Here is a 57,671-nt window from a genome sequence, read left to right on the forward strand (position 1 = left end):
TTGAACTCCGATGCGTCCAAGTGACGAAAGCCTCCAACTGAATAGCTTCACCAAGCTTTACTGGTGCATAGAAATCCAAGCTGTCGCTAGAAGCCGTTACAACCCCTCTGCGGGAATGACGCATAGAGGCAATCGTTGCTACCTTGTCGATGTACTGCATGACGCGGCCGCCAAACACGGTATTGTGATAGTTCGTGTCCGCAGGCAAAATAATTTCAGTTAACACGGTCCGGGAGAGTCTTGCTGGTTTAGCTTCCATGTAGTTTCCTCCTGTTGATAACGATCGGCCATGCACAAATTGCTTCAATTAGTAGTTCAGTTTAAGCTTACCTGCAGCCTCTTTCGCTAAACGGCGAGCTTCCTCTACGGTTTCACTGCTGCTGAGCGCAACCGCCATACGGCGGCCTACCTTTGTCTCAGGCTTGCCAAACACGCGAACCTGCGTATTCGGAACGGACAACGCTTCTTCTAGCCCGCTGATGGTGTACTCAACTTGCTCGCGATCCGCTTTGAGCGTATAGCTGGCACCTGGCGTTAAAAGACGGATGCCGGTGATCGGCAATCCCAGAATCGCTCTGGCATGCAGGGCGAACTCACTCAAATCCTGTGTCGCCATCGTAACCATGCCTGTATCATGAGGACGAGGCGAAACTTCGCTGAAGTATACGCCGTCTTTCGTCAAGAAGAGCTCTACGCCATAAATGCCGTAGCCGCCGAGCGCATCCGTAATCGTTTTGGCCATGTGCTGGGCATCCAGAATTTGCTGCTCTGACATGTCATGCGGCTGCCAGGATTCAATGTAATCGCCGTCTTTTTGGATGTGGCCGATCGGCTCGCAATAGGTTGTTCCCGAAACGGAACGAACCGTCAACAATGTAATTTCGGACTCGAAATGAATGAATTCTTCAACGATGACACGAGCGTTCTTGGCACGTCCGCCCTCCATCGCCATGTTCCACGATTGTTCCACATTCTCAGGCGTGCGGCATACGCTTTGCCCTTTGCCCGATGAGCTCATGATCGGCTTGATGACGCAAGGGGTACCGATTTCAGCAACGGCCGCATGCAATTCTTCGAGACTATTTGCAAATGCATACTTCGCTGTCCTCAGCTGCAACGTTTCAGAAGCCAGACGGCGAATGCCCTCCCGGTCCATCGTCAAACGCGAGGCGGTAGCCGTCGGGATGACGCGATAGCCTTCTGACTCAAGCTCTACCAGGACAGGCGTCGCAATCGCTTCAATTTCAGGTACGATGAGATCCGGACGCTCTTGCTCGACAAGTGCCCTGAGCTGCTCCCCATCCAGCATATTGATCACATGGCTGCGATGCGCGACCTGCATAGCCGGAGCATGCGCATAACGATCCACGGCAATTGTCTCTATGCCTAGACGCTGCGCTTCTATGACGACTTCTTTGCCAAGCTCTCCCGATCCCAGCAGCATAATTTTCTTAGCTTTATTCGATAATGGTGCACCGTACATGAAATGATTTCCCCCTTAATGTTTTGCCCAACCTAAGCAAGCTTATAACTTCTTGATATCTATGTAAGTAAAAATAACAATCCCGGCAAATACCCTGATCTATTGTAAAGGATTTCGACTTTAAAAGATAGATTTCAGCAGAAGTTTGCGCAAAATCGGTACTAATTGCTCAGTTAACTCCTCCACATGAGGCACGACAATGCTGCTGCGTCCGTACATGTTGCGCATCGCGTTCCGTTCGGTTTCATGAACGGTACCGCTTGCCAAAAAGATGGAGATGACCTCAATCCCTAGCCGCCGGGCGCGCAGAACGGCTTCGTAGGTATCGAGAATCCCTACATCATTATAATTGGCTGCCGACGGCTCGCCATCGGAGAATACGAGCAGGATGTGCTGACGCTCCGCCCGCCGCAGCAGCCGCTCTGTCATGCAGCGTATCGCGAAGCCATCGCGGTTATCCTGCTGCGGCTCAAGCTGCATAAGCGCCGCGCCGCTTCCGGAAGCAAGCGAGGAGCCGAAGTCCACCGCAACCTGGAACAGGTTGGGTGCTTCGCGCTCCGTAACGCGATCCGCATCCTCCCAGAAGCCCACGATTTCGTGGGGGATTCGCAGGGATTGAAGGGTCTCGTGGAACAGCACGAGACCCAGCTTTGTTTCGTCCATTTTGTCATACATGGACGCCGAGCAGTCAACGAGCAGCGCGAAGGCCGCATCGAGCTGCGGAACTGGCGCGCGCTTCTTGTAGAAGAGGCGCGGCTGCTCTTGCGTAACGGCTCGCGTCAGCCGCTTGTCGAGCCGCCCAAACAAGAGGTCGCCCCGCGGGGCGACCCGCCTCTGCTCCAGCGTGCGCCGTATCGCACGCTGCAATGGCTTCGCGAGCGGCGCTGCGCGCTCGCGAAGGCGCCTGAAAGCGGCCTGCTGCACAGCAGTCGGCCGCTCAGGCGCAAGCCACGTCGCCGTCGCGAACGCGGCGACAGCGCCTTCCCCGTGCCCTGCGGCAGCAGGCACGGCAGCTTTGGCGCGCCGCCCGTCTGGGGCGGCGCCAGTGCGCTGGGCGCGCTGCGAGCGCCCCTGGACGATGGCGAGCGCCTGATCGGCGGCGTCGCCCTCGCGGGGCGCAGAACCGAGCGCGGCTGTGCGTGAGCCGCGCTCCAGCTCAAACCGCAGCAGCCCCGGGCTGCGGTCGCTGCTTTCGCGGTGCCAGGTCGGCATGCGCTCCTGGCCCGGCAGCTGGCGCTCCCCCTCCTGCTCGGGGAGCACATCCTCATTCGCGAGCCGCTTGGCGCGCTTCAGCTCGCCTTTATATCCCGCAGGCAGCGGCTCCGCCACGCCGCCCCCTGGCTGCATCCAGAAATAAGCGGCCCCCGCATCTCTGTCCAGCCAATAAGCCAGCGCGTCCATCATCTCTTCGCAGCTGGCAGCCACTTCCGAGGTATGCTCCGCTTCCTCGATGCGTTCTAGTACAGGGTATAGCGGCGCTAGCCGGGAAGCCAGCCCAACTCCTTCGGCTGCGCTCCACTCCGCCCCGGTAAACCAACCGTATATCAACAAAAGAACGGCATCTGCCAGCTCGCCTTTGTTTAAATGCGTGCGCAACTTATGCCCAAAATAAGCTCCGTAGATACGATGCCGAGCTGTAAAAACACGCGATGTTCCCAGTCTGCGCGCGCGGCAAATACGTTCAAGCCGCATATCTTCGCACAGCGCGAAGAGCGAATTCGCCAGCTTTGGAAATCGGTTCTGCTGAGAAAAAGCCAAATATGACTTAACCGCTTCGGATCCTGTGTACCAAGCACTCCCGATTCCACGTAAGTACACATCGCTCTTCATTCCTGACGCTTTATCATTCGGAGGATAGTCCCACCAAAACTGGCTGACAGTGATTCGCGCGGCGCCTTCATCATACTCTGCGTGAAACGCTGCTTCCACTTCCAGCTCTTTGCGTTTCGTGAACATCCGGGCTAAATCGACTAATTGCATTTGTAGCATGGCGTCAATTTTATCATCAAGCATGCTGATTTTCCCTACAAACATCCCCTTAAAATAACGTTTCCGCCGCATTGATCACGGCTGCACGTTCCCTTTCATCTTCTAATTTATCGGCAATCGCCCGGGACACAGCTCGCATCGGCGGAATGTATGCCGTGAGATCACAAGCATCGAGCAGCGCTCGAATCGAGCCCGCTTCATCAGGCAGCTGTCCCATCTCAATCAGTGTCAAAAGATCAGCCGACAGCTGCACATAAGTCCTCAATTGCTTGTCTTCACGTAATATCGATTTGCTTTTCAATAACTGATACAAGGCTTCACCTTGCAAATAGGGAACGTCTACGGTTACAAATCTATTTTTCAAAGCTTCATTAAGAGGGACTGTCCCCATATATCCTTCGTTAATTGCAGCCACGACTCTGAAATCGGGATGGGCCGTGATCACTTCTCCGGTAAAAGGATTCGTAATCGATCTCCGATAATCCAACACACCGTTGATCAGCGACAACGTCTCTGGTTTTGCCATATTAATTTCGTCTATGTATAGAAAATGGCCCTTGGTCATGGCTTTCATGATCGGCCCAGGAATAAAAACAATCTGCGAGCGCCCCTGCTCATCATGCGATAATGTTTTGAACCCGAGCAGCGCTTCCGCGTCAAGATCGGTCGAACAGTTAACGGCATGCATCGGTTGATTAAAAAGAGCAGACACATGCTCGGCCAGCTTTGTTTTGCCCGAGCCAGTCGGGCCTTTGAGCAGCACATTTTTCCCTAAATAAAGAGCAATGACGGTATCAATTAGGATGTCTTCCCGAGGAGCTTCAAAAGCCGCCGTTCCAACTAGTTTTAAATCTTCGGACGCGGTATTGACCTGTCTGTTCAGCTTATTTTTCTCCAACTTTTCGCGGATCTCTTGCGGTATACTTTCTGTTAACATAGGATCTGATGTTCCTCTCCTGATTTCTTTGTTCTCTTACTATTTATCAGGAAAGGTTAGGTTGTCAAGCCTGTCATGGCAGCCATGGCTCATCAATGACCGAATGGGAGTAGAAAGACATCGCTTCTCCACACTTCGGACAGCTTGGTTTTGCAGGCGATTCGTTATAATGCAGCGCTAACGCATAGGAAGTTTCTCCATTAATCGCTTGAATAACGTCATCGTGCTGCACGTAATCGCACAGGCGCGAACTGCAATAAGCTCTGACCTTATATTTATTAACCATAATTGCGACTCGGCGTGGGGTATTGTTTCGAAAGCAGCACTGTTGATTGTTGAGTCATTCGGTTTACTCCTTCATTTTTGTAAGATTAACTTGGGATACATACGACAAAACCCCCAGCAGGACGCCGAGGGAGCTTTGGACCTAATAGGAACTTTCCTTAAGGCAGCATGTTTTTTTGACCCGTCGAATAGGTTGGGAAGGCATACTGGATCATGGTGTTGAACTCGTTAAGATACGTGTCCATATGTTTATGATTTTGCTGCTGACCATCGTAATACATCATACGGTTCACAAAATGCGGGTTCGTCGAGATGAAAATATTAGCATCCGGATAAATGCGCGTTAGCATATTCCGTATCGCATTAGCGCTCTCTGCCGGCAAAGGCTTAGCCGAAAGCCAATCCATCTGCGCCCCATGCCCTGAACCGAACAAGCCGGCTCCTTTCTCCGGGTCATTTGTTTTGCTGAGCATTTTGATGCCATCGTCACCGGCGCCCATCGCTTGCATGCCTCCCATATCCACAGCGACATAAATGTTGTGATCTGTTATCGCTACTGCCGTGTTCCCCAGGTGTGCCGCTTGGATAATCCCATCTGCCAGATCGCGATTCATCGTCATATGAGTATTCGTATGTGCTTTTATGTTATCAATGGTTGACGGTCGAATAGAAGGCAGCGGTGATTGGTTAACACTTTTAGCCCCCAATGAAGCATTCTCATTGTTCCTGAGGCTGGTATCCCAAGTACCCGCATTCGGATTTGATGAACTGGCTCCTCCATGATTGTTCGGACTTGCTGCTGTACAGCCGGCAGCCGTGGCCATGAGCACAACCGACATAACGATCTGAATCATTGTCTTTTTCATAAACAGGTTCCCCCTTCTTGTTGCTCTTTCTTTATTTGTTGTTCTCCTGCGCTTCTTGCGCATAAGCAATCAATGCGACCTCGTACCCCAACTCGTCCTTCATCCGGGACTCCAAGCTGCGCAAATCTTCCAGCAACTCTTCGTGTGCGCCTAGATTAGCGAATTGGTAAGAATCTATACTCATGATCTCATCCTCCTTTCTTGAAAAAAGTCATTAGCGTTAATATGGACATTTATCCTCATTTTTACTAAATAATAAACACGCAAAATGTTTGCTCAGCGCTCGCTGCTGCCTATCTCATGGCGTTGTGCTTTAGGCGTGGCTTCTTATCGATATCGTTGGAATATTCCGAAGGACGAAACTCTGTGGCAATGAGTTAATGGGATATAGTGTGATGAAAAGCAGGGAGTAGCGTTGTGGCTATTACAGTATGATTGTTGGGGTGTTGAGTAGCATAATTTAGGGGATGTTGAGTAGCTGAATTGTGGGAGTAGGAGTGATATGTAACTGAAGTGATGGACTGGGGTATACCCTGATGCCCCATTACTATGTGTCACCAAGGGGAACTATAGGGCTCTATTTTGCCAAAATCAGCATAATGCGCTTGTTTGCAGGAACTACAGTCCCTTATTTGCTCGATACTCGGCGATTTGGGGCCAAAAAAGCAAAAATAGCGTACCGTAGTTCCCATTCAAACGGGAAACACTACTTATAGCTGAAATAGAGTACCACAGTTCCCTCCAGCACTTGGTCGCACTCGGTAGCACTCGGCATCATCCTAAACACTCACACTCCTCCCGCTCCCCGCCTCAGACAAATAAAAAAAGCCTGCAGCCGAAACATCTATCGGCATACAGGCATTTCTCACTTATCGTCTTTCTTACGTGTCTCATCCAGCTCTTCAAGCAACCTACGAACCGCATCAGGGTCCGCAGAACCGCTTTCCTTAAAAGCCCGCAGCTTATTCAGTAAATCAGCCGCGATAGCTTCATCCTCCGTGAGCTGCTCTTCATGGGATGGATCAAACCAAATATAGAATCCTTCCGGCCCGTTGCGCAAGAAGGACTTACGCCAAAACTCCGGATACGCATAGCCTTGTTCTCCGAAAATCATCCCAAGCACGTCATCGCTGTCAATCGGCAGCAAATAATGAAACGATTCCGGTTCGCCGGTATTCGTAAAATCGCGATGCATGTATGCATAATGCAAATAGTGTTCGCCCGTCTCCGCATCCTTGGATACCTCATACAGATCAAGCTCCGTTTGAAGTAATTCCTTTACCGGAATTATTCGCGAGGCGATCGTTTCAGCGGAAATCTTGTGTTGATTTGTGAATGATGCTTCCTGTTCCAGTTGAACTCACCTCTTTCCGATCTCGTTATGCTATGAATCGAGTCTGCGTGTTGATTCCGCTATCGCATTGCGCAAAGAACGTTTAGGCAGCTTCCATTTGTAAAAGACCGCTAACATTCTCAAAATGACGATTAACGCAAAAAGCACGGATATTTGCCAGGCGCCCTGCGACCAGCCCAGACCAATCATGGCACCTGCCAGCATGCCCCACACGGCATAGATTTCATCTCTGAGCACTAGCGGTTTGCGACCGGCCAGCACATCACGGACCATCCCGCCGCCGATCCCTGTTAAAACCGCCGCCACAATCACGGCACTTAGAGGATGGCCCATATTCGTTGCATAAATAGCACCTTGAATGGAAAAGGCCGCTAAGCCGATGGCGTCAAAGAATGCCTCCCACGTCTTCCACATCCGGATGAACTTGACCGGCATCAGGAATACCAATGTCATGGCGAACAAAGCAATTTGGAAATAAAGTCCTTGCTCCCACAATAAAACAACGGGCTTGCCGATTAACAAGTTACGAATGACACCACCGCCGAAAGCTGTTACGAGTCCAAGAACATAAACCCCAAGAATATCATATTCCTCTTCCATAGCAACAATAGCTCCGCTCACGGCGAACGCGATGGTACCGATGATACTGAATAACTCCCAATTCACTTCCTGCAGCCCCTGTCTACTCGATGTCCCAATTCAATTTCACTTCATTGCCGGTCTGTGAGGAACGATAAATCGCATCCAAAATTAAATTATTCGTATAGCCTGTCATAACAGAAGTTATTGGTTGTTGACCGCTTTCGATACAAGCTATGAAATGCTTCATCATGCGCACACGAGCACCTTCATCCTGCTCAGGAACGGTCAGATCCACATCCGCTTCGCGATCAAACATTTCTGCCAAGAGCTTCCCTTTCGAACCGCGAATAGAAGCACCGCCTTCGGAACCAAGCAGCTGCACATAAGGCTGATTATCTGTTTCGATCAGTGCGGCCCAGCTTACATCAAGCGATAGGGTTGCACCATTATCCAGCTTAATAAGCGCTGTAGCTAAATCTTCTACGTCATATTGACCGTCCCAGTTCGGTGTTCCCCAGGAACCGATACCTTTTTTGCGCGGTCCAAATTCGGCGTAAGTAGCGCCATAAACCGATACAGGCTTCGGATTCCCCATCAAGTAGAGGGATAAATCCAACATATGCACGCCAAGGTCAATCAGCGGTCCGCCGCCGGATTTATCCATTTGCGTGAACCAGGTTCCCCAGCCGGGAATGCCTTTGCGTCTCAGCCAGCCTGCTTTGGCATGATAAATATGTCCAAGCGCACCTTTATCAACTTGTTGTTTGACAGCCTGTGATAGAGTCTCCCAACGCAATTGGTGAGGAATCATCAGCACCTTACCAGCCTTGCGCTCTGCTTCTACGATTTGTCTGGCAGATTCAAGGTTCAGTGCCATCGGCTTTTCGAGCAGAACATGCTTGCCTGCCTCTAACGCTTGAACGGCGATTGGCGCATGCCACTCGTTGGATACAGCAATAACCACGGCATCAATGCTTGAGTCAGCAAGCAGCTTGTCCGTACTCTCATAAACCCGCTCAATGTTATGCTGCTTGGCTCTAGCTTCTGCAAGCGGTAAGTACACGTCAGTTACCGCGGCAATTTCTGCCTCAGGCACTTGCTTTAGAACTTCCATATGTACATTTCCGATATTCCCGGAACCGATAATACCGATACGAACTGGTTTTCCTGCTGTCATTTGTATACCCCCCGAAACATGTTAGATTACAATCTTTTATATTATAAATGTGCTTATGTTTCCCCGCAACCGCCAATCTGTCCCTTTTGGAGACGTTTGGGCACGGTTCCCCGATGAATTCGAAAAGATTCTTTAAGGAACTAGCCCTCAATCGCATTTCATTACATATAATAAGATGCTAAAACTTTCTTAATAGTTTGTCTCAAACATAACTAACATTTGAAATGTATCCTAAATATGTAGACCAGCTGGTTAGTTTTTCCGGGTGGAAAACGTGAAGGAGGGCTTGACATGCAAGCAATTACGATTAAATTCAAAAACAAATCCATCCCTGTGCTTAATTTCACACATCGCAGCTCACATATGGAACTGTTGTCCAGCAAACTGAAGGAGTTTGAACTTCATTTTGAATTTCGCAGAAAACTAAAAATGATCTCGATGATTGAGATCATTGGTGATGTCGCTATTTTCAAATATAACGACGGCACAAAGTTGTACCTGGAAGTTTCTTAATGTGAATTCGAAAAATATTCCTTCTGTAGCTGAGTAAGCTCCTGCAGAGAGCGTCGGGCCCATGCTTCCATATCCGACAGCTTTGAGATTTGCACCAAAAGCGCTCTCTCCAGTGATTCTCTATATTCCGGAATAGCACCTGCATAAGGACGTATCGTTGAAATTGGCATTAATGCGATCTCCTGAAACGACAATGCCCGTCTTTGATGAAAAAAAGCAACGCTGGGATCCATCGGATTATGCAAGTCCCCTTGCGTCGGATGATCTTTCACGGCAAGAATACGGACTGCCGCTTTCATCGAATTGCCCATCTCCGCCACTTCACCATAATAAACCCCTGTTTTATACTCAGCAATGACTCGGTCTCCTATTTGAAAACTGCTCATTATCAACATCTCCTATCTTTTATTTGCTGCTTAGCGGCAGCAGATTTCGATATAGCTCATCCACCGACTGCATGCGGTACAACAATTGTCTTTCTTTTCCTGGTTCGAAAATAACGATACACGGCACACTTGTAATTTGCCACTCCCGGCTAATTTGCGGGAGAAAATTAATATTGCTTTTATAAAGCGGCAAATTGGGCTGCATGGTCATGATGACATCAAGCATACGCTCGGTCACTTTGCATGTTCCACAGAAAGGTGTAAATAAAAATACCGCAAAAGCCGTTTCCTGATTGTGAGCGCAATCTAACAATTCTTGCTGGGACAGCTCCTTCATTCTAACTACCTCTTTCATCTAACCATGCCAAACTGTCGGCCGCATACCCAATGAGATGCGGGAAATCGTCCAAATGGCTTTCATCAATTTTTCGACCGAAGGATAGCGTAATTTGATTGTGATAAGCGATCGGATGTATGCCGTATGTGTAGGAAAGAAGCTGAGTGATTAACGGACGATGCTCCCAAATCAAGCCTAGCTGTTCCTCAATATGCTTGCACTCCATTTCCGGATGCTTAACCTTCGTAAAAAGCTTTATGGTGAGCGTACAGCCCGGTTTGGCTGTAGGATTCTCTAAAATTTCAGCGGCCAAATCGCTTAAATGCACATGCAGGTTGATTTCAGCTTTGCTCGGTTTATCGATTTTTCTGGCAAATTCAATCGCATACGTTCGCGACATAGAGGATAGATCCACTAGATCTTCCCGGCGTGTAATAATAATTTTGCCATCCAAATCCAGATCGTAGACGGCTCCTTCAAGGACCACCTTGATGTTATCGTAAATTGTTGGGTCAAACATCGCATACACCTTCTTTCATCTTTTGTTTGATTCGATTATACTAAAAGCATATCACGTAAAGAAGGTGTTACGATGTCAGACAAGCCTCAAGATCAACAGGCTGAATCACAAGGTCAGAAGAAAGTCTCTCTAGCCGACGCAATTAAGCAAAAGCTAGCCCAGAAGAAAGCGGATCAAGCCGCAGCACGCGCAAATCCCAAGCAAGCCGGCAATACAAACCAAAGTGCAAAAAGCCAAATGACGAAAAAAGTCAACAATCAACGTCGCCGTACCGGCGGCAGCTAGTACGATGTAGGTAAAAGCGCCCTGAGAGTCAAACATCAGGGCGCTTTTCATTTTGTCTTATGCGTACTGGATTTCGCGTTGTTTTTTCACATCATCGCTTTCCAGGTATTCATCATACGTAAGCATTTTGTCGATGAGACCTTTCGGCGTGATTTCCATAACGCGGTTTGCGATCGTTTGAATGAATTGATGGTCATGGGAAACGAACAGCATCGTGCCGTCGAAATCAACGAGACCGTTATTCAGTGCTGTGATGGACTCCAAATCCAAATGGTTCGTAGGCTCATCAAGAATGAGAACGTTAGCGCCACTTAGCATCATTTTGGAGAACATGCAGCGTACTTTTTCTCCCCCGGAAAGAACATTCGCTTTCTTCAAAGCTTCTTCGCCAGAGAACAACATACGTCCAAGGAAGCCACGGAGGAACGATTCATCCGGATCTTTGGAGTATTGACGCAACCAATCCACCAAGTTCATTTCAGAATTGAAGTAATCTTGACTGTCTTTTGGGAAATAAGCTTGCGAAGTCGTTACACCCCACGAGAATGTGCCTTCATCCGCTTCCATTTCACCCATCAGGATTTTGAACAGCGTTGTTTTGGCAATGCCGTCCGGACCCACGAACGCGACTTTATCCCCTTTGTTAAGAGTGAACGTCACATTGTTCAATACTTTAACGCCATCGATCGTTTTGGAGATACTCTCAACAGCTAGCAGTTGTTTACCCGCTTCACGCTCACCTTTAAAGTGAATGAACGGATATTTACGGCTGGAAGGGCGAATATCTTCAAGAGTAAGCTTCTCAAGTTGTTTTTTACGGGAAGTAGCTTGCTTGGATTTGGACGCGTTCGCGCTGAAACGAGCGATAAAAGCTTCCAACTCTTTACGTTTTTCTTCCGTTTTCTTGTTAGCGTCTCTAGCCAAGCGAAGTGCGAGTTGACTTGATTCGTACCACCAGTCGTAGTTACCGACATACATTTGAATTTTGCCAAAATCAATATCTGCGATATGCGTACATACTTGGTTCAGGAAGTGACGATCATGGGATACGACGATGACAGTGCCTTCGAAACGAGACAAGAAGTGCTCCAGCCAGCGAATCGACTCTAAGTTCAAATGGTTGGTAGGCTCATCGAGCAGCAAAATATTCGGATTGCCGAACAAAGCTTGCGCCAAGAGAACACGAACTTTCTCGTTGCCGTCAAGGTCTTTCATCTTCGTGTCATGAAGGGAAGTCGGAATGCCTAAGCCGATCAAAAGCTCAGCCGCGTCGGATTCCGCCTGCCAGCCGTCAAGATCCTGGAACTCGCCTTCAAGTTCAGCAGCTCTCATGCCATCTTCTTCAGAGAAATCCGCTTTTGCGTAAAGCGCATCTTTCTCCTCCATAATTTTAAATAAACGTGCATGGCCCATAACGACGGTTTTCAACACTTCGATTTCGTCGAACTCGTAATGGTTTTGTTTCAGAACAGCCATTCTTTCCCCAGGAGTGATCGACACTTCGCCTGTGTTTGGCTCAATTTCGCCGGAAAGAATTTTTAGAAATGTGGATTTTCCCGCACCGTTCGCGCCGATAAGCCCGTAACAGTTCCCCGGAGTAAATTTAATATTGGCGTCTTCGAAAAGGGCTCTTTTGCCGTAACGAAGCGTCACGTTGTTAACATTAATCATGTGGAATACATACCTGCCTTTATTATAGTTTCTTCTATCATAACTTATTTCGCTCTATTTCTTCTACCAACTCGGATAAATAAGTCCATCTTTCCATCGCTGCTTCCAAATCGGCCGTCGTTTGCTGTTCCTGCTCATACAAATCGCGAACACGATCAAAATCGCTGCCGGCCGCTTCGATTTGCTGCTTTAAGCTCGCCGCCTTATCTTCCAATGAAGCAATCGTGCCCTCAATTTCGTCCCATTCCTTTTGTTCTTTGAACGTTAGTTTTTTGGGACGGTTTGTGTTTGCTGAACCGCTTGTTGCTGCGGAATTGGCTGGAGCTGCTTTGCCTGCGTTAGAATTGCCGCTAGCTTGCCGCACTAATTCTTTGCGTGCCTGTTCCGCCTCTTCCTGCTCCTGTTTCTCCTCCAAATAGTCGGAGTAGTTGCCGATGTAAGGCTCTATCCGCCCATTGCCATCGAAAGCAAACAGATGCGTAACGGTTCGATCCAAAAAGTAACGATCATGGGAAACGGTTATGACAGCCCCTGGAAAATGATCCAAATAATCTTCCAGTATCGTCAACGTTTGAATGTCCAAATCATTCGTCGGCTCATCAAGGAGCAGCACATTCGGCTCTCCCATAAGTGTACGGAGCAAATACAGCCTGCGCCGCTCACCGCCGGAGAGCTTCCCGATAGGCGACCACTGCAGCGTCGGGGAGAACATAAAACGCTCAAGCATCTGCGAAGCGGAAATGGTTTCGCCATCGGAAGTGCGGATCAATTCGGCCGCTTCCTTGATGTACTCAATGACGCGCATCTTTTCATCCATCTCGACGTTTTCTTGCGTGTAGTAGGCCAGCTTCACGGTTTGGCCGGTCTCGATCGTCCCGCTGTCGGGCTGAATACGCCCGGCGAGCATGTTCAGCAGCGTCGATTTGCCGCTGCCGTTAGGACCGATGATGCCGAGGCGATCCTTCGGCATCACGATGTAGCTGAAGCCGCTCAGCAGCGTCTTCCCGCCCGGGAACGCTTTGGTGACGTCTTCCAGCTCCATCACCTTCTTGCCAAGGCGGCTGCCGGCCAGCGCCATGTCAAGCTTCTCTGCGGAACCGTCCACCTTGTGGTCCCGCAGTTCCTCGGCGCGCTGCACACGCGCCTTCTGCTTCGTCGTGCGCGCCTTCGCGCCGCGACGGAGCCAAGCCAATTCGCGGCGCATCAGATTCTGCCGCTTATCTTCGCTAGCGGCTTCGGATTCCATCCGCTCCGCCTTTTTCTCGAGGAACGCCTCGTAGTTACCCTCGTAGCTGTAGATCTTGCCCCGGTCCAGTTCCAGCATGCGGTTCGTCACCCGCTCCAGGAAGTACCGGTCATGTGTCACAAGCAGTAACGCGCCGCGCCATTTGCCGAGGAATTCCTCGAGCCAAATCGCGGTCTCGTTGTCGATATGGTTCGTCGGCTCATCGAGGATGAGCAGATCGGCAGGCTGGATCAGAACGCGCGCCATGGCGACGCGCTTGCGCTGACCGCCGGACAACAGGCCGACGGGTTTGTCGAACTCGCTGATGCCCAGCTTCATCAGCACGGTTTTGGCCAAGGTGCTGGCTTCCCAGGCACCTTGCTCATCCATGCGCGATTGGGCTGTGAACAGCCGCGCTTGCTTCTTCTCGCTGGCGGGATCAAGCTCCAGCTCAGCCAGGGCCAGCTCATAGTCGCGCAGCGTCTTCATGAGCGGCGTGTCGCCGTGGAATACTTGCTCAAGCACCGTGGAGTTCGGATCGAACTCCGGGTTCTGCGGCAAGTATTCCACCCGGAAATGGTTCGCGTGCACAAGTTTGCCGCGATCCGCAGTTTCCAGCCCCGCCAGCAGCTTCAGCAGCGTGGATTTGCCTGTGCCGTTCACGCCAATGAGACCGATGCGCTGCTTCTCGTTCACCGTGAACGAGATGTCATCGAACAATATTTTGTCGCCAAAGGTCTTGGTAATATTGACTGCGCTCAAAATATTCATGCTTCCACAGGCTCCACGATATAGGCTGATAGAAGTGCTGCAGTGTTAACTACAGCATCCATATGCGTTCGCTCCATGCTGTGTGACGCATGAACGCCAGGACCTACCAGCGCGGCGCGAATATCGCGTCCGCCTCTGAGGGCGGCAGTCGCGTCCGAACTGTATCTCGGGTAGATATCAATGGCATAGCCGATTTCAAGCTTCTCGGCATGCTCGATCATTTTAGAAGTCATGTGGTAATCATACGGACCGGACGAATCCTTGGCACATATGGAGACATCTCGTTCGCTTCCGCTCAAATCATCGCCAAGCGCTCCCATATCCACAGCGATAAAATCAGTAATATCTTCCGGAATAAAAGAGGAGCCATGTCCAACTTCTTCATAATTGGAGAAAAACAATTTGATCGTAAAGAGAGGCTGGATGCTCTCGTCTTTCATAAGCTTAAGCAGACCGAACAAGGAAGCAACACTCGCTTTATCGTCCAAATGACGCGACTTCACGAAGCCGTTCTCCTTCACCTGCACCCGAGGGTCGAACGAAATGTAGTCTCCAACACGGATACCCAGCTCTTGAACTTCTTTTTTGGATTTCACAAGCTCATCGATGCGCACTTCCATGTTCGCTTCATCGCGTTTGAACTCTCTGGCATCTTCATAGACATGAACGGAAGGTCTCGAAGTCAGAATCGTTCCATCATAAACGCGTTCATCGCGCGTATGAATTTGAACGTATTCATTCTCGATTGCACCCATCATAAAACCGCCTAATGAAGTGATTTTTAGCGTGCCGTTATCTTTAATCGAACGAACCATCGCCCCAAGGGTATCCACATGAGCGGAAATGCCAATCACTCGGTCATTACGCGCACCTGGAACGGTCACCACACCGCATCCCTTATTCGTATATGTAAGCTCGTAACCCAGCTTATTCACTTCTTGTTCAACCTTTTTCATAATGTGATGCGTAAATCCTGTCGGGCTAGGTGTCCGCAGAAGCATCTCAAGCACTTCAGTCATATAAGCTTTATCTAGTTTCGACTTCACTTGGGATTCCTCCCTTTTCTATAAATTAATAGGATTCCTATAAACACACAAAAACAGTGCAGCCTAGGAATTATAGCTGCGCAAGCGGCAAAAACCGCTATGCTAACCCCTTCTAAGGATACTACACTGTTCCCTTGTGTTTTTCAAACGCAATTAGCTTACAAAATCAACGCAAATGGAAGTGCCGTCAAGAACTGTCTTCATATGAGCTTTTACTTCTTCATGCACAGGATGCGTGTCATATACTTTCAGATCCTCTAGAGAATCAAATTTTGTAATCAACGCAATATCATATGAACGTTCCAAATGCAGAATGTCTGTACCTACTTCAATATGGCGCAGAACCGGAATTTTACCTTCCATGTTCGTAAGTACCGCTTTGGTTACTTCAACAGCTTCAGGACTACGATCTTTGAGCTTAAAAAACACAACGTGAGTTAACATTGGACATTTCCCCCTAATTGGTTACTTTTGCTTTGGCAGACCATTCTTCTACGTTCCAAACTCTAGTGACCCAGCCTTCATAAAATTCCGGTTCGTGGCAAACAAGCAAAACCGTTCCTTTGTAAGCGATTAAAGCTCTCTGCAGCTCTTCTTTGGCAACAACGTCCAAATGGTTCGTAGGCTCGTCGAACAATAGCCAGTTGCTTTCTCTCATCAGCAGCTTGCAAAGCCTCACTTTGGCTTGCTCTCCCCCGCTGAGCATGCTCATGGCGCGGGTGATGTGCTCGTTTTTCAAACCGCATCGCGCGAGCGCACCTCTGACTTCGTTTTGATTCATGGAAGAAAACTCATTCCAAACATCGTCAATCGGCGTCATATTCGGGGCTTTGACCTCTTGCTCAAAGTAAGCAGGGCTTAAGTAATCGCCTTGATACGTTTTGCCGCTAAAAGGTTCAATTTTGCCAAGAATCGTCTTGAGCAGCGTAGATTTCCCTACCCCGTTACAGCCGACGATGGCAATTTTCTCGCCGCGTTCAATCGTCACATTCATCTTCGGCAAAAGCGGACGATCATACCCGATCTCCAGATTCTCTGCCTCAAATACGATTCTTCCACTCGTGCGAGATTCCTTGAATACGAACGTTGGCTTCATCGCCGTTTCCGGACGTTCGATTCGCTCAACCTTCTCAAGCTGCTTCTGACGGCTTTTGGCCCGTGTAGAAGTTGAAGCCCGTGCTTTATTGCGCGCAATAAAGTCTTCCTGTTTCTTAATGTACTCCTGCTGCTTTTCGTAAGCGTCAATATGCTGTGATTTGTTCATTTCGGCCATATCAAGAAATTTCTCATAGTTCGCCGTATAACGAGTCAACTTCGTAAACTCCAAATGATAGATCACATTAACAACTTCATTCATGAATTCCGTATCATGGGATATCAGCATAAACGCAAACGGGTAGTCTTTGAGATACATTTTCAACCATTCAATATGTTCTACGTCCAGATAGTTCGTAGGCTCGTCCAAGAGCAGTACGGTCGGCTTTTCCAATAGCAGCTTAGCCAGAAGAACTTTGGTCCGCTGTCCCCCGCTAAGTGATGTCACGTCACGATCCAAACCTATTGCGTTAAGACCAAGTCCGTTACCCATCTCTTCGATTTTCACGTCCAGCATATAGAAACCGCCGATGTCCAAACGTTCCTGAATTTCGCCCATCTGCTCTAGAAGCACTTCAAGTTCTTCCGGGGTGGCATCCGCCATCTTATCGGTAATCGCCATCATGTTTTTCTCTTCTTCAAAAAGAGGAAGAAACGCATCGCGCAAAATATCGCGAATCGTTTTACCAGGTGTAAGCACTGAGTGCTGATCCAAATATCCGTACTGAACTCTAGGCGTCCACTCTACTTTGCCTGTATCTTTCAAAAGTTTGCCGGTCAATATATTCATTAATGTGGATTTCCCCACACCATTCGCTCCAACAATACCAACGCGCTCGCCGGCCAGCAAACGGAAGGATACATTTTTAAATAATGTACGATCTCCAAAGCTGTGGCTTAAATCTTCTATCGTTAAAAGACTCATTGTAAAAATCTGAACTCCTGTCTGTTAAAAAATCGCCCCTATTCGTGACTTCTTATTATACCACTGCTAGAGCTAGACAGGAAATAGTTAAATTTTCAACATCGAAATATCATCTCTTGGCGAACAATCCTAATCTCATCTCCGTCTTTTAACAAATAAGATTGGTAGGCAACGAGCTCCTCACCGTTGAGGCAGGTCCCGTTTGTGGAGCCCGAATCCTTCAGTTCATAACCTTGTTCACTTTTGGTGATTTCGGCATGTACCCTGGAAACACCCGCTTCTTCCAACACATAATCTACCTTTAAATTCGCATCTCCCCTGCCAATTGTAAAATGGTCGCTAACGATTGCTACTAATCTTGGCGAATCCTGAATTTGTATTTCAAGTCTAGGCCCTTGCAAAGTGTTCCTTAGGTTTCCAAGAATAACGGTGGCATTGTGACCTTTTTTTGGAATTAGTGTTGTATGCAAATGCAAATTTTGATAGTGAGTTTGAATATCTCCAGGCTCATTTTCAAGTTTAGACATTGCATTATTATTTTCAATTGGTAATTGCGGTTTGTTTTGCTCGCGCTTGTATCGCGGCATCCCCAGAAATTTTGAAACAAACCATATGTCCGCGAGCAAAATTGTCATTCCTGCTGTTAGGTGCAGCGTACTTGCCGAAGGTAAGGAAATATAGTGCCGCCATAAAAAGGAAGCTGCCACACTTACACCCGCAAGTACGAAAATTTGCAATCTTTGCGAAAGCGGAGTAAAAGAAACTGCTTGACCAGTGTTTGCACCACCGACGTCCATCGTTGGTTTATTTCCCAATATCTCACCGGATGGAATGCTTATTTTAGCGGGCTTGTTCAGCGTATTTTGCTGCCATATTGGCTTTGGCAATTCCTCTTGCATAGCGGGCTTCTTCTCATCCATCAGATTGCGCAGGCATTGTTTGAAATCTCGTAAACTTTGATGACGAAGCATTAAATCTAACCACGACTCCAATTCTTCCTTCTCATTTGCATCGATTTTCAAGGCGATCTGACTCGCTAAGCTTTTTAAAGAAGTCATAACATCCCCGCCAGTGCTGCAAGATTCCATCGGCACATACGTTAAAAAGACATCAGACCAATCACTGCCAATAAAGATGAAATTTTCTCTCAAAACGAATCCCGTCTCCAGCAGCATATAATTTTTACTATCTTCCAATGCACAAACAATTGCATACAGAAGTCTGGCAAAATCCCATCTCGAAAAGCCTTCAATCTTCAATACTTGAACAAGCATTCGTTTGGCCGCTAATCGATAAAGCAGACTGATTCGAAGATCTACCTCCTGGATTTCCAGCGGCAGCAACTTGGGGATTGTGTTAGCTTCAAGCATCTTGACTTGTAACGTTGAGAAGTCTTCTGCCTTCAGTCCGTCCGAGTCGTCTTTGCATAGCCTCATATAATGGCCATGACGGTATACAAATTCATAGCGCAGTCCGAATACTTCTTCCGTCACGGATTCACCTCTTCTCATAAAAATGAGTAATACCAGGTCAAGGCGGCGCCCGGCACAACCGCATACATAAACGGAAACTTCATATTGGTTTGATGCTTCATTCCCATTACGCTATTCACATCATGTAATATCACAATCGAAAAAAGCCATTTCGCCAGCTTCTGTCCCGTTACCGCCACTCGTTTGCGCATAATCAGCAAAATAAGTCCGATGATTCCTGCAATAAGTATGGAATACAGCATTAATTTAAGAACAAAACTCAAGCCCATCATCGCGCCAACCGCCGTAAAAAGCTTAACATCCCCTGCGCCAAGCGCACCGATGAGATAGAGAAGGATAAGCGAGATAAGTGCACCGCCTGCTCCCGCCAACGCAAAAACAAGACCGTTCCAGCCATCTTCATACACATGGAACGCCAAACCTGTCAAAGTGCCGCAAACGGTTAACCGGTTGGGAATTATGGCGCTGCGCGCATCTGTTACAAAAGCAATTGAAATAAAGATCAAAAAAATATAATAAATCTAAAGTCCCCCTCATAGTGAAAATGCGGTTATGCGCCTACCCATGCTCGTTCAAATGCCCTCTTTTTTAAAATGATCGTTTGATTCAGAAATGGAAGAGGAAGTTTAAAGGAAATTTGCGCTTCAATAACCAAAAAAGCATCACCCCCGGTTTCCAAGCTCGGGAGCGTTACGGAAGTTACACTGAAGTTATTTTTTGAAACTGTGGAACGATCGCAAAAAGCATAAACAATCGGTGTGAACGCACCAAGTAGACGGGGTTGAACTTGCTGCTCATACACATCATTTATCCCGGCTCTCACCTGTTCCTCACCTAGCTCCCGCTTCTCTTTTTCCCACTTTATTAGTTCTAGAAGCGGTTCGGGAATATATGCAGCATACTCTTCTGATAAGTTTTCTGCATTCACTGCTTGATCTCTGACCGATTGAACGCGGTCGATGACATTATTCATTATTTCTGCCGGACGACTTTGATCAAATTTCGTTTTCGCTTCTTGTACGAGAAGTCTTACAGGGTATATTTGACCTGCTATGGATTTGGTTGCTTCCGTCACTCCGGCTTGTAAAGCCATCTCTAGACATGCAATTTGAATACATATGATAAGACCAACAACAAAGGCAAGAAAAAAAGGCATCACCAGTGCGGCTTCCAACACAATGCCACCTCTTTGCTCACGATAAAACTTATGAAGCATGCAGCCCCTCCCACATTCAATACGCGATGGCAGCCGTACTCGTAAATTGGCATCGATTGCCTGTCACTTTGCAGCTGAGCAGCCCGCTTCCATCCAACAGCTTCATCATTTGCGGAATAAACCACAGCTTAACATCACTCGAAGCATTCCCTTGTATATAGGTCGCTGCCTTCATTAAATCCTTTCCGGTTTCCAGCTCAATTAGCGCCTGCATTCTAGCCAAAAGCTTCGGATTCTCGCTGTGCATGAGCATGAATATTCGCAAATAATCCTTGTAAGTCAAACTGAGAGCCGAGATCGTAATTTTCGCGGATAACTCTACCGCTTCGCCTTTCACCAGCTTCGTCATATCTTGAAAAGCAATCAAAGCTCCCTCCGCTGCTGCAGCCAACAGCACCAACAAGGGAGAACCTAGATGAAGGAGCTCCTTTTTGGGATCGAGCAGCGCTTCAAGTATGCGGATTGCCAAACGAAAAGCGAACATTTCTGCATAGGCAGTCGAAATATTCGCCGCACATGAAGAAAATCCATAGAGTAAATATTCCACCTCTTGATTCGCTAACGCGTGAGTGCTCGGATCTATTCTTTCATTTGAAGCTTTTGCTTTTCCCGCTTGATCCATTTCTAAACCAAGGGTGCGGTAATTAAACTTGGTCAAAGCAAATTCATTGACATAAAGTTCATTGCGCATAGATTCCGCCGCGTTATTAAAAACCTCAAGCATGTCCATCGCCTTCAAACTTACCGGCTCCGATTTCTCCAAATCATACGCAATCTCACTGCCAATTGTGGTGTCTTGTGCATTCGCTTCCCTGTATTTCTGGTAGTATCCCTTTGTCGCGGATCCTTGAAGCCGCTCATAAAGCTCCCCATCGCCATTCTGGCCATTCACTACTTTGCAACCGCCAATTGATTGCTTTGCTTGATCCAGAATCGTTTGAATCTTATTTCTTTGCTCATTCTTATTCGCTGCAATGGCGCCCTTTCTATCCATTCTTGATCGCTCCAAAATTGTTTGCTTCCCATAAAAAGCGTTGGACTCCGACCAATAGGCATCATTAGCCAAATTAACTTTATTTGTATTTTTCGCCGTATACAATTGAACAGAAGCAACTTTGTCTTGAAAGGCTGCAAATAAAGCGGAAATACTGGCCACAGCTGTTTGATATGTGTAAAAGTAATCGTCCCCCATGACAGAAACATGCTGAAAAACCTCATTCACACGGTTTGTTCCATTACCTTGGCTGCTGCTTGAAGCCTCAACTAACTTCGCGCGAATTTCTTCGTTTCGCTGCTTTGCCGTCCGCAAGGCAGGCTCAATCGACTGCTGTAATCGGCCGATTTCCTTAGCATTTGCCAGAACCTCCAGCTTCGTAGCCCCAAGAAGCGCAGCATACTTGATAATCAATTGCAGCAGATTTTGGAGTTCATTTAATTTCCGGGACAGCGCTTGCGCTTGCTCCTCCAATGCCTGTTGGGATGCCAGTATGGACTGCAATTGGCTTTCCACCTGGACGATTTCGTTGCGTACCTCCTCCACCGTATGAATGCCTATTTGAGCCGCTAGATCGTCTAATTCTGAAATTCGCGATTGGAAATAGGTATGATACAAGGTGGTTTTGCCATGCAGCTCCTCACTGCTGTGCCATGCTTCATCGAGCGCTTTTTCTCTTTGATCAATGAGCTTCTCTCCCCCGGCCGCTTCCTTGGAAAACTGGCTTCCAAGCTGGAATGGAGCTTTCGTCCCTGTTTTGCGAAATTTATCCGTAATCTCGAGCGTAAACTCGATAGGCGCCTTGATTTTCATATCCTCCAGCACTTGGCGCTCAAATATGACGTGGCTGGCTAACGCGTATACCGGCGTAACTCGCTCCTTATGCGCTACAGGCTTTGTATCCACATAATGAAAAGCGCCGGACGATACTTGACCAGACAAATTATTTGCGAAAACAGTACGAAAAATATCCTCTGACTTCTCTTGCGAAATTCCAAGTCCATATAAGCCCATAGCCTGAAGCTCTGTGTCAAATGAGGACATCACCGAGCGTGCAGCGGCTTTGACCGCTGATTCTGTCTCCTTCTCCGCCAATTTCACTCTGGCAAAATCAATAAGCACCGCCTGGAACAAAAAAATCGGCACGATAATCATAATCAGATAGACGGAAACGGCCCCTCTCTCTGAACGAATAAATGTCCTCAAAAACTCCCCCCATTCTAATTATGGATGACAACTACGATTCCCTTACGTTCCAGCTCTTTGCGAAAACTGTTGGAAGGCACGCTTTTCTCATTGGCATTCTTCTTGAAAAAATGCCATACGACCCCTTTCACTTGTGTGCCCTCATTTAAAAGCTCTACATCCTTTGGCATTTGCTCCGCACGAAGCTGAGACTCCGTCAAACTGTAAAAGGCTTGATGAGAAATGCCGCGAGCATCCAATGCATCTATCGTTCTGCTTTTTCCCGACTCCGTTATCAAAACGACCTCAGAGCCGCCAACTAACGATCGCAAATAAGCTGCGGCCTGGCGTTCCGATTTTATCGTAATACTTGGTCCTGCTAGGTTGCCGTTAGCCGGTTCTACAAGTGCTTCCCTTGCTTTTTGCGGTGAAATTCTGTCCTTGATCGCTCTAAAATAAGTCCGTGTAATGTCCGTTATACGAATAAGCTCTACTGGCTCTACAACATGTGAAACCGCTCTTCCTCCCGTCTGATTAGCGTTAAACCACCTGCTCATTACCGGTGACAGATGAAAAGCTTTCTGCAGCCTCACCTCTACTTGTTGGTCTAGCAAATAATTGGAGAACTTCGCTGTGCCCGTCACTCCTTGCGGCAGCAAAGGTGAAATTCTAACTAATTTTCTCTCGACGAGCCCCTTCGCATCCTCCGATGGAAGCACAATTTCGGTTGCCCCATTCGACACCAATCGCCCGAATAAATCTGATACGTTGTTTTGTGTAAGACGGAAGTAAAGACCGTCATTTTCAGCAGGATGATAATTTCCCGTCATCAAATCTTTATGGCTATTGTCCCATGAAAAAGCCAGCCGTTCCGCTGCTGTTCTTGCGATCTGTTGAAGATACACGTTTTGATAGGCATACAAACTCACGAAGAGAAGTGTAATTGCACAAAATAAAAGGAGCGGAAATACAAGTGAGGCTTCAATCGTAAAGCTTCCCTGTTCGCTGCTTCTGAAACGCGGCCTGCAGCTATGGCGCACAGCTTGTCGTAGGACTGGGGGCGCAAGGTGCCACTGAACTGTTGTTTTTTAGATCAGAATTGGCATCCCCAATCAATTTCTGAAACCACGAGACGATCCATTTTCTAAAGATGATCGCAATAGCAACAAGCACAGCGACGATCAATAAAATTTCTAAAGTCCCGAGTCCATCTTCCTTTTTCCAAAATGACTTTAACCCTTCAAGCATCTTTCTCATCTCTTCTAACCTCCGGATATTATTTCATCATTAGCATCGCTGGGGCGGCGACAATAACCATCACCACAACAAAAATTAGAACCATGGGGAATACAAGCTTAGATGATGCTTCCTCCCCAAGTGTTCGTGCAACAGTTTTTCTGCGCTGCCATAGATCTAAAGAAAGCGAATGAAGAGCGGTTACGAAGTCGTTTCCTCCTCTTTTATAGTTCAGCAAGATGGCTGAAGTAAACAAAGATACTTCATGGAGTGCGCAGCGTTTACTGAAGTCTTCCATCACTCTTGAAAATGAGACGTTCATCTCCAGTTCATGCACCGCTTGAGACAGCTCCTTGTACAGCGGCGATTGCGCTTTATGAGGACGAGCCTCTACGCAGCGAATCCACGCTCGATTGACGGTTTCACCGGCATTAACAAGCAGCACGATCGTGCTCAATACCTCTGGCAATTCCATGATCATGAGGAGTTGTTTCTTCCTGATTTTCACATCCAAATCACGTACCATCAGCAAAGGAATAATGACAGTAACGAGCAGCCCAAAAGCCAAAACCGATCCATCTCCGCTTGCAAGAATCGAAAGAAGAGTCACGATAACTAGAGAGAGCGTGCTCATGGAAATTAGTTCCGCGTAAAAATATTTACACCCATAGGCAGATAAACCTCTCCCATAAATTTTAAGTAGACTATGGTGAATTTTGGATGTAAAGTCGGGCAATTTTTCCATCAGACCAAGCTGATCCACAAGCAAATAACTGCAAGGAAGCAATACTTTCATACGGAAGGGATACGGATATTCATTCATAAAATCTGCATGCCGTTTGCGTCCCCAAAGCAGCAAAATAAGTATTGCAGCCAGTTCAAGTATCAACATCATTGCGATCCACATATTACACCTTGATATTCATGATTTTTTGAGTGAGGGCAAAGCAGCCGCTTAACATGAATAAACAACCGCTCATGATAACAACACCAACTCCCGAATACAATGGCTGCATATACTCCGGTGATGAAAAGGCAAGTACGGCAACAATCACAATAGGAGCAAACAACAGCACCCTTGACTCAAACCGTTTCTGGGCAATCATGACGTTAATATCCTGCGTAATTTCAAGTTTTTCTCCGATAACAGCGGCAGTCCGCTTCATCACCTCCACCAAATTACCGCCTGTGCGTTTACAGGTAAGGAAGACGTCGGTAAAGCTGACTACGTCCTCTAAATGACTTCGTTCCGCAAAATTCTTCAGTGCCGCTTCAATCGGCTCTCCGTTCTCAACCTTGCGGCAAATGATACTAAATTCAATCACAATCAGGCAGGCTGGATCAGGATACAGCAGTTTTAAGTCTTCCAGGGCTTCTTGAAAAGCGGTTTCAATCGACTTTCCTACTGTCATGGAGGAGGAAAGACAACTTAACGCTTGTTTGAATTGAACATACAGTTTGTTTTTGCGCATCTGGATTAATTGCTGTTTGCGTATGCGAGGAAACACCAATCCTGCCGCCGAAAATACAGCAGCGAAAATGAATGTTTTATAGAAAATGTACCCCACAAGGAAAGCAGGCAAGGCGAGCATAAGAATCGCACTTACTCTTTGCCGTGGTGTTAGATGATACTGATGATAATCTATTAACGTGTGGATGGATTGAGGCGATGGAGCATTCGGGATTTTGACCTTATTCGTTGAGGTTTTATTATTTTTGCGGCGTTCCAGGTACATCAAAACAAACCAACTCAGCGTACCCGTAATAAGAAGAAGCAGTATCATCGTCATCCAGCTCCACACTCTCCCTCCCAGTTCGAGAACCACTCGGGCAGCTTCGTGCCAGCCATTCGGATTTTGTGCATATTGCGCAGTTCGTTGCCTGTATAAGCGAGTTCCCCAATTACTGTATCCTCTGACACATCCCCTCTTTCCTCGAATAAAAACAGCGGATTGAGCTGCACCTCACCATCCTTCACACCGATGACTTCATGAATTTCTGTCACTTTCCGGCTGCGATCGCGAATTCGGCTGATATGAATCATCACATCAAGAGCTGAAGCAATTTGTTTACGAATCACCTCTATCGGCAGAGGAGCGCCACTAAGCACCATAGTCTCCAATCTGCTAAGCATATCAACGGAAGAATTGCCGTGACCTGTGCTTAGGGATCCATCATGACCTGTATTCATTGCAGCTAGCATATCTAAAGCTTCAACGCCTCGCACTTCCCCAACGATAATCCGGTTCGGACGCATCCGAAGCGAGGCGCGAATGAGGTCCCTAATGGTGATTTCTCCTCGTCCCTCGGTATTGGCATTCCTGGTTTCCATTCTGACCAAGTTTGGAAGTGTCCGTATTTGTAACTCTGCCGAATCTTCAATTGTAATAATGCGTTCATGCGCAGGAATCCATGCACTAAGCGCATTCAGAAAAGTTGTTTTCCCAGAACCTGTTCCTCCTCCAATAAAGATGTTATACCCGGACTCAACCAACACTTGCAGCATTTCCGCAGCCTTCACAGAGATACTTCCCATTCGGATCAGATCATCCATCAGCAGTGGCTTTTCGGGGAATTTACGAATGGTTAAGGTAGGTCCGCTGAGTGAGGCAGGCGGAAGTACGATGTTAACCCTCGAACCATCCTGCAGACGCGCATCGACGATGGGAGTTGATTGATTAACAATCCTGTTTACTTTGGAAACAATCGTCTGAATAAGATCCTCCAGCTTTTCCGCGCTCTCCAAAGGGTGTGGGTACCGCTCGACTGCACCCTTGCGTTCGAAAAATATATCCTCATGCCCATTCACCATAATCTCAGTAACAGATGGATCATCGATAAGCGGCTGTAAAAGATCCAGCCCACGAAATGAATCGAAAATACGTTTAACCGAGGCATGTATTTCGTCCGATGTCCAATTGTCCTCATTTGCTGCCTGAAAAATGGCTTCTTCGATAAGTTCCTTTAATCTGGCATCGCTAACCGTGCTGGAAAGATCAAGCTTTTCCTTGATTTGCTGCTTCAATTCCATGAATTGACTCATCTTCATCAAGCGACGGCCCCTTCTGCTCCGGATATAGATATCCGTTTACCGTTTAAGAGAGCTGTGAACATGTGATAGGTCTGTTCCGAGAATAACCCGGATTCCCATATCTGCTGCGGCGTTCTGATGATTTTCCACTCGGGGATGTACGGAAGCATAAAGGAGATTTCATTGCCAAGACCAGAGAAATCATTCGTCTGCATCCCTGTATACTTATTCAAAACAAAATGAACATTTTGAAGGAAGCTCATCTGCTTATAGAGCGCCATCGTTTTATAGGCATCATTCAAATCATCTCTTATGAGCCAAATAATGTGGTCGCTGAGCTCCAGTCCTTTCACAATTCGAGGATGCACGGACGCCTCAAGATCTAAGATAATGTAGTCATACTCATTCAATGAGATCAACGTATTGATAAGAACTCGAATCTGTTCTCCGCTTATTTCTTGCATTTCCCTGATCTGGTCATTGGGAGACAAATAATCAAATCGCAAGTGTGGATCATGGGATTTAAGCAATTGCAGCTTGGGCCCGAGTACATCTGGCGAGCTCTTCAAATAGTAAATCAGCTTGGAAAATTGCCCTGTTTCGCCTTGCAGCCATTGCGAGGTTGAACTCACTGTTTCCAAACTCAAATAAAAAACGCGCTCGCCACGAAAAGAAAGCTGTTTGGCCAGATGGATAGACGTCATCGTCTTACCACTATTTCCGCTGGAGCTGTACACAGAGAGAACACACGTTTTTGTCGTTCCGTGGCTCTTCTCCCCATTCGTGTTATCGGCATAAAAAGCTTGCAGCCGCGTGAGCAATTGGTGTAACGCTTGAAACCGGTATAAAAACGGAATTTTCGTTTCTGCATCCATGGAATTGACAATGGTTTCACTTAGAACCATCCTGCGGAGTCCAGTTGTTCGGCGCATTAAAGTTTGGAAATACATTTCCGACATTAATAGCACGCCTTCTAATTGCTGATTCTCAATCACTTCAAACATTAATTCCAGCTTTGAAAACAACTTTACCTGCATGCGCTCGGCGAACTCAGAAGCACGAATGTAGGCGGCAAGCCGCTGCGAGTATTCCTCGTCATGATCTAAAACATAAAGTTGAATTTTGTTCATCGAAACCTCCCAATCTCATGAAAATCACGACATTTTGGCATTCATGCCACTCCCGATTAATACAAAGCTAATGACCAAAAGCACGATCGCGATACGAATTGTTGTCGTTTGATCTTTCATTCACCATCCTCCTCAGCGGTTTAAAAAACAAAAAAAGCACGCGCCGACGTTGGAGAGGTTATCTCCAAAATCAGCGGTGCTTCCGCTTGTTCAAACAATGTATCCAAATTGTACCACATTTTCCTGGGAAATCAATCCCTTTTATTCCCAAGGATATTTCATGGTGAAAAATCCAGCCAACTTTTTACTTTCGACTCTGCGAATTCGTCTCATTTCTGCCCGCTGTGGCGCCGATTCATGCAGCTTCGTCTCCTCTTCCGTTTCCGGAATGACTTGCGGCACTTCTACCGGCACTTTATTATCGTCCAAGGCAACAAAAGTCAGAAAAGACGTCGCGGCAATTTTTCTTGCTCCTGTTTTCAGATCTTCCGTCACGACTTTCACAAAAACCTCCATCGAGCTTTTCCCCGTCCAAGTAACGAATGACTCTAAGCAAACGGAATCAGAGGTATGAATCGGATACAGAAAGTCAACCGAATCCGTCGATGCCGTTACTACGGATCTTCGGCAGTGCTTGTGTGCAGCAATCGAAGCAATATCATCGATGTAGGACATCAGCTTACCGCCAAACAGCGTATTATGATTATTTACATCCGTCGGGAAAATGCGGGATGTTTTAAAGCATCTGGATTCTCTGGCATAACGTTGTTCCATGTCTAATACCCCTTTGCTATGTATCTAATTTCATTATGAATCATCATAACATACTTCGAATTACTTTGGTCATAATTGCTTTTAACTACCGCGCTTCATAAGTTTTGAAAATATTGAAGGGTTCGTCTTCTTTTTTCCGCTTAAACTCATGCTATTCCTTGGAAGAATCTCCTTTAATAGCGGCGATAAAGCGTAATTTAATTGCGCTAAGACCTCGGGATGATCCTGAATGCACTCCCCATTCCAAACCGCTCGCATCACTTTAGACCGAGGCAGCTCAGGCAAGGTACATAATGGAGGAGCCGGAAGCGATTCCGCCCATTCTTTCTCCAACTGTCCCGGGAGGCAGCCGTTGGCGACATAATGCACTCTTTTTCCCCGCTGCCGATAAGAATTAAATCGTTCAAAATGCGCGCGTGAACTGGGCCGATTGCATTTGCCCGGAGAAGCATCGATAACCACGATAATTTCATCTGCGCTATGACAAAGCTCTCGTACTGAAGGATGCTCCCAATGCGTCGAAACGTCCCATAGAATGATCGGCTTTTTGATCGTATGAAGAAGCTTAAAGGAATCTGCGGGGAGCCAAGCATCATGATAACCATCTGGATGAAGAGGCACCCAAGTCGATAAACCGTTATCCCATGAAGCGGAGGAAGATAAGCATTTCTCTTGCGCAGTAATAAGATGAACAGCAAACCTATAATCCTTCGGGGCTTTCATATCGCCGTATAATAACATGTACAAATCCGGTTCAATGGTTGGCTGTTCAATCAGTGCGTTCGGAATGTGGATAGCATTCAAAATTCTAGCAAGAGAAATCGCCGTGAATGTCGATCCTACCCCAGAAAACAGGCCTCCAATGACGATTAACTTATCCGGCGGTAATTGAGAAGTGTGATGCATATTTTCAGTCATATTCGTTTGGTCGGGATAGATGGATCGAAGCCTCATTTTCACTTCCATGGCGGATTGGCATCGGTGCTGGGGATTTTCTTGCAGGAGCAGTCGTACGGTAGAGGTCAGAGCATCAGGCAGCTTTGGCTTTATTTGCTCCAAAGGCTTCTGGGTCATATAGGCAAACTGGCCGCCAGATAATAGGTAATACAGCATAGCGCCGAGAGAATATAAATCAGAACGCGCATCGGTTTGCAAGCCCATAAATTGCTCAGGTGCGGCAAAACCAATGGTCCCCATCTGCATCGTATCAGCCTGTTTGCCCTTTTTGAACTGCCTGGCAACGCCAAAATCAATTAAGCGAACTTGAGACTGCTCGTTAATCATAATATTGGAGGGCTTGAGATCCCGGTAAATAATCGGGCAAGGTTGAAACGTGTGCAAATAATGAAACAGATCACATAACTGAAAAGCGATGTCGACCATTTTCACAAGTGGGAATTCCCGTCCGTTCCCTTCAAACAGATCTTGTAAAGTGGGGCCCTGAATGTAATCCATGACCAAGAAGCCTGTCCCATCGTCTGTTGTAAAATAGTCAACCAATTGAGGCAGCTGCGGATGATGAAGTTTTGCGAGCATTTCTGCTTCTTCCATGAAAGTCATTGTTTCTTCTTCCGATGGGTAAATTCCCTTGACCGCCCACTTCTTCCCCTTCAGCTTCATATCCTCCGCTAAATAAACATGGCTCATGCCACCTTGTCCCAGCATAGATTCAATGCGGTATCTTCCGCCGATACAGGTGCCAATCCATTTCTTTTTCATCTCAACGATAAAAAAGCCCCCTTCATTTCAAGTATTCATTACCTTGATTATAAAAGGGGCCTTCGGTGAAATCTACATTTTTTTACACAAACTACATCTTTTGCAAATAAAGGGTGAGCTCTTCCCGGTTGTGGAACAACTGTTTTGCCTTCAGCAGGAATAGAGACGGTTCCAGTATTCGCAGAATATCCCGAACCGTTTGAAACGGTTTCTTATGCATCAGCTTGACGGTGATGATCGCCGTACCGCCACTTTGGAGGGAGTACAGCAAATCAGCGACCAAACGACCCATTTGACGCGGATCCCAACTCATATCACAAACAAGCAAGTCAAATTCGTTATCCCGCAGCTTCACATCGCTTGCATTTTTTTTGTAAATCTTCAGATTAGGATTGCCAAGCAGCCTTGGACTCATAGCCGCAGGGTCGATGGCCGTGACCTTTAGGCCGCGCTCCAACAACAGTGATGTCCAGCCACCGGGAGCAGCTCCGATATCAAGGGCTGTTCTTGCAATACTAAAATCAATGCCAAACCGCTGTTCGGCTTCCAAAAGCTTAAATTTGGCGCGTGAGATTTGATCTTCTTCCTTCATAAAGCGAATCGCTCCGCCCGACCAATCGGACAAATTGTCCGCTGGCTTCGATAGCCCTACGAACAGCTTTTTGGCGTTGATATAGATGGAAATAATTTGATCGGCATAGCGGACGACCGGTTCAGCCAAAATTTCCGAAACAAGAATTTCATCTAACGCAGCCTTTACCGAAAATGGCGCATAAGGTACGTCTGCACGTTCTTCTTTACGCACTTGGATGGCGATCTTTTCGCCAGAATAAAGAAGACCCGCTGCATGCGCACCTCGCAACCAACCCTTCAGATTGTCAAGATCCTCTTCCGTTCCGGTGATTTCCCAGTCCTGCAAAACAGGCTGTATGTGTCTGAGAAAGATCGGTTCTTGTTCTTTGATGGTTGTTATGGCATCTTCTGTGCCTGCCGGCACTTCGAATAAAAACACTTCAGTTGGCACCAGCAAGGTGAACTTGGTCAGCGGAAATAGTTTGCGGATTTCATCCTGCGCGTACTGCGCGAACCCGTGATTCGAAGTACCAATGTATGTCGTAATTTGTGTCATAGCCGCATCCTTTGTCGTCTTTAATCCAAAACCTTAATCCACGGTCGATCCTGATACCATTCCAATGCAATATCCACGTCAAAAGCTTTCTTAATATTTTCCGGCGTCAGCACTTCTTTCTTTGGCCCCGCAGCAATTAATTCACCTTGTTCAATAATGGCAACATGCGTAATTAACGGAATGATTTCTTCAATATGATGGGTCACATAAACGACCGTAATGTCCTGCTTGCTAAGTTCATTGACATCTCTTAAAAAGCGTTCCCGCTCGTATAAATCCAATCCTGCAGCCGGTTCATCCAATACCAGGAGGGAAGGCTTCATCATCAACGATCTGGCCAGCATGACTTTTTTGCGTTCGCCTTGCGACAAACTGCCTAATGTTTGATGCGCCAAATGAGGGATGCGTACACGCTCCAGCATGACCTTCGCGCGGTCCAAAACATCTTGCGGAATTTCCTGATAAAAGCGAAGATACGCATATTCACCCGTAGCCACAACCTCAATAACAGGATCGCTAAGATTTAGTTTTTCCATCAGGGACTGAGAAATATAGCCAATCTTCTTGCGGATTTCTCTCACATCGCATTGCCCATACCGATTGCCTAACACGTCTACAGTTCCCCGGCTAGGAAATTCGTAACCATTCATCATCTCGAGCAAAGTTGTTTTGCCGGAACCGTTACGACCTAACAAGACCCAGTGTTCACCGGGATTAATATGTACATTCACATCATTTAAAATATGCCGTTCGTCTCGAATAAAATGAATATGTGATAAATGGATCATCTCTTGCTACATTCCTTTCTTCCTGCGCTATGTACCTTGTGCAATTTGCAGCAGCAAATCGTCCGGTATCCGGTGTGGGTATATACGCACCTCTTCAGGCTTGGCTGAGTTCAGCATTTGATACATTGCCGTACAAGCCGTAGGGCTTGAGGTATGAATATAAATGGTTTTGGGAAATTTCTGCTGTTGAACAAGCCAGATGACAACGTCCATGCCTGTTTGCTTCGACATCCAGCCCATATCATGATCTAACGATAAAATGTCAACGTCGCATTCTTCAAGCAGCAGCAGACACTCTTGTATATTCCTGGCAAGCGTAAATCCTTGGGGACAAGGGCGCAGATCATCTAAGTATACATGAATCATGACCGAATTTCCTTCCCTTCCTATACATGCGATGCATCATTCGGTTTGGCGGAGTAAAGATCTGACTAAAGCAATTTCTTCCGCATGGGTGCCGCCCGGCCCTTTTCCCGTTTCGAGAACGATAGGAATGTGCTTCAAATAAGAAGAAGACAACATTTCCGCAAAATTATCCTGACCGATATACCCGGTCCCTATATTCGCATGGCGATCTCTACGCGAGCCAAACGGATGAAGCGAATCATTCAGATGCACGGCTTTCAAATGAGGAAAATAGTCAAGAAGCCCGCCCCTAGCCTCGAGTTCCGACCAACCATGACTCTGCCATAAACCGCTTGCACAGGCATGACAAGTATCTAAGCAAAAGCCAATTTTCTCAGGGAATCGGCATAGCTTGCGGACCTGAACCATTTCTTCCAAAGTAAGGCCTAACTGAGATCCTTCGCCGGCTTGATTCTCAAGCAGAATGAGAGATGCCCCCTCATAGCCGTAAGTGGCGCTATCCAAACATTGTATTATATTTTTATACCCTTGTAACGGGTCTTTTCCAACATATTTGCCAAAATGCACCACAAGCCCCACCGAACCGCACGCGTCCGTTATTTCGAGTCCGTTCTTTAACAGCTTCACCATTAACTCACGTTCAGCTTCGTCTGCAGCCGGGTTCAGAGGATATGGAGCATGTCCGATCGACAATATATCGTGTTCACGGCAAAATGCAGCACAGGCAGCGGCATCCTGCATATTGACGATTTTCGTAGAAAGACTCCTTGGATTCATCGGGAAGTATTGAAAAGCATTTGCCCCCATGGACCATGCTGATTTGGCCGATCCGATATAACCGCCCCGCGTACTAACATGAGCGCCAACATACATGACCCCTCAGCCCTTTCATGATTGACAGTTCGCACAGTAAAAGCATTTGCGACTGGAAACCTCTGTCTTCACAAGTGGATGACCGCAGCGTAAGCAGGGTTCTCCCTCGCGGTCATATACGCGGCATTTCGCGTCAAACTGCCCCGTTAAGGGGTCTCCGACGAACAACGGCTCGTCGATATAGCCGCCGTATTGAATAGCTTCGAGCAGCACCGAACGCATCGCTAAGAATAAGCGGTTTTGCTCCTCTTCCGTTAGCGTCGACAGCTTACGCAGAGGCAAAATACCCGCTGAAAAGCAGATTTCATCCGAGTAACAATTCCCGATTCCGGATAGAAAAGATTGATCGACAAGCGTCACTTTCAGATTGCCTTTCTTCCCTTTGAGCACATTCTGAAACCGTGGAAAAGTAAAACCAGCCTCTAAGGGCTCCGGTCCAAGCTTACTTAATAACGCCGCTGCCTCTGGCAGCGCGTGCATATGCAAATATCCTAACCGCAATCCGATGAAATATAAGTGCTTTGTGCCAAAATGGATCACCACCTGCGTTGTCCGGTCCGGTTTCTCCGCCTCTGTTCCAAAGAACATCCATCCGCCAAGCATCAAATGCAGCAATAAAACTTCGCCTGATCCCATATGAAAAAGCAAATGCTTCGCTCGGCGATCGATATGTACAATCCGATTGCCTGTCAATTGCCGGATAAAGCGTTCAGGCTCCACATTCAAAGACTTGGGACGGCTAACTTCCGCTCCTGTAATAGGCGAATTCAGGATGAGTCTCGTTAGCTGCTGGCGATATGTCTCCATTTCGGGTAGTTCGGGCATGACACTTCTCCTTGCCGTTTTCTTCCTTGTATGTCCAAATGACAGAGAAAGTAAACGGACAATCGTGTGACTTAAATCAATCCCTCACTCGCGTAAATTGGTTTCTTCTTGCGAGTTTTAGTTTGCATTGCTTGCTTCGGAATTCTCTTAGTGGACGACGCCTCGCGAGCTTGAAGACTCTCGGTCTTTCTCCTCTTATCCTTCAAACGGCGGATCCGCTTCTCCAGCGCTTCCTCGATTTCATTCTGCTTGCGATCTCCACGATGCAGGGCGCGCCTGCGCCAAAGCTTAGCCCAAGCCTCCTCCGCATAAAATATCGCCTGATCCAAATTCCGCTCCCGATGCTCATAGTACATCGCCAGCTCCAAATAAGGTTCCAATTGCAGCGCAAGGCTTGCGTTTTTGATTTGAATCCATCGCTTCCACAGGTCTACGGCACGAAGAAATTCACCTTTTTTCTTATAAAAGGCAGCTAACAGCAAAATGGCAGATTCATGATCGGAGCTGTTTGCGGGTTGTGAGTCAAACATGAGTCTGGAAAATAAATCATCGAAAACCGTTTCTGCTAGCGCAAACCGTTCCATTTTGTCCAACCAGAGACCTGTTCGATATGACTCTTCTACTTCAAGTTCGGCAACAACCCCAGTGTTATCTCCGCTTAGCAGCTTGGAGAAATGGATAGCTAAAGCCGCTAAGGTGACTATATCATGCTCATTATGCACGAAAACGCCCTGGAGGACAGACGGATTCTTCTCCGCCAAGTACTGAAAATAAAGTGCAGGCGCCATAGAACCGGGAACATCGTCTACGCGCTCAAAGCCAAGCCGGCTCTCTTCAACCTTGCTTAGCCTGCAGGATGGGAGCGTGTTCCGCCATAAGCTTCTGGAAGGGTACAGCAAATCTAGTTGAAGCAGCTCCGAATCATCCAATGTGAGCCGGTTGAGTACGTAGCGATTTTTAAGTATCGGCCAATCAAAAGTTCGGCCGTTATAGGAAACAATATGCGTGAAGCGGCCCAGCAGCCCTTGCAGGTACACAAGCATGGCCTGCTCCTCCGCCGGATTGCGAATCAACAGCTGTTCCACCGTGAACAGCTCTCCGGTGTAATAGCCGATGCCGACCATGAACGGCACGTTGCCCGCTCCGACACCGAGCCCTGTCGTCTCGGTATCGAAGAAGAGCAGCGCGTCGTGCCGGACGACAGCGTCACGGTTGTGAAAGCAGGACAGGTGCTGCGCACAATCGGCCAGCTCACGCAGCCGATACTTGCCGTGCACGCTGTCCCGGCCATAAACGCGGCGCCGCATGACGAACGAGCCGCTCGGGCTCGTCTCGATATGGGCGCCGAGCGGCGTCCATTCGTCCTCTGCCGCAGGCAAGGACGGCGGGGCCGGCTGCGCCGCTGCGGGGCCTCGCAGGCGGCCGAGCCTTTCGCGGAGCCCGCTCATCGGGCACCGCCGTCCAGCTGCGCCAGCAGCTCCAGGGCGAGCTTCTTGCCGAGCAAGCCGACCTCTTCGATCGGCCCGACGCACGCCGGGCAGCCGCTGATGCAGCCGCAGCTTTGGATGAGGCTGCGCGCTTGATCCATGAGCTGGCCGTGCACCTCATACAGCCGGTCGCTGAGTCCGACGCCGCCGGGGTACCGGTCATAGAAAAATACCGTCGGCAGCTTATTATGCACTGCCTTAACCTGCGGAACGACCCGGATATCCATCGGATCGCACATTAAATAGAGCGGAGCAAGATGCGACAGAACGTTCGCAATCCCGAGCAGCGCGTACTGCATATCGTTGACTGAACGACCAGCCGCCATTTCTTCGTCAAAGGTGAACCAATAGGAGCTGGTATGCAGTTCTTCTTCAGGCAGGCGGATCGGTCCGGAGCCAATGTTCTCGTGCGTCCGCAAACGAATTTTCTTAAATATCGTTGGCTGCGCATTCACCGTAACCTCTCCGAGCTGCCGCAGCAATCCGCCGCTCCGCCCCTCCCTGTTCACATGCAGCACCTTCAGCTGCACCGCCAAACTGGCATCAGTGAAATAGTCCACATCGACTTGACGGACATAAGCCTTCTTCTCTTCATAATCCAGCTTCTCCACTTGAAATTGGACGCCTTCATGTATATAAATCGCCTCTTCGTGAATGAGGGTAGGCGCGCTAAAGCGGTCGCATTCCCCAATCACTCGATTCGCATTAGTCATATCGATAATAATAAAATTTTCTTGTGCGGCAGACCGCAAGGAAATGTTATGCGCCGGAAAGGATTGCTCCATCCAATACCAGCGGTCGTTCACCTGATGCAGCACCTGCTCTTCGGTTAAATATTCCAAGATGTCCGTGAGCGACTCTTCGCCGAACTTCTCATTGGCTTCAAAGGGAAGCTCATAAGCAGCGCATTTCACATGATCCACGAGTATGATCAAATTATCCGGATGAATCCGCGCCTGCTCTGGCGGTCGCTCAAAGAAATATTGCGGATTCTGGATCAAATACTGATCCAGCGGGTTGCTGCTCGCGACGAGCACCGTCAGCGAGGTCTCCTGCCGCCGTCCGGCACGCCCGGACTGCTGCCAAGTGCTGGCTATCGTGCCCGGATAGCCGTTGAGCACGCACGCTTGCAGCTGGCCGATGTCAATGCCCAGCTCCAGCGCGTTCGTGCTCACAACGCCGCGGATTTCTCCGCTGCGGAGGCCCTTCTCGATCTCCCGGCGAAGCTTCGGGAGATACCCGCCGCGGTAGCCGCGGATCGATTTGCTGCCCAGCTCGTGGGTCACGAGCTCCTGAAGGTAGGTCAGCAAAATCTCCACGCGCACGCGGCTTCTAGCAAAAACAATCGTCTGGATTCCGCTTCGCAGCAGCGTGCCTGCCAGCTTGCGCGTCTCCAAGACGGAGCTTCTGCGAATCCCCAGCTGCTGATTGACCACCGGGGGATTATAAAAAACAAAGTGCTTCTCGCCTGCCGGCGCTCCGTTATTGTCGATCAGCGCAACGTTCTCGCCAATTAGCCGCTCCGCATGCTCCTTCGGATTATCAATCGTCGCCGACGCGCAAATAAATTGCGGCTTCGACCCGTAGAATCGGCAAATACGCTTCAGTCTGCGAATGACATTAGCCACATGACTCCCAAAAACGCCGCGATAGGAATGCACCTCATCAATTACGATGTAATTCAAGTTCTCAAACAGCTTCACCCACTTGGTGTGGTGGGGAAGAATCGCGGAATGCAGCATATCCGGATTCGTCACGACAATATGCCCGGCATTGCGAATCGCTTGTCTAACCGTTGGCGGCGTGTCGCCGTCATACGTGTGCGTTTTGATATCTACCTCCATGAAATCTACCATTTCCTGCAGCTCGGCAACCTGATCCTGCGCGAGCGCCTTCGTCGGAAATAAATAGAGGGCGCGTGAGGCATCGTTCTCCAAAATTTTCTGCAGGACCGGAAGATTGTAGCAAAGCGTCTTGCCTGAGGCCGTCGGCGTCACCGTGACCACATGATGACCGGCCTGCACTTGACGGAACGACTCCGCTTGATGCGTGTATAACTGCTTGATGTGCTTATGTTGAAGCGCAGCCCGAATACCCTCGTGCAATCCCTCTGGAAAATCAGCCAGCTTGGGATCACGCGGGGGTATGGTGTGCCAATAAGTAACTTGTGACATGATGTCCTGCTGCTTGCGCAGCCAGCCGATCATCTCATTCATAGAAGAAACCTTACCTGTTAAAGGATTCATACGTCGAATCTCCTTACCAATCTCGTTTCTTCTATTTTACAGAATATACGTTCGTATGTCTACATGAGATCGGATGAATCGTCATAATCATACCGAATCCCTTCGTGACCAGCGGTTGCCGTTGGAACATTGGCTTGAAAGGCTTGTCTCGCACTTTCTTGCATTTTGATCAAAACTTCCTGATAATCTCTAGAACGGTGCTCTTCCATATCATGCTTCATCGCAGTTCTCAATGCTCTTTCAATGATCACAACATCATGACTAGTAAAATCCACGGTTCCTCGCACCTCGCCCTCGGTACTATTTTTCATACCCTTTAGCTTTTCCATTTTCGGGAAAGTCCATACAGATCACGGCTTTTTCTCCAAATTCGTAATTAGCAAAGAAATCAGGTAAAATCAGGAAGACTACATAAATAAGGAGGAAGTAATAATGACAGCATCTTTATCCGCCGAAGTCGAATCTACTCGCCAACCGGATCATGAAATCAATCCGCAATTTCTGACGCGTTGGTCCCCTCGCTCGTTTACGAATCAAGAGGTACCTGAAGATGTTCTCCTTAGCTTATTTGAAGCGGCTCGCTGGGCACCTTCCGGCAGTAATTTGCAGCCTTGGCGCTTTATCCTCGCCCGCACGGAAGAGCAGCGCGCTAAATTTCACAGCTTTATTGCGCCGGCCAACCGGGAATGGTGCGAGAAAGCTCCCGTTCTTGCCCTCGCTCTTTCCTATACGAAAGCGCCTAACGGGAATAACTCCCCAAGTCATGCTTTCGATACAGGCGCTGCGTGGGGATACCTAGCGCTCGAAGCCAACAATCAAGGCTTAATTACACATGCTATGGGGGGCTTTGATCATAATCAGGCGCGTGAAACCCTCCAGATTCCTGAGGATTATCAAACACACGCCGTCATTGCAATTGGCTATCGCGGTCCTGTGGAGGCTTTGCCAGAACGCTTTCAAGAGCGTGAAGCTCCTTCCACTCGCAATCCTGTAAGCGAATTTCTGTATGAAGGCACGTTCGGTCAAACTCGTTAATTGAAAAAACACTTCATTCCGATTGCGGAATGAGGTGTTCTTTTTTAAAACGGAGTCTCGACTTTATCGACCTTCGATTTATAAGATGGGTCAAAATAAGCCGTGAAGGTTAAATTTACCGTCAGTTTTCGATTTAAATCCTTTGGCAAATTTCCAAAGTTTACCGTATCCACACGAATTAATCGTGGCAATGCTTGCAGTTGAGTAATGGCATTCATTACCTCATCAAACGCACCTGAGATGGACGTCGTCACTCTGACCTCCCTTATGTTCGGGTAAGGGTTCTTGTTGTTTGCATCGGCCTGCTGCGTTTGCGGACTCTTGTCGCCCACGGCGTATGAAATCGAGTTGAAAGTGACTTTGGTATCCGTTTTGATCTGATTTAAATCAAGCGTCAGCTGCTCCGTATTATCCCATAATGGTAGAGCGGCTTGAATATCTTTTAGCGAAGGACCCGTCTCTTCTTTCTTCTCGCTTATTTTTTGAGTAAGCAGCTGTACCTGCTTTTCCACGATAGCAATTTCGTTTGCTTGCGCTTTGATCTTATTGCTTGAAGGGAGTTGTACGAAATAGTAGAAAGCAAAAAGAGCTAAAAACAGCAGCACCGCCAAGAGCAGCAGGAGGGTTTTGGCACTATTTTTGTTGGACATTAGCAGGCTCCTCTCCTTTTGCTTCCGACGTCCCCTTAGTACCCGTATCTTTCGAAACCGCAGCTTTCTTGAAAGCAATCGAATAATTGACTGTATATTGCTTTACAGCGCTAGTCGGAGCAGGTGCGGTTGGATCCGTTGGTGTTCCGGCAGCTGCATTCGCATTCGTTGTGCCTACGGTCGTTTCCGTAATGGACTGGAGCAAAGCGTTCTCACCGAAAGTCAATTTGCGCAGATCAAACAAATACCGGGCAGAATCCTCCATCTTTGCGAATATGACCGTTAGCGTAATTTGCGATTCCGAAGAATAAGAAATTGAACTGATTTGTGCAGTAACCGGCAACGATTTCTTCAAATCTCCGATCATCACAACGACATCCTTGCGGTTTGCCCTCGTCATGGTAATAAAGGCAGCAGGATCTCCACCTTGATTTGCCGGCTTCGATGTTAATTTAGCCTCTAAAGCTGACTTCTGCGTATTGAGAGTTGCAAGTCTCGACGTGTTTTGCGTCATTGTTTTCTGATTATCAAGATACGTGAGGCCAATTAACGCCGCACAAGCAACCCAAGCTATCATGCCCAAAATAGCAAGTAACAGCTTAACTTTTGTCTCCGTTTTCCGATGCGGCAGCAAATTAATTTGAGCTTTCTGCTTGGAGAACAGCGCGACACCGATCGCCACACGATACGCATTGGCGCTAAAATCTTTTGACCGGCCATTGGCAAATAAATCAAAATCGACCGTCTCCACTTTTAGCTCAGAGAGCGCCTGTTGGAGCTCCATATGCAGCTGAATTCTACCTTGATTAGCGCCTGTCACGATAATTTGAGAGATTCGGCTTTTCCCTTCTTGAATACTATATTGATAAAAGCTCAGCATCCTAGAAATTTCAGCAATAATTTCTCCGACCTGGTCTGAGGTTAATTCGTCATCAACAGCAGAATCATGCTCAACTAACGTAATTGTCCGCATAAAAATGGGATTGCCGTTTTGCAGCATGTACACTTCCAGAGAGCCGCGATCTAAGGAAACCAGCATGGATTCTTCAAAAAACTCATCCTGCTGCGAAGAAATCGCTCTTGCCAGCGCAGTGGCCGATATTTCTGCCGCCTTCACATGTACGCCGGCATCCTCAAACACTCTTACATAGCTCATAATCAACTTCTTCGGAGCTGCAAACACTAGAACTAACGTGCTCTCATCATCTTGACTTACCTTGATAAAATCATAAACAGGATCTTCAAAAGGCAGGCGCAGCGCAGTTTCCACTTCAAGCTCTACCAATTGCCGCAGTTCCTGAGGTTTAATGCTAGGAATGCGCATTTTCCGTATGATAATTTGCGAAGTCGGAATGGCGATCGTCGCAGAAGCCCCTTTCAGCTTCTCCGCTTTCACCCATTGTTTCACCTGAAGGCTTAAGGATTCTCCATTGACGATTTGATCTTCGACAATAATCCCTGGCGGGATAGGAAGGAATCCACTTGAGCTCACTTCCCAGGTTTTTTTCTTTTTCACGGACACATAACGGACTCCCGTTTGATCTACCGTGATTCCGATTCGTTTAGTGCCTAAGCCGATCATATTCATCACACCCTGCTATCCGAGTAATGTAAGGTAAGCCTTTATCATATCCGTACCATAACCGTATGAAATCAGAATGCCCGCCGCCAATGAGGGGCCAAATGGTATCGGTTGTTTTCTTTTCGTGATTTTTAACAGCAGCAGCAACCCGCCTATCAGACTGCCTATCAGACATGCTAAAATAAATGCGACCATAATATGAGATAAGCCTAATACTGCGCCGCAGACTAAAAGGAGCTTGGCATCCCCCATTCCCATACCACCGCGAGAAAGAACTGCAATCAACACAATGATTCCGCAACCAATTACAGCACCCAGCACGTAACTCCACCAGGCTTGATCTCCTGGAAAAAACAATCGTAGACCTACTAAAACGGGAAAGAAAACGATCAAAATTTTATTAGGTATGAGCATAGAAGTTAAATCCGAAATAGTGATAATTACTAAAAGACTAACCATTGCGAGGGCAACTAACGCTTCCCCTGTGATGCCGAAATGCACATAAACCCATAAGAATAACAACCCTGTTGCGAGTTCCCCTAAGGGATATATAATGGATACTTTCGTTTGACAATACCTGCACTTACCTCGTGCAAAAAGATAGCTGATCACCGGGATCAGATCCCTTGATTTCAGCTGCTTCCCGCATTTCGGACACGCTGACGGGGGCTTGACCACCGACTGTTTCGCCGGCACGCGCAGTGCGACTACGTTGAAGAACGAACCGAGTACGAGACCAACAATGAAAACGTAAATTGCGATGAGGAGTGTCATGGGTTTGGGTCGCTTTCTTTGATTTTAAAAAGGAATCGGAATGGACCGATTCCTTTTTATTTGTTAACCATATTAATTTTCAGACGGATATGCTGTAGCAGCAGTGACTGCTTTACCTTTGCCAGATACAACATCTGTTGCAGGAATGGTAACCGAACCGGCAGATGTTGTTAATGTTACTCCCGTCAATTTCCCATAAGTTGGTGAAGTTTTTGTCGTATCGTACTCAAGTTTTCCAGCTGTAATTGGATTTTTATTACTAGGCATTACAATACCTGAATCCAAGTAACCTTTAGCAACAAGATCAGCAAGTACTTTTACTGTAGCTGGCGGTGTCCCTTCTAGTTCTGTAGTTACATACAGTCTGGAAGCTTCATATATTTGGTGAAAAAGAGCAGCATCTGCATCATCTTTCGACTTATTAATTACTCCTAAAATATAAGGAACCGCAATAGCCGCAATAACAGCCAAGATAACAATTACAGCGAGCAACTCAATCAGTGTAAATCCTTTTTCTTCTTTTTTAAGATGCTTCATCATTTTAAATAACATGTTGTCTACCTCCAAATTTTCAACCTAGTTTGTCATACATACTAAACATCGGTAACATAATCGCTGCCACAATCGAGCCTACTAATCCAGATAACAAAACTAGCAATAAAGGTTCTAATAATGACTTCAAACGATCTACAGTATTCTCTACATCCATCTCATAAAAATCTGCAACCTTTTCAAGCATCTGATCGAGTGCACCGGTCTCTTCGCCAATTGAAATCATTTGAGTAACTAGCGGAGGAAACACCCATGCCTGCTTTAGCGGTTCAGAAAGTGGATTTCCTTGCCTTAACGATTCCGCTGATTTTCTAATAAATCCACCAATCACTTTGTTATCTACAACTTCTTCCACGATGGCTAGAGACTGCAGTACGGGTACAGCGCTTGAATACAATGAAGATAATGTGCGAGTCATTAAGGCAATAGAGCCTTTTTGCTTTAGCTTACCAAATATAGGTATTCTCAGTTTCATATAATCAATCCCATATGCTCCCGCTTCAAACCTTTTTGCCACTTGATAAACAGCAATGACTGCAAGCAATACAACCAACCAATAGAACCACTGATGTTGAATACTATTGCTTAACTTTAATACAACTCTAGTAATCAAAGGCAGTTCCGCATGCAGAGACTCAAACGTAGTAACAAACTGAGGCACGACAGACTTTAGAAGATAAATGACTGCAACAATAGACAATCCTCCTACCGTTGCCGGATAAGTCATCGCCGACTTAATCTTCTCCCGAGTCACATGCTCCTTCTCAAAAAACTTCGCAAGACGCTCCAGCGTCCCTTCCAAGTCGCCTGTTTCTTCCCCGGCGCGAACCATGTTCACAAACATCGGCGGAAAAATCTTTTTATGCTCCGAAATCGACTTCGAGAAGGACACCCCTTTCGAAATGCTAGAAGCTACCTGCAAAAGAGCTTTGCGAAGCGGTTTGCTCTCGGTCTGTGCGGCAAGGATCGACGTTGCTTCCACGATGTTGACGCCTGCCCTGATTAAAGTCGCAAACTGCCGGCAATACACGATAAAGTGAATTGTTTTGACCGGATTACCGATGTAGATCTCCGTTTTGAGCGCTTTGAAATGTTCTTCCTTCACAGAGAGAACGACATAGCCTTTCTTTCGAAGCTCTTCCACCGCAGTAGACTTATCTGTTGCAGAGATTTTGCCTTTGATCTGTTTGCCGCTGCTGCCTCTTACCTCATACAGAAACTCTGACATTACATCACACCGCCTTCAGCAAGATATGCTCTTGCTGCGATTGGATCGATAAGTCCCTGCTGCATTTGTTCCTTAATCGACATGTCCAGCGTGTGCATCCCTAAGCTTCGTCCTGTCTGCATGACGCTTTTGATCTGATGAATTTTCTCCGAACGAATCAGGTTGCCGACAGCCGGCGTATTAATCATGATTTCCGTAGCACAGGTCCGGCCTAGGCCGCCAGGCTTCGGAAATAATCGCTGTGAAATGACAGCGACCAGAACGGCCGCCAACTGCACGCGAATTTGTCCTTGTTGATGCGCAGGGAACGCATCGATAATGCGATCAATCGTCTGCGGCGCATCTGTCGTATGTAAGGTCGCAAAGACCAAGTGACCGGTTTCGGCGGCTGTAACGGCTGCGGAAATGGTCTCCAGATCACGCATCTCACCGACGAGAATCACATCAGGATCTTGACGCAGCGCTGCTCTTAGGCCATTCGAGAAGGACTTCGTATCACTGCCTACTTCCCTTTGGTCAATAATAGACGAAGAGTGAGTATGCAGGAACTCGATCGGGTCTTCCAACGTAACGATATGCTTCTTCTCTGTGCGATTGATGTAATCGATCATTGCTGCCAGCGTCGATGATTTCCCGCTTCCCGTTGGTCCTGTCACTAGTACTAGCCCTTGCGGTTTCAACGCTAACGAGCTTATCACATTAGGCAGCTGCAGCTGTTCAAGAGATGGAATCTTTGTTGGAATCGTACGGATGGCGACGCTAACACGTCCTCTTTGGCGATAAGCATTAATCCGGTAACGAGAACATCCTTCAAGCTCGTATGAGAAATCCAGTTCTCCAGCTTGCTGGAACCGCTCGATTTGCTCTGCCTGCAATAAGGCTTCTGCCATCGATCGAGTGTCGTCAGCTTGCAGCGGATCATTGCCGACGGGCTGCAATGTTCCGTGAACGCGTAGAATGGGCGGCGAACCGACGGAAAGATGTAAATCCGAAGCCTTCGACTCATGTGCAGTTCTTAATAGACTTACGATCCGATCTAACGCGATTGACATTTCCCCCACCTCCTTTCTCATTAATAAGCTACGGATTCTCTAATAACCTCTTGCAGCGAAGTAATCCCTTGTCTTACCTTCTGGACGCCGTCGTCCATGAGCTGAATGAGCCCATATTGAAGCGCTGCTTCCCGCATCTCCTGAACCGATGCCTTGTTGCTGATCAACTGACGCATAGCATCATTCACGACAAGAATCTCGTGAATAGCCAGTCTTCCGCGATACCCGGTTCGATTACAGTTGCCGCAGCCTTCTCCTTTGTGAAGCTTGTCTGCCTGTATCCCTTTGCTATTCATGAAGATCCGTTCTTGCTCCGTTGGCGTGTACTCCACTTTGCACTCATGGCAAATTCTACGTACAAGCCGCTGCGCAACAACGCCGATCAAAGAAGAAGCGATCAAGTAGGGTTCTACGCCCATATCCCGAAACCTTGTAATTGTACTCACAGAATCGTTGGTATGCAGAGTAGATAGTACAAGATGTCCCGTAAGTGAAGCACGTATGGCGATTTCCGCCGTCTCTGAGTCCCTGATCTCACCGACCATGACGATATTCGGGTCCTGGCGCAAAATAGAGCGAAGTCCGGCGGCGAAGGTAAGCCCGATTGTCGGATTCACATGCACCTGATTAATACCTTCCAATTGGTACTCGACGGGATCTTCAATCGTAATAATGTTGGCATTTTCCCGGTTCAAATGATTGAGAGCAGAGTACAGCGTCGTTGTTTTCCCGCTTCCCGTAGGACCAGTAATGAGCAAGATCCCATAGGGCTGCTCAATCATTTCACGGAAAACCCCCATGTTGCGTTCCCCGAAGCCTAACTGCTCAATCGGCTTTACGCCAGTTGATAAATCTAAGAGACGCAGCACGATTTTCTCCCCATGAATAGTTGGAAGCGAAGAAACGCGGATATCTACATGTTTGTAATCCACTTGCATTTTGATTCTTCCGTCTTGAGGCAATCTTCGCTCGGCGATATTCAGCTTCGCCATAATTTTCAGTCGCGCAGTAATGAAGCCTTGCATTTGTTTTGGAATTACACGCTCGGTCCTCAAATGCCCATCAACGCGATAACGAATGACTAGGTTCGTCTCCCCCGGGTCTACGTGAATATCAGAAACTTTCAACTGAACCGCTTGCTGAATCATTTGATTGACCAGCCTTACGATCGGCGAATCCTCATCAGTAATTTCGGTTTCCTTAATATCTTCCGTCGTTGGCATATCCGTCATCATTTGGCTCATGGAATCCTGAAGTCCATAATGACGAGCGATCGCACGCTGCAATTCGTCCCGGCTCGTAATGGCCGGCTCAATCCGATAGCCGGTACTCATTCTCATTTCTTCGATTGCAAAGTAATCCAGCGGGTCTGCCATGGCCACCATGAGTTTTCCGCCGTCTTTATGAAGGGGAATCGCCTGATAGCGCCTTGCCATGCTTTCCGGGATAATTTTCGTTATTTCCGGATCAATCTGATATTTAAACAAGCTGACGTGAGGTATACCGAGTTGAAATTCCAGAACCTCGATTAATTGCTGCTCTGTAATATAGCCTTGCGTAATGAGCAAGTCCCCAAGCTTCTGTTTGGTTTTACTCTGTTCTTTAAGTGCCTCTTGGAGCTGAGCTTCCGAAATGATCCCGCTCTCAACAAGTAAATCACCCAATCGTTTCCTAACCAGAGCCATCTTCCATTCAACTCCATTACCAATTTCAACCAAAATAAATAGGACTAAATACCCATTTTTAAAACGAATGCAAATGTCATTATACAACATTAGGATATATTTTAGAATAACTTTCTTAGCTCATTCTGTCGAATGGAAAAGATTGCTAGCGATAAGCTATTTCTAAGTAATAATTCGCGTCGCATCAAGGAAATTCCTTTAAATAAAAATATTATTAAATGTGTATTTTTCGTCAACTTCCTCAAACTTTCCTAAAATATTTTCGATATCATGTACACAAACTGTATATTTTCAAGGCTGAAAAGTAGTAAAATAGTCTCATATGCATAGTGTTTGTTTTAATCAACGGGAGGAGAGAAACTTATGTTTTCAGCCATACAAAAAAAGATCAGCATCATACTGATCACATCCATGGCTATATCATGGTTCGGTTTCGCAGATTTAGTCAGCCAAACAGCGTTAGCTGCGACAGGCGATTCCGTAACTGTGGCTTTAAAATCTGTAGATAACAACAAGTACATGACTACAGATACAAGCGACAATTCGCTTTACGCCAATAAGACGAATCCATGGGTATCGGATTTGTTTGATCTGGTTGAGCAAGGTGAAAGTGTCTATGCACTGAAATCCAGAGCTAACGGCAAATATGTGACGGTTGGCTCCGGTCGAAAAGATACGTTGAAAGCTTCGTCGCAAACGATTAACGATGATCAGAAGTTCAAAATGATCACCAATTCAGACGCAACGGTATCGTTCATACCGGTTGGAAATCTCAAAAATTACTATATGAGTGTATCAAGCAGTAATAATAACCCAATCACTACGGAGCAAAGCAGTTCCACCTCCTCGCTCATCAAGTTTCAGCTTTCCTACTTCGATCTCACCAAGCCTTTGAAAATACTGGAGATCAAAGATTTGGACAAGCCCTCCAGCGGAGACGCATCTGCCGTCATATCTGATTTGGCATCAAAATTAGGAACGAACTCCGGTTTCACCCTGGAAACGATGAGCATTAAGAAATTCGTTGCACTCCGCGATGAACTGGATGGGAAATATGATGCGATTTACTTCGGCAAAAGCTTATTTAATCCAACCTCAGAGACCGGAGCAAACCACAACACAAGATATCTTGAAAATGATATAACAACGCTCAAAGGGACTGAAATTACAGAGAAATACATAAATAAAGGTCTTCCCGTTATTGTATATAGCGATTCGAACACTAAACGCGGCGCTTTGTATCAAGGATACTTAAACGGTAGTAACTGGACGAAGTCTAGCGGCAATTTATACAACTTATTTAATCCTTATAATACGACGCCCAAAAGCAACGTGATTTTTGTAAGTGAAACGGATATTAGTAATGCAACCACTTTTATCAACAAAACTAACTTGCTTGTGAATGCCAATGTTCGGCCTCAGCTTAATCTGACAAGCAAACCTGTTGATTATACATTAACGACAAATCGTGACAGCAAGTATAAGGCAGGCGACACTTTAACTTATACATTTAATGTATCAAATGTTAGAAATATCGGACAGCGTAACTTAGTAGCTAATTTGTATTTGGGTATTGACAGTGTTTTAAAATTTGACGCCTCGAACTTGGTACAAACAATCCCGGTAACCTCGCTTACCAACAATACTTTAAGCTTCACGCTTCCCAAAGGTTACTCCGGGCTTTACTACTGGCGTCTCGAGCTTGTAGATCAGACCAGTACCGGAAAGCTGAAGGATTCGGCAGCCGGCGTTTTCCGTTATCAAGACCAGCCACCAACCATTAAGGTCCTGCAAGTTATTCCAGATTCACAATCGGTTAACAAGACCAGCTCTCTGCTTTTAGAATCAAACCTGAAACAAAATTATTTGCATTCTGACGATTACGATATCAATATTTCCGTCATTGATTTCAATACCTTTAACTCGACAGAGTACAAAACGTTAAATAGCAAGTATGATATGTTAATCTTTGGTTTTAACGATTCTTATAACCAGACGGCTAACATTTCCTCAACTGCTGCAGCTGCTGTAAAATCATTCATCGCGACTGGTCAAGGCGTTATGTTCACCCATGATACCGTTTATCAAGGGAACACAACGTGGATCAATTATTTCCAAACGGACACCGGTCAAATCGGGCCTATGACGAATATGGGACTCAACGCGCCTAATACGTCAACGTCCACTGTCAAAATAAATGAGGGTTTGTTAACCGAATTCCCTTTCTTTATTAGCGAGCTCACAACTTCAGTAGCGACAACGCATGATCAATATTTTAGGCTGGATCTGAACGATCCTAAAGTTATTCCTTGGTACAACATCAATGGCAGTGTTCGCGACGTAGAAGACAGCTGGAATCATTATTACACGTACTCCAAAGGCAATGTCACCTATTCAGGAACGGGGCACAATTTCGTAAACACAACCAAAAACAGCTCCTTCCCCGATTGGGAACAGAAACTGTTCGTCAACACCATGTATAGAGCCTTCATCGGCTCAAATCATAAGCCAACTTTGGATATTTTATCTCCGATAGCTTTTAATGAAACAGCCAAGAATTACATCTCTGCGAACAGTGCGATTTCGGTCAGCTTCAAACCCGATGATTTGGATTTAAATGATAAGAAATTAACCTCTTCCATTACGTTTAAATACAAAGACAGTGCAGGAATTAATCAAACTGTAAAGGTTATGGGAGATACAGAGACGAACAAGGGTGAGACGATTACCAAGACCTTTGCCAATCCGCTCGCTGAAAGCGGAGGGGATTTAACGATCTCCGTCTCCACCAAAGATGCCGCAGGCGCTTTAGAAACAAAAGAAGTGGCAGTTAAAGTCATTACGTCTACCGGATTAACGCCAGACCGTACAATATCAGCCGAAAAAGTTGAAGTTAATAGTCCTGTAACTGTAAGCTATGCCATTAATCCAACGGCCAAAGCGTACAGTGCGGCAACAAATTTAAGTGATTTAACCATTAGCGGTTTGCATTTCAAAGAAACGTTCCCAGCTAATATGGATCTTGTCACATTCCCACCGAATTTTACGAAAACGGGATCATTGGCAAGCGGATTTACACTTGAAGGCGATATTGCGAATATTCCTTATCGTCCGGAAGGCAATCAATTTGTAGCGAATAGTTCCACATTTACCATCGTGGTCAAGCCAGCGAAAGCCGGAGACTACTCTTTGTCGAATGCCAACCTGAAGTATAATGATTTCGCCTCAAGCAACCAGAGTGTTCTGTTCTCTAATAAAGTGGTAACAGCGTTTAAGAAAATAACAGCATTCTCATTGGATAACCTCACCATCGCAAAAGGTGACACGTCCAAGCTCATTCCTAAAGTTCAGCCTATTGATGCTACATACCAAAAAAATGAGGATTTCACTTGGTCAACTAATGCCTCATCAATCGTTAGCGTAGACGCTAGCGGCCAGATCCAAGGCGTCAATGCAGGAACGGCTGCAATTACCGCAACTGCAAAAGATGGCAGCGGACTGCAAGCAACATCCGTAGTATCCGTTATCCAGCCTGGATTAAACGTCACCGGTCCCACTCAAGTAGCTGTTGGCTCAACGATTAATTTAATGGCTGCTCTTGTGACCGTGAATGAGAATGTAACATCAGTAAGCTGGAGCTCATCAAATCCGAGCAAAGCTAACTTTACCGTTAACAATCAATTTACAGGTGTTCTAAGAGGTGTTCAAAAAGGCACTGTAACCGTAACGGCAACTGTTATGACGGATAAAGGAAAAACTTATACCAAAGATTACGATGTCAAAGTATATACGCCTTTAACGTCCTTAAATTTGAACAGTTCCAGCATTCGAGTCGGGGAAAGCGTTAAGTTAAATGCCGCTTATGCACCGTCTGATGCCGATTACCCTAACTTCACCTGGAGTTCGGATCGCCCTGAGGTAGTTACCGTAGACAGTAATGGAAGTATCACGGGGGTATCTGCAGGAACAGCTAGAATTACAATTAATTCTACAGACGGCTCCAATCTTTCGGCCAATGGGACCGTTACTGTAGTGAAACCTTCTCTCTCGGTTAATGGGCCTACTTCGGTAAATATCGGAGAGAAAATTACTTTAGAAGCTGTTTTCTCCACGATCAATGAAAATGTTTCTTCCGTTTCTTGGAGCTCGCCGGATCAGGATAAAGCCAGCTTTGCTACAGATGGTGATTACAAACGTGTGTTAACAGGTGTTAAAGCAGGAACCGTGAATGGCTCGGTTACAATTACGACGGATAAAGGCAATACGTATACGAAAACATTTAGTGTTTCCGTCACGACTGTTCCTGTTGTTTCTGTAGACATCGAGAATGCAACGATTCGAGTAAATGAGTCTACGGCGCTAGTAACAACCGTTTTGCCCGCAAACGCGAGCAACAAAACACTAACTTGGTCTTCTAATCGCCCTGAAATCGCAACGGTTGATTCAAACGGAAATATTCGAGGTGTCGCTGTCGGTACGGCAACCATAACAGCCACAACGACGGATGGGACGAATATTACCGCTACAGCTACAATTACTGTTATTAGACCGTCAATTTCAGTCGACGGACCTAACAAACTTTATATTGGCGGACAATCCATTACGCTTAATGTTACGTTACACTCTGCTCATGAATCGCCTTCGCATACGACTTGGTTTGTTTCAGATGAAGACAAACTGAAAGCTGATTTCGCCGGTGTACAAGGAAGTACCCAGAGAGTTCTGACCGGCAAGCAATACGGCACTATTAGCGGCACTGTGCATATGGACACTGACCAGAAAGGTTCCTATGATGCTGCCTTTCAAGTAACTGTCATCTCCCTGCAATTAGATGACCAAACCGTTGATGTCGGCCAAACCGGCAGCCTGTCGCATTCGATTAATCCTCCGGTAGACTTGACTTCTGATATAACTTGGAAATCAACGAATCCGAATGTACTTACGGTAGACGAAGTTTCAGGCAACTATGATGCCAAGTCAGAAGGAACATCACAAGTAACGATCATCTCGAAAGTTGATCAGCATATTATTGCTTCCGCTACTGTCACAGTTGCTCAACCAAGAGTTGCCATTGATGGGGACCAAGTAGTGAACATTAACGGAACGACAACACTTACAGCATCTCTGAAATCTTCTCATCAACATGCGAAAACGTTCACTTGGGCTTTGGACAAACCCAATCAAACTTTCGCGAATGTCACAAAGCCGTCGGAAGACGCCAGAGCGTTTAGCGGCAAAAATGTTGGTGTAGTAACAGGAACTGTATCCATCGTTACAGATAAAAACATTATGTACTCCCAAAATTTCAGCGTTTCGGTTGAATCTATGTCCATCGTTAAAATCACAAATGGCGTTGAAAGCAGCCCGGCTGTAATTACACTGGACAAAGGCGAATCTATTGTGCTGAAAGCTGCTTTGAATCCTGCGACAGCCTCAAACAATGGATTTAAATGGACCCTCACTGGGGGGACAGGTGAAGCTGAATTCACCGGCAGTGTAATCAATGAAACGGTCACTTTGAAAGGAACCAAAAAAGGCAGCATTCAAATCCAAGTCGACGTTGCAGGCGGACCAGGCTTTCCTTCCAAAACCGCGGTCAAATCTGCCGAAGTGAAGCAGGATCTAACGAAACTGACCCTGCCGATGGCAATCATTACTTTGTATACCAAAGGTACGGATGCTCAGAAGTCTTTTGACTTATTCAAATATCTCACAGGTACGCCAGACAAAGTTGCGCCAGACAAGTGGAGAACAGAATGGATTGCCGATTTGAATGCTCAGTTACAGTGGAAGAGCAGTAAGGCGAATATCGCTGATGTTAACTCGGACGGAGTCGTAACAGGCCTTAAACAAGGCTCAACAACCATCACTGTCACAAATAAAGACGATGCAAATGTGAAAGACGAGGTCAATGTGCAAGTTATCGAATTTAACGACAGATATTAAAATAAAGGGGCAGTCTCATAAGTAGATTCTTGACGGTTCCAAATCCAAGCCATAGGAAGAAGTCGATGGAAGATAACTGGAAAAACTCCCTCTAATCGCTCAAAAGATGACCTCGGAGGGGAAAATAGAAGGAGAACCTCCCGTTATTTTGACCGGAATACGTATATTTTCATGAAATCGGCGCAAATAGAGGGAGTTTTTCCCGCTAAATGAATGTGACAGGCTTCTGCGATCAAATTAGAGGGATTCCCCCCCTTATTTTGAACACCCAACCACTTACAAAAGGAACGGACCGCGGATTCAAAAGGTTCCTTTTTCGAGGCTTACCCAAGTAAGTCTTGAGGTCTGGCAGCTTTCACTCGCCTATAATTTTTGATGAAGAAAGCGGCCGCTGAGGCAAAAAACAAAGGAGTTAAGCAGATGCAAGCTGCTTAACTCCTTTGTTCGTTTTTCATGATTATTGGCTACATTCTTAATCTATTTAATTTCGCTTATCATACAGCCTCTAATTTTATTTGGAGTTATTCTTAAACTCCGTTACTTGCTTTTTCTTCCCGACGGTCAAGCCTACTTTCGAAACCCGCGGCAAACCGACCTTCTGGTTCTCAAAGATTTTACTGTTATAGTCAATAATCAGACGTGATTGATTCTCGGAGGTAACTTGCATTTGATCATCCATTTGAATATTTTCTACCATTCCTGTAGCATTTCCCCGGATTGCATTTACTGTCAAATTCCCTTTGGCAAAAAAACCGCCATACACCCACAATACCGAACCGACGCCATAAATCGTTGCATTGCTATCCGTATAGAAAAAAGCTTGAAGGATTGGGGGATTATCGGGATTATCGTCATCAGTCTTTTTAGACGGATTACCGGGCTCAAAAGGCTTCTTAATATCTCTGAATGAATTCACACGATAAATATCAATAGCACCTTTGGAAATAAGCACAAGCTCCTTTCCCTCCAATCCTAGAATAGAGGCATCTACAATTTCCGTCGCGCCTAGAGTATAAATCGTCGCATCCATTTTCACTTTGTTATGAATAGATAAATTGCCTGTAACTAAAATATTGGCTTTAATATCAACACCGTCTGCGCTTATATTATTAATCGTTAAATCTCCATTTACGATGAACCAGCTGCTTTTATTTGTATTAACTTCGCCTTCCGGATGTTTGATTTGATCCGAATATTGCAATTGACTGAATACTTCTCCTCCATCTATCGTCAAATTGCCATTATACATCACCGTATCTACAAGCGGATTTGAAAACAAGTTGGCAAGACTGCTCTTACTTGCCTCATATTCATTATGCTCCTCAGTGTTAGAAGGATCAGGAGCCACTTCAGGCAGCGGTTCCAACACATCCACTCTTTGACGCATAAACTCCGCCAGATTCTCATGGGATGCCAATACATTCTTCACTTCCGTTCTTTGTGCAGCGGCAGCCAGCGTATCCGGGTTTTTCCCAATAGCCTGAATCATTTTATCCACGAAAGCTTCGTCTACTTCAATGCCGGCAAATTTGCTTTGGTCTTTGACATGAATATTTCCCGTGTCCGTGCTCGTCAGCACCTCTTTGATCGTTTTTACGCCTTCTCTCTCATCCTCACTAATACTTTTAAAATCGCTATTAGAGTTGCCTACACTTTCTACCGTATTACATTGCGGATTCGTTAGAGAGGTGGGGGAACTTACGCTTTCGCAGTAGTAGGCATTCAAACCATCGCCGGATGCACTCTTTTGAACGTAAGCACTCCCATCCAGTTTAGGAAACTTCGTTGGTTGATATAAGGGCACCCCAAGGTATAAATATTCTGCTTCGTTCTTAACCTTCAAAGCATCCCCTGCATAAATGTCACCGATAATGTAGGGTGAACCGTTTATCAATACCGTACCTTCCGAACCCATGGCATATTTCAAAGAATCAGGAAATGTGTCCAAGATCAAGTCCTGGGTTAGTCGGCGCGTAACATTATTTACGGTAGCCATCGCATTAATCGTAATTTCGTATTTCATCGAGCTGTCTTTTCTTTTATTTTCTTCGAAAGTAATACTATATATTTCCCCTTTGGCCGTACCAACCTCTTTATCCAGCAAAGTGCTGGTGGATATTCCGTTAAGCTCATCTTTAATTTTGTTTAACCTTTGTTGAACTTCATCAATATTAACGCCGTCCTGGCTTTGAAAATCCGACATAATATAAGCGGCTGCTTCATTCAATGCCTTTTCCGCCAAATGTAAACTTTGAACATCCTTTTGCTTCGTCTCGGTTCTAGTTGCTCCGCCTATACTTGCACTTAAGACCGCCATCCCTAGCAGCGAAAAGATAAGCACCATGAACAAAACTAACAGCAATGCGGAACCGCGTTCCTCGCGAACCATGTTACTCCTCCTTAAAACCCGAACTTGCTTTGCAGCGTGAGCTTGTGATCTCTACCTTTTGAAGTTTGGCTCAATTCAAGCGTGACATCTATCAGCCCGTTGGTGCATCCGTTCGTACAGTTGTTAATATGAATCAAGGAACCGCTCATAACACTGGACTTCAATTCGATGGCACTGCTTGTCGTTTTCTGATCGCTATATATGTAGACCTTATGATCCGAGCTATCAATAACGACGTGACGTTCAACTGTACGTTCCACAGTTTGTTCGCCATTTTTTTCTACTAATTTTATTTTCATCAGAATGCCTTTTTCGGTTTCATTGTTCGCGCTGAAATTTTCAACGGTTTCCGGGGCTTGTGTATAAAACTCACTCATGATCGCCGACATAATAATATCGCCTTCGTCGCGCAAGGAATTCTCTACATTTACCCGATCATAGGCCTTGAAACCAAAGTTAATTACCCCATAGATGGAACCGGCTATCAAAGAAAAAATGCTTAATGCGGCAATGAGCTCGATTAACGAATAACCCTTTTGCTCTTTGATGCTGTTAACGAATCGTCTCATTTGCAATATAACCCTCCACAATGACAGGCTTATTCCTTCCGTTATTCACGTTGCTATCTTTTACGGTGACTTCGATTTTAATGGGCAACAAATAATCCGTCATCCCTTTTTTCACGGGATCACTCTTCAATTCCTCTGTTATTTCTTTCTGATAGGAGACAGATATTTGATATTCAATATCGTTTACCTTTGGATTTAACACTTCCCAGAGCTTCATATTGGGATTAAGAAATAAATTTTGCAGATCATCCGTTTCGCAAATGTTGGGTGTGCTACATTTTTCTGGAGAAATCTTCGGGTTTATCGGATTTATAAAATAATTATGAATCGTTGTAAAGTTCTGTTTCTCCATATAAAATAAAGCATTCCTCGCCAAATTCACCATTACCGTTTTGTTCTGATTCCCTTTGTTATAGGACATGGCGTTGATGAAAAACGCCATCATCGCCATGGAAGCCACAGACAAAATCACTGTCGCAGCCAAAACCTCTATCAGCGTAAAGCCCTCTTCGCGGGGTTCTCTTCTTTTCATCTTTGTACTCCTATGATTCATAATCTCATAATTAACGCACCTGAAAATGCAGGACTATTGTACCATATTTTCGACTTCATAAGGGGATATCCCTGCATAAAAAGTGACAAACAGGGCTCAATTTGTGTCCTCTTCACACAAAATTAAAAAAGCCTCGCTCCCTAAGGAGCAAAGCTTTTAGCCTTATACATACGGCGGGTCCCACGCCTTTTTATCCCATCCCAGCGTGTCGCTGATCACGTTCATGTCACGATCCAGCTGGACGTTAACGCCGAATGGCAGCTTGCGTTGATGCCAGAACCGGACGTCGCGCCACTGCACTTCGTAGCCGTCCGTTTTCTCGGTCCAGCACACGTGGATACGCTGCGCGAAGTGTAGGAAAGCGCGAACGCCATCCGCGGCCATCGTAGCCTGAACAATGGGGTGTGACTGTTCCTGAGTATAGTTAATTTTACTGTATTCAACTTGGGTCACGACGGAGCCATCCCGAATTTCCCCCAAGAAAAATCGTGTATCGCTTTCGATGACGAACTGCCAACGAAACCAACTAATGCTGGGAATGAGGTGGCAAATGCCTTGTTCCAGCTCCAATTCCTTTTTGACCAGCTTCATATATCGTTTGCGTTGTTCGCTTCTGATGGCAATGTAGAGAAAGGTTGCCGCATAAATCAGCGCGAACATCTCCCCGATATGAAGCCCCCCGCTGCCGTGCCAGACGAATATCCAAATCAGTACGCCTATCGTATGCAAGGCAAACAAGAAAGGCTCGTAGAGGCAAAGCGTATCGAGATGGTGCCATTTCGAGGAAAACGGTCGGAGGCATTGTACGCCATACACGTTAAATAAATCCAAAAACACATGAAAAACGACAGCCAGAAAGATCCACATATACAAACTAAACCAATGCTCCCAAACACCGAAAATGGCGGCAAGCGGCAATCCGAGCACAATCGGCCAGATGAATAAGGCCGGCAAGGAGTGGGTAACTCCACGATGAACACGCACATAGTTCGAATATCCTTTGATTCTCGCAACCGCATCGAGATCCGGGGCGTGCGAACCGATGAGCGTCCCTGCAAGTATAGCATGAGTTAAGCTCGGATCTTGCGATACGGCGGGTACCAAACAGGCAAGTCCTGCCAAGGTGACGCCAAACAATAAATGGCTTCCTGTATCCATGTATCAATCACCAGTCCTTTGTCTTATGTGTGCGTTATCCCGCTTCTGATGATGTCGTTTGAACGACATTTGCCAACTGGTTTTCCTCCCACCGTTCATGCACATTGAACCAATAGAACCAAGAATCCGGCTGCTCGCGAATGACCTTCTCCATGAATCCGTTCAGCAGCAGATTCGCCTCGGCGCGCGCCATACGTCCGGTATGTTCAACGTGCAGGTCGACAGGCGAACCAAAAACGAGCCTGTGGTTAAATCCGTTTACGCGATGTCCATAAAACGGCACAACTGGAATTCGAAGCTCAAGTGCCAGCATGGCCGCACCTTCCGGCGTACGGGTCAGCCTCCCGAAGAGCCGGGATAAAGGAAACGAAGCGCGCCAGAAATCTCCAAGCAAAAAGACGACTCCTCCCCCCTGCAGATGCTTCTTTAAGGTCCGGTACAGCTCCAGAGGAGGTACGCTGTCATAATCCAGCCCTTTACAACCCATGGCAGCAAATTTTAAATATAGCGGTCTAAGCTCCGGGCTTCCCGCTGAAGCTACCGTGATACAATCGTATTT

The 57,671-nt window shown here is 46.6% G+C and carries 54 protein-coding genes (2 of these 54 cut by a window edge); 4 read left to right on the plus strand and 50 right to left on the minus strand.

What is annotated here, in order from left to right; genetic code table 11:
- The 10 genes from GC097_RS03095 to GC097_RS03140 all read right to left on the minus strand — a co-directional run.
- A protein-coding gene (locus GC097_RS03095; protein ID WP_171681894.1) for an acyl-CoA thioesterase crosses the window boundary here: on the minus strand, positions 1-259 show its 5' portion. Its footprint begins 224 nt before the window's first position; only the first 259 of its 483 coding nucleotides appear in the window; the start codon lies at positions 257-259; its stop codon lies off the left edge, out of view.
- Positions 260-307: 48 nt separating this feature from the next.
- Positions 308-1,483 (minus strand): formate-dependent phosphoribosylglycinamide formyltransferase, encoded by a 1,176-nt coding sequence (purT, locus tag GC097_RS03100; protein ID WP_171681895.1) that lies wholly within the window; start codon positions 1,481-1,483, stop codon positions 308-310.
- Between the two features lie 120 nt (positions 1,484-1,603).
- The gene (locus GC097_RS03105) at positions 1,604-3,544 is read right to left on the minus strand and encodes a nitric oxide reductase activation protein NorD (protein ID WP_246293917.1); all 1,941 of its coding nucleotides are present in this window, start codon (positions 3,542-3,544) and stop codon (positions 1,604-1,606) included.
- A complete protein-coding gene (locus GC097_RS03110) occupies positions 3,522-4,409 on the minus strand; it encodes an ATP-binding protein (RefSeq protein ID WP_171681896.1) in 888 nt (295 codons plus the stop codon). Before GC097_RS03110 ends, GC097_RS03105 begins: the two co-directional genes overlap by 23 nt.
- A gap of 73 nt (positions 4,410-4,482) precedes the next feature.
- On the minus strand, positions 4,483-4,695 hold the full coding sequence (locus GC097_RS03115; RefSeq protein ID WP_171681897.1) for a hypothetical protein: 213 nt from the start codon (positions 4,693-4,695) through the stop codon (positions 4,483-4,485).
- 157 nt (positions 4,696-4,852) lie between these two features.
- Positions 4,853-5,560, minus strand: coding sequence for a PHP domain-containing protein (locus tag GC097_RS03120; RefSeq protein ID WP_171681898.1), 708 nt, complete (start codon positions 5,558-5,560; stop codon positions 4,853-4,855).
- 31 nt (positions 5,561-5,591) lie between these two features.
- A complete protein-coding gene (locus tag GC097_RS03125; RefSeq protein ID WP_171681899.1) occupies positions 5,592-5,744 on the minus strand; it encodes a hypothetical protein in 153 nt (50 codons plus the stop codon).
- Positions 5,745-6,425: 681 nt separating this feature from the next.
- Positions 6,426-6,755, minus strand: a complete 330-nt coding sequence (locus GC097_RS03130; RefSeq protein ID WP_246293919.1) for a hypothetical protein — start codon at positions 6,753-6,755, stop codon at positions 6,426-6,428.
- 189 nt (positions 6,756-6,944) lie between these two features.
- A complete protein-coding gene (locus GC097_RS03135) occupies positions 6,945-7,580 on the minus strand; it encodes a trimeric intracellular cation channel family protein (RefSeq protein ID WP_171681900.1) in 636 nt (211 codons plus the stop codon).
- A gap of 16 nt (positions 7,581-7,596) precedes the next feature.
- Entirely contained in the window at positions 7,597-8,673 is a 1,077-nt protein-coding gene (locus GC097_RS03140) for a Gfo/Idh/MocA family protein (RefSeq protein ID WP_171681901.1), read from the minus strand.
- A gap of 291 nt (positions 8,674-8,964) precedes the next feature.
- On the opposite strand from GC097_RS03140, the gene GC097_RS03145 reads away from it, so the two are divergent.
- Positions 8,965-9,186 (plus strand): hypothetical protein, encoded by a 222-nt coding sequence (locus GC097_RS03145; RefSeq protein WP_167054158.1) that lies wholly within the window; start codon positions 8,965-8,967, stop codon positions 9,184-9,186.
- On the opposite strand, the gene kapB is transcribed toward GC097_RS03145, so the two are convergent.
- Genes kapB through GC097_RS03160 form a run of 3 tightly spaced genes read right to left on the minus strand, consistent with a single transcriptional unit; the run spans position 9,183 to position 10,429 of the window.
- Positions 9,183-9,572 carry a kinase-associated lipoprotein KapB gene (gene kapB / locus GC097_RS03150; RefSeq protein WP_246293921.1) on the minus strand — a complete coding sequence of 130 codons (390 nt, stop codon included), beginning with the start codon at positions 9,570-9,572 and terminating at the stop codon, positions 9,183-9,185. The genes GC097_RS03145 and kapB overlap by 4 nt on opposite strands.
- A 19-nt stretch (positions 9,573-9,591) precedes the next feature.
- Positions 9,592-9,909: a thioredoxin family protein gene (locus GC097_RS03155; RefSeq protein WP_171681903.1), complete on the minus strand. Its 318-nt coding sequence runs from the start codon at positions 9,907-9,909 to the stop codon at positions 9,592-9,594.
- A gap of 1 nt (position 9,910) precedes the next feature.
- Entirely contained in the window at positions 9,911-10,429 is a 519-nt protein-coding gene (locus GC097_RS03160) for a hypothetical protein (protein ID WP_171681904.1), read from the minus strand.
- Positions 10,430-10,501: 72 nt separating this feature from the next.
- On the opposite strand from GC097_RS03160, the gene GC097_RS03165 reads away from it, so the two are divergent.
- Positions 10,502-10,714 carry a hypothetical protein gene (locus tag GC097_RS03165; RefSeq protein WP_171681905.1) on the plus strand — a complete coding sequence of 71 codons (213 nt, stop codon included), beginning with the start codon at positions 10,502-10,504 and terminating at the stop codon, positions 10,712-10,714.
- A 57-nt stretch (positions 10,715-10,771) separates the two neighbouring features.
- On the opposite strand, the gene GC097_RS03170 is transcribed toward GC097_RS03165, so the two are convergent.
- The 25 genes from GC097_RS03170 to GC097_RS03290 all read right to left on the minus strand — a co-directional run bounded on the left by GC097_RS03170 (position 10,772) and on the right by GC097_RS03290 (position 38,268).
- Positions 10,772-12,385, minus strand: a complete 1,614-nt coding sequence (locus GC097_RS03170) for an ABC-F family ATP-binding cassette domain-containing protein (protein WP_171681906.1) — start codon at positions 12,383-12,385, stop codon at positions 10,772-10,774.
- A 37-nt stretch (positions 12,386-12,422) separates the two neighbouring features.
- Entirely contained in the window at positions 12,423-14,381 is a 1,959-nt protein-coding gene (locus tag GC097_RS03175) for an ABC-F family ATP-binding cassette domain-containing protein (RefSeq protein WP_171681907.1), read from the minus strand.
- Positions 14,378-15,400 (minus strand): M42 family metallopeptidase, encoded by a 1,023-nt coding sequence (locus tag GC097_RS03180; RefSeq protein ID WP_171682230.1) that lies wholly within the window; start codon positions 15,398-15,400, stop codon positions 14,378-14,380. The genes GC097_RS03175 and GC097_RS03180 overlap by 4 nt, the downstream gene beginning before the upstream one ends.
- 180 nt (positions 15,401-15,580) lie before the next feature.
- Positions 15,581-15,871 (minus strand): Dabb family protein, encoded by a 291-nt coding sequence (locus GC097_RS03185; protein WP_047677056.1) that lies wholly within the window; start codon positions 15,869-15,871, stop codon positions 15,581-15,583.
- Between the two features lie 13 nt (positions 15,872-15,884).
- Positions 15,885-17,447, minus strand: coding sequence for an ABC-F family ATP-binding cassette domain-containing protein (locus GC097_RS03190; RefSeq protein WP_171681908.1), 1,563 nt, complete (start codon positions 17,445-17,447; stop codon positions 15,885-15,887).
- A 95-nt stretch (positions 17,448-17,542) separates the two neighbouring features.
- Positions 17,543-18,940, minus strand: coding sequence for a DUF6382 domain-containing protein (locus tag GC097_RS03195; RefSeq protein ID WP_171681909.1), 1,398 nt, complete (start codon positions 18,938-18,940; stop codon positions 17,543-17,545).
- 14 nt (positions 18,941-18,954) lie between these two features.
- Positions 18,955-19,446, minus strand: a complete 492-nt coding sequence (locus tag GC097_RS03200; RefSeq protein ID WP_171681910.1) for an A24 family peptidase — start codon at positions 19,444-19,446, stop codon at positions 18,955-18,957.
- A 44-nt stretch (positions 19,447-19,490) separates the two neighbouring features.
- Complete coding sequence (locus GC097_RS03205) at positions 19,491-20,156, minus strand: TadE/TadG family type IV pilus assembly protein (RefSeq protein ID WP_171681911.1); 666 nt, start codon at positions 20,154-20,156, stop codon at positions 19,491-19,493.
- 16 nt (positions 20,157-20,172) lie between these two features.
- Entirely contained in the window at positions 20,173-22,356 is a 2,184-nt protein-coding gene (locus GC097_RS03210; protein WP_171681912.1) for a TadE/TadG family type IV pilus assembly protein, read from the minus strand.
- A 14-nt stretch (positions 22,357-22,370) separates the two neighbouring features.
- Positions 22,371-23,375: a TadE/TadG family type IV pilus assembly protein gene (locus tag GC097_RS03215; RefSeq protein ID WP_171681913.1), complete on the minus strand. Its 1,005-nt coding sequence runs from the start codon at positions 23,373-23,375 to the stop codon at positions 22,371-22,373.
- A complete protein-coding gene (locus tag GC097_RS03220; RefSeq protein WP_216625630.1) occupies positions 23,365-23,592 on the minus strand; it encodes a Flp1 family type IVb pilin in 228 nt (75 codons plus the stop codon). The genes GC097_RS03215 and GC097_RS03220 overlap by 11 nt, the downstream gene beginning before the upstream one ends.
- A gap of 19 nt (positions 23,593-23,611) precedes the next feature.
- Positions 23,612-24,463, minus strand: a complete 852-nt coding sequence (locus GC097_RS03225; RefSeq protein WP_171681914.1) for a type II secretion system F family protein — start codon at positions 24,461-24,463, stop codon at positions 23,612-23,614.
- Between the two features lie 16 nt (positions 24,464-24,479).
- The gene (locus GC097_RS03230) at positions 24,480-25,361 is read right to left on the minus strand and encodes a type II secretion system F family protein (RefSeq protein WP_171681915.1); all 882 of its coding nucleotides are present in this window, start codon (positions 25,359-25,361) and stop codon (positions 24,480-24,482) included.
- On the minus strand, positions 25,358-26,620 hold the full coding sequence (locus tag GC097_RS03235) for a TadA family conjugal transfer-associated ATPase (RefSeq protein WP_171681916.1): 1,263 nt from the start codon (positions 26,618-26,620) through the stop codon (positions 25,358-25,360). The genes GC097_RS03230 and GC097_RS03235 overlap by 4 nt, the downstream gene beginning before the upstream one ends.
- Positions 26,620-27,732: a nucleotide-binding protein gene (locus tag GC097_RS03240; protein ID WP_171681917.1), complete on the minus strand. Its 1,113-nt coding sequence runs from the start codon at positions 27,730-27,732 to the stop codon at positions 26,620-26,622. The genes GC097_RS03235 and GC097_RS03240 overlap by 1 nt, the downstream gene beginning before the upstream one ends.
- A 261-nt stretch (positions 27,733-27,993) precedes the next feature.
- Positions 27,994-28,506, minus strand: a complete 513-nt coding sequence (locus GC097_RS03245) for an acyl-CoA thioesterase (protein WP_171681918.1) — start codon at positions 28,504-28,506, stop codon at positions 27,994-27,996.
- An 81-nt stretch (positions 28,507-28,587) separates the two neighbouring features.
- On the minus strand, positions 28,588-30,225 hold the full coding sequence (locus GC097_RS03250) for a serine/threonine protein kinase (RefSeq protein WP_171681919.1): 1,638 nt from the start codon (positions 30,223-30,225) through the stop codon (positions 28,588-28,590).
- Between the two features lie 91 nt (positions 30,226-30,316).
- On the minus strand, positions 30,317-31,354 hold the full coding sequence (locus GC097_RS03255) for an SAM-dependent methyltransferase (protein WP_171681920.1): 1,038 nt from the start codon (positions 31,352-31,354) through the stop codon (positions 30,317-30,319).
- Positions 31,355-31,374: 20 nt separating this feature from the next.
- On the minus strand, positions 31,375-32,142 hold the full coding sequence (locus tag GC097_RS03260) for an ABC transporter ATP-binding protein (protein ID WP_171681921.1): 768 nt from the start codon (positions 32,140-32,142) through the stop codon (positions 31,375-31,377).
- Between the two features lie 27 nt (positions 32,143-32,169).
- Positions 32,170-32,508, minus strand: coding sequence for a cyclic-phosphate processing receiver domain-containing protein (locus GC097_RS03265; RefSeq protein ID WP_171681922.1), 339 nt, complete (start codon positions 32,506-32,508; stop codon positions 32,170-32,172).
- A 36-nt stretch (positions 32,509-32,544) separates the two neighbouring features.
- Positions 32,545-33,381 (minus strand): deoxyribonuclease IV, encoded by an 837-nt coding sequence (locus tag GC097_RS03270; protein ID WP_171681923.1) that lies wholly within the window; start codon positions 33,379-33,381, stop codon positions 32,545-32,547.
- Positions 33,382-33,396: 15 nt separating this feature from the next.
- Positions 33,397-34,206, minus strand: a complete 810-nt coding sequence (locus tag GC097_RS03275; protein WP_171681924.1) for an Fpg/Nei family DNA glycosylase — start codon at positions 34,204-34,206, stop codon at positions 33,397-33,399.
- Between the two features lie 71 nt (positions 34,207-34,277).
- Positions 34,278-35,654, minus strand: a complete 1,377-nt coding sequence (locus GC097_RS03280) for a ribonuclease H-like domain-containing protein (protein ID WP_171681925.1) — start codon at positions 35,652-35,654, stop codon at positions 34,278-34,280.
- The gene (locus GC097_RS03285) at positions 35,651-37,939 is read right to left on the minus strand and encodes a DEAD/DEAH box helicase (RefSeq protein ID WP_171681926.1); all 2,289 of its coding nucleotides are present in this window, start codon (positions 37,937-37,939) and stop codon (positions 35,651-35,653) included. Before GC097_RS03285 ends, GC097_RS03280 begins: the two co-directional genes overlap by 4 nt.
- Before the next feature lie 59 nt (positions 37,940-37,998).
- Positions 37,999-38,268, minus strand: coding sequence for a hypothetical protein (locus GC097_RS03290; protein ID WP_171681927.1), 270 nt, complete (start codon positions 38,266-38,268; stop codon positions 37,999-38,001).
- 103 nt (positions 38,269-38,371) lie between these two features.
- Between GC097_RS03290 and GC097_RS03295 the strand changes: the two genes are divergently transcribed.
- The gene (locus tag GC097_RS03295) at positions 38,372-38,974 is read left to right on the plus strand and encodes a nitroreductase family protein (RefSeq protein WP_171681928.1); all 603 of its coding nucleotides are present in this window, start codon (positions 38,372-38,374) and stop codon (positions 38,972-38,974) included.
- Positions 38,975-39,018: 44 nt separating this feature from the next.
- Here GC097_RS03295 and GC097_RS03300 read toward each other — a convergent pair whose 3' ends face one another.
- From GC097_RS03300 to GC097_RS03330, 7 genes are all read right to left on the minus strand, one after another.
- A complete protein-coding gene (locus tag GC097_RS03300) occupies positions 39,019-39,624 on the minus strand; it encodes a hypothetical protein (protein WP_171681929.1) in 606 nt (201 codons plus the stop codon).
- Entirely contained in the window at positions 39,608-41,212 is a 1,605-nt protein-coding gene (pilM, locus tag GC097_RS03305) for a pilus assembly protein PilM (protein WP_246293948.1), read from the minus strand. The genes GC097_RS03300 and pilM overlap by 17 nt, the downstream gene beginning before the upstream one ends.
- Before the next feature lie 9 nt (positions 41,213-41,221).
- Positions 41,222-41,980: a prepilin peptidase gene (locus GC097_RS03310; protein ID WP_171681931.1), complete on the minus strand. Its 759-nt coding sequence runs from the start codon at positions 41,978-41,980 to the stop codon at positions 41,222-41,224.
- A gap of 72 nt (positions 41,981-42,052) precedes the next feature.
- Positions 42,053-42,532 carry a type II secretion system protein gene (locus tag GC097_RS03315; protein ID WP_171681932.1) on the minus strand — a complete coding sequence of 160 codons (480 nt, stop codon included), beginning with the start codon at positions 42,530-42,532 and terminating at the stop codon, positions 42,053-42,055.
- A 19-nt stretch (positions 42,533-42,551) separates the two neighbouring features.
- Positions 42,552-43,760, minus strand: coding sequence for a type II secretion system F family protein (locus tag GC097_RS03320; protein WP_171681933.1), 1,209 nt, complete (start codon positions 43,758-43,760; stop codon positions 42,552-42,554).
- Entirely contained in the window at positions 43,760-44,812 is a 1,053-nt protein-coding gene (locus tag GC097_RS03325; RefSeq protein WP_171681934.1) for a type IV pilus twitching motility protein PilT, read from the minus strand. The genes GC097_RS03320 and GC097_RS03325 overlap by 1 nt, the downstream gene beginning before the upstream one ends.
- Before the next feature lie 20 nt (positions 44,813-44,832).
- Positions 44,833-46,497 carry a GspE/PulE family protein gene (locus tag GC097_RS03330; RefSeq protein ID WP_171681935.1) on the minus strand — a complete coding sequence of 555 codons (1,665 nt, stop codon included), beginning with the start codon at positions 46,495-46,497 and terminating at the stop codon, positions 44,833-44,835.
- Positions 46,498-46,860: 363 nt separating this feature from the next.
- On the opposite strand from GC097_RS03330, the gene GC097_RS03335 reads away from it, so the two are divergent.
- On the plus strand, positions 46,861-52,443 hold the full coding sequence (locus GC097_RS03335) for an Ig-like domain-containing protein (RefSeq protein ID WP_171681936.1): 5,583 nt from the start codon (positions 46,861-46,863) through the stop codon (positions 52,441-52,443).
- A 511-nt stretch (positions 52,444-52,954) separates the two neighbouring features.
- Here the strand turns inward: GC097_RS03335 and GC097_RS03340 are convergent.
- From GC097_RS03340 to GC097_RS03360, 5 genes are all read right to left on the minus strand, one after another.
- Positions 52,955-54,832, minus strand: coding sequence for a hypothetical protein (locus GC097_RS03340; RefSeq protein WP_171681937.1), 1,878 nt, complete (start codon positions 54,830-54,832; stop codon positions 52,955-52,957).
- An 11-nt stretch (positions 54,833-54,843) separates the two neighbouring features.
- Complete coding sequence (locus GC097_RS03345) at positions 54,844-55,401, minus strand: PulJ/GspJ family protein (RefSeq protein WP_171681938.1); 558 nt, start codon at positions 55,399-55,401, stop codon at positions 54,844-54,846.
- Positions 55,385-55,933 (minus strand): type IV pilus modification PilV family protein, encoded by a 549-nt coding sequence (locus GC097_RS03350; RefSeq protein ID WP_171681939.1) that lies wholly within the window; start codon positions 55,931-55,933, stop codon positions 55,385-55,387. Before GC097_RS03350 ends, GC097_RS03345 begins: the two co-directional genes overlap by 17 nt.
- A 183-nt stretch (positions 55,934-56,116) precedes the next feature.
- Positions 56,117-57,112: a metal-dependent hydrolase gene (locus GC097_RS03355; RefSeq protein WP_171681940.1), complete on the minus strand. Its 996-nt coding sequence runs from the start codon at positions 57,110-57,112 to the stop codon at positions 56,117-56,119.
- 34 nt (positions 57,113-57,146) lie between these two features.
- Positions 57,147-57,671, minus strand: partial view of a lysophospholipid acyltransferase family protein gene (locus GC097_RS03360; RefSeq protein ID WP_171681941.1) — the 3' portion only. The gene runs 423 nt beyond the window's last position; the window shows 525 of its 948 coding nt (coding positions 424-948); the start codon falls outside the window, past its right edge — the gene reads right to left on this strand; the stop codon is at positions 57,147-57,149.

This window comes from Paenibacillus planticolens, from assembly GCF_013141725.1.
GTDB lineage: Bacteria > Bacillota > Bacilli > Paenibacillales > NBRC-103111 > Paenibacillus_E > Paenibacillus_E planticolens.

Coding starts and splice junctions, on each gene's coding strand:
- purT (WP_171681895.1), bottom strand. CDS start 1,483: ATGTACGGTGCACCATTATCGAATAAAGCTAAGAAAATTATGCTGCTG.
- GC097_RS03105 (WP_246293917.1), bottom strand. CDS start 3,544: ATGCGGCGGAAACGTTATTTTAAGGGGATGTTTGTAGGGAAAATCAGC.
- GC097_RS03110 (WP_171681896.1), bottom strand. CDS start 4,409: ATGTTAACAGAAAGTATACCGCAAGAGATCCGCGAAAAGTTGGAGAAA.
- GC097_RS03115 (WP_171681897.1), bottom strand. CDS start 4,695: ATGGTTAATAAATATAAGGTCAGAGCTTATTGCAGTTCGCGCCTGTGC.
- GC097_RS03120 (WP_171681898.1), bottom strand. CDS start 5,560: ATGAAAAAGACAATGATTCAGATCGTTATGTCGGTTGTGCTCATGGCC.
- GC097_RS03125 (WP_171681899.1), bottom strand. CDS start 5,744: ATGAGTATAGATTCTTACCAATTCGCTAATCTAGGCGCACACGAAGAG.
- GC097_RS03130 (WP_246293919.1), bottom strand. CDS start 6,755: ATGCATCGCGATTTTACGAATACCGGCGAACCGGAATCGTTTCATTAT.
- GC097_RS03140 (WP_171681901.1), bottom strand. CDS start 8,673: ATGACAGCAGGAAAACCAGTTCGTATCGGTATTATCGGTTCCGGGAAT.
- GC097_RS03145 (WP_167054158.1), top strand. CDS start 8,965: ATGCAAGCAATTACGATTAAATTCAAAAACAAATCCATCCCTGTGCTT.
- kapB (WP_246293921.1), bottom strand. CDS start 9,572: ATGAGCAGTTTTCAAATAGGAGACCGAGTCATTGCTGAGTATAAAACA.
- GC097_RS03155 (WP_171681903.1), bottom strand. CDS start 9,909: ATGAAGGAGCTGTCCCAGCAAGAATTGTTAGATTGCGCTCACAATCAG.
- GC097_RS03160 (WP_171681904.1), bottom strand. CDS start 10,429: ATGTTTGACCCAACAATTTACGATAACATCAAGGTGGTCCTTGAAGGA.
- GC097_RS03165 (WP_171681905.1), top strand. CDS start 10,502: ATGTCAGACAAGCCTCAAGATCAACAGGCTGAATCACAAGGTCAGAAG.
- GC097_RS03170 (WP_171681906.1), bottom strand. CDS start 12,385: ATGATTAATGTTAACAACGTGACGCTTCGTTACGGCAAAAGAGCCCTT.
- GC097_RS03175 (WP_171681907.1), bottom strand. CDS start 14,381: ATGAATATTTTGAGCGCAGTCAATATTACCAAGACCTTTGGCGACAAA.
- GC097_RS03180 (WP_171682230.1), bottom strand. CDS start 15,400: ATGACTGAAGTGCTTGAGATGCTTCTGCGGACACCTAGCCCGACAGGA.
- GC097_RS03185 (WP_047677056.1), bottom strand. CDS start 15,871: ATGTTAACTCACGTTGTGTTTTTTAAGCTCAAAGATCGTAGTCCTGAA.
- GC097_RS03190 (WP_171681908.1), bottom strand. CDS start 17,447: ATGAGTCTTTTAACGATAGAAGATTTAAGCCACAGCTTTGGAGATCGT.
- GC097_RS03205 (WP_171681911.1), bottom strand. CDS start 20,156: ATGCTTCATAAGTTTTATCGTGAGCAAAGAGGTGGCATTGTGTTGGAA.
- GC097_RS03220 (WP_216625630.1), bottom strand. CDS start 23,592: ATGAGAAAGATGCTTGAAGGGTTAAAGTCATTTTGGAAAAAGGAAGAT.
- GC097_RS03225 (WP_171681914.1), bottom strand. CDS start 24,463: ATGTTGATACTTGAACTGGCTGCAATACTTATTTTGCTGCTTTGGGGA.
- GC097_RS03230 (WP_171681915.1), bottom strand. CDS start 25,361: ATGACGATGATACTGCTTCTTCTTATTACGGGTACGCTGAGTTGGTTT.
- GC097_RS03235 (WP_171681916.1), bottom strand. CDS start 26,620: ATGAAGATGAGTCAATTCATGGAATTGAAGCAGCAAATCAAGGAAAAG.
- GC097_RS03240 (WP_171681917.1), bottom strand. CDS start 27,732: ATGAACAAAATTCAACTTTATGTTTTAGATCATGACGAGGAATACTCG.
- GC097_RS03245 (WP_171681918.1), bottom strand. CDS start 28,506: ATGGAACAACGTTATGCCAGAGAATCCAGATGCTTTAAAACATCCCGC.
- GC097_RS03250 (WP_171681919.1), bottom strand. CDS start 30,225: ATGAAAAAGAAATGGATTGGCACCTGTATCGGCGGAAGATACCGCATT.
- GC097_RS03255 (WP_171681920.1), bottom strand. CDS start 31,354: ATGACACAAATTACGACATACATTGGTACTTCGAATCACGGGTTCGCG.
- GC097_RS03260 (WP_171681921.1), bottom strand. CDS start 32,142: ATGATCCATTTATCACATATTCATTTTATTCGAGACGAACGGCATATT.
- GC097_RS03265 (WP_171681922.1), bottom strand. CDS start 32,508: ATGATTCATGTATACTTAGATGATCTGCGCCCTTGTCCCCAAGGATTT.
- GC097_RS03270 (WP_171681923.1), bottom strand. CDS start 33,381: ATGTATGTTGGCGCTCATGTTAGTACGCGGGGCGGTTATATCGGATCG.
- GC097_RS03275 (WP_171681924.1), bottom strand. CDS start 34,206: ATGCCCGAACTACCCGAAATGGAGACATATCGCCAGCAGCTAACGAGA.
- GC097_RS03280 (WP_171681925.1), bottom strand. CDS start 35,654: ATGAGCGGGCTCCGCGAAAGGCTCGGCCGCCTGCGAGGCCCCGCAGCG.
- GC097_RS03285 (WP_171681926.1), bottom strand. CDS start 37,939: ATGAATCCTTTAACAGGTAAGGTTTCTTCTATGAATGAGATGATCGGC.
- GC097_RS03290 (WP_171681927.1), bottom strand. CDS start 38,268: ATGGAAAAGCTAAAGGGTATGAAAAATAGTACCGAGGGCGAGGTGCGA.
- GC097_RS03295 (WP_171681928.1), top strand. CDS start 38,372: ATGACAGCATCTTTATCCGCCGAAGTCGAATCTACTCGCCAACCGGAT.
- GC097_RS03300 (WP_171681929.1), bottom strand. CDS start 39,624: ATGTCCAACAAAAATAGTGCCAAAACCCTCCTGCTGCTCTTGGCGGTG.
- pilM (WP_246293948.1), bottom strand. CDS start 41,212: ATGAATATGATCGGCTTAGGCACTAAACGAATCGGAATCACGGTAGAT.
- GC097_RS03310 (WP_171681931.1), bottom strand. CDS start 41,980: ATGACACTCCTCATCGCAATTTACGTTTTCATTGTTGGTCTCGTACTC.
- GC097_RS03315 (WP_171681932.1), bottom strand. CDS start 42,532: ATGTTATTTAAAATGATGAAGCATCTTAAAAAAGAAGAAAAAGGATTT.
- GC097_RS03320 (WP_171681933.1), bottom strand. CDS start 43,760: ATGTCAGAGTTTCTGTATGAGGTAAGAGGCAGCAGCGGCAAACAGATC.
- GC097_RS03325 (WP_171681934.1), bottom strand. CDS start 44,812: ATGTCAATCGCGTTAGATCGGATCGTAAGTCTATTAAGAACTGCACAT.
- GC097_RS03330 (WP_171681935.1), bottom strand. CDS start 46,497: ATGGCTCTGGTTAGGAAACGATTGGGTGATTTACTTGTTGAGAGCGGG.
- GC097_RS03335 (WP_171681936.1), top strand. CDS start 46,861: ATGTTTTCAGCCATACAAAAAAAGATCAGCATCATACTGATCACATCC.
- GC097_RS03340 (WP_171681937.1), bottom strand. CDS start 54,832: ATGGTTCGCGAGGAACGCGGTTCCGCATTGCTGTTAGTTTTGTTCATG.
- GC097_RS03345 (WP_171681938.1), bottom strand. CDS start 55,401: ATGAGACGATTCGTTAACAGCATCAAAGAGCAAAAGGGTTATTCGTTA.
- GC097_RS03350 (WP_171681939.1), bottom strand. CDS start 55,933: ATGAAAAGAAGAGAACCCCGCGAAGAGGGCTTTACGCTGATAGAGGTT.
- GC097_RS03355 (WP_171681940.1), bottom strand. CDS start 57,112: ATGGATACAGGAAGCCATTTATTGTTTGGCGTCACCTTGGCAGGACTT.